General features: G+C 36.6%; 55 protein-coding genes (2 of these 55 only partly in view). All 55 read right to left on the reverse strand.

The window, feature by feature from the left end:
• Positions 1-1,265: the 5' portion of an EF-P 5-aminopentanol modification-associated protein YfmH gene (gene yfmH, locus GKP30_RS03230; protein ID WP_216827929.1), read on the reverse strand. The gene continues 37 nt to the left of window position 1, outside the view; only the first 1,265 of its 1,302 coding nucleotides appear in the window; its start codon is at positions 1,263-1,265; its stop codon lies beyond the left edge, outside the window.
• A complete protein-coding gene (yfmF, locus tag GKP30_RS03235; RefSeq protein WP_216827930.1) occupies positions 1,262-2,551 on the reverse strand; it encodes an EF-P 5-aminopentanol modification-associated protein YfmF in 1,290 nt (429 codons plus the stop codon). Before yfmF ends, yfmH begins: the two co-directional genes overlap by 4 nt.
• Positions 2,552-2,596: 45 nt before the next feature.
• Positions 2,597-3,322, reverse strand: a complete 726-nt coding sequence (locus GKP30_RS03240; RefSeq protein WP_216827931.1) for a GntR family transcriptional regulator — start codon at positions 3,320-3,322, stop codon at positions 2,597-2,599.
• Between the two features lie 25 nt (positions 3,323-3,347).
• A complete protein-coding gene (locus GKP30_RS03245) occupies positions 3,348-5,696 on the reverse strand; it encodes a DNA translocase FtsK (protein ID WP_216827932.1) in 2,349 nt (782 codons plus the stop codon).
• 224 nt (positions 5,697-5,920) lie between these two features.
• Positions 5,921-6,142, reverse strand: a complete 222-nt coding sequence (locus GKP30_RS03250) for a YlzJ-like family protein (protein ID WP_216827933.1) — start codon at positions 6,140-6,142, stop codon at positions 5,921-5,923.
• A complete protein-coding gene (locus GKP30_RS03255) occupies positions 6,139-6,888 on the reverse strand; it encodes a ClpP family protease (protein ID WP_216827934.1) in 750 nt (249 codons plus the stop codon). Before GKP30_RS03255 ends, GKP30_RS03250 begins: the two co-directional genes overlap by 4 nt.
• A gap of 236 nt (positions 6,889-7,124) precedes the next feature.
• The gene (locus GKP30_RS03260) at positions 7,125-8,792 is read right to left on the reverse strand and encodes a ribonuclease J (protein WP_216827935.1); all 1,668 of its coding nucleotides are present in this window, start codon (positions 8,790-8,792) and stop codon (positions 7,125-7,127) included.
• A 735-nt stretch (positions 8,793-9,527) separates the two neighbouring features.
• Positions 9,528-10,403 (reverse strand): 4-hydroxy-tetrahydrodipicolinate synthase, encoded by an 876-nt coding sequence (gene dapA / locus GKP30_RS03265; RefSeq protein ID WP_216827936.1) that lies wholly within the window; start codon positions 10,401-10,403, stop codon positions 9,528-9,530.
• A 27-nt stretch (positions 10,404-10,430) separates the two neighbouring features.
• Positions 10,431-11,675 (reverse strand): aspartate kinase, encoded by a 1,245-nt coding sequence (dapG, locus tag GKP30_RS03270; protein ID WP_216827937.1) that lies wholly within the window; start codon positions 11,673-11,675, stop codon positions 10,431-10,433.
• Positions 11,676-11,688: 13 nt separating this feature from the next.
• A complete protein-coding gene (gene asd, locus GKP30_RS03275) occupies positions 11,689-12,738 on the reverse strand; it encodes an aspartate-semialdehyde dehydrogenase (protein WP_216827938.1) in 1,050 nt (349 codons plus the stop codon).
• 179 nt (positions 12,739-12,917) lie between these two features.
• A complete protein-coding gene (locus GKP30_RS03280) occupies positions 12,918-13,511 on the reverse strand; it encodes a dipicolinate synthase subunit B (RefSeq protein ID WP_216827939.1) in 594 nt (197 codons plus the stop codon).
• A gap of 16 nt (positions 13,512-13,527) precedes the next feature.
• On the reverse strand, positions 13,528-14,412 hold the full coding sequence (gene dpaA, locus GKP30_RS03285; protein WP_216827940.1) for a dipicolinic acid synthetase subunit A: 885 nt from the start codon (positions 14,410-14,412) through the stop codon (positions 13,528-13,530).
• Between the two features lie 367 nt (positions 14,413-14,779).
• Positions 14,780-15,019, reverse strand: a complete 240-nt coding sequence (locus GKP30_RS03290; RefSeq protein WP_216827941.1) for a YlmC/YmxH family sporulation protein — start codon at positions 15,017-15,019, stop codon at positions 14,780-14,782.
• 103 nt (positions 15,020-15,122) lie between these two features.
• Positions 15,123-16,352 carry a M16 family metallopeptidase gene (locus GKP30_RS03295; protein WP_407928582.1) on the reverse strand — a complete coding sequence of 410 codons (1,230 nt, stop codon included), beginning with the start codon at positions 16,350-16,352 and terminating at the stop codon, positions 15,123-15,125.
• A 28-nt stretch (positions 16,353-16,380) separates the two neighbouring features.
• Positions 16,381-17,358: a polysaccharide deacetylase family protein gene (locus GKP30_RS03300; RefSeq protein WP_216827943.1), complete on the reverse strand. Its 978-nt coding sequence runs from the start codon at positions 17,356-17,358 to the stop codon at positions 16,381-16,383.
• A 129-nt stretch (positions 17,359-17,487) separates the two neighbouring features.
• On the reverse strand, positions 17,488-19,587 hold the full coding sequence (gene pnp, locus GKP30_RS03305) for a polyribonucleotide nucleotidyltransferase (protein WP_216827944.1): 2,100 nt from the start codon (positions 19,585-19,587) through the stop codon (positions 17,488-17,490).
• 176 nt (positions 19,588-19,763) lie between these two features.
• Positions 19,764-20,033: a 30S ribosomal protein S15 gene (gene rpsO / locus GKP30_RS03310; RefSeq protein WP_216827945.1), complete on the reverse strand. Its 270-nt coding sequence runs from the start codon at positions 20,031-20,033 to the stop codon at positions 19,764-19,766.
• A gap of 172 nt (positions 20,034-20,205) precedes the next feature.
• The gene (gene ribF / locus GKP30_RS03315; RefSeq protein WP_216827946.1) at positions 20,206-21,150 is read right to left on the reverse strand and encodes a bifunctional riboflavin kinase/FAD synthetase; all 945 of its coding nucleotides are present in this window, start codon (positions 21,148-21,150) and stop codon (positions 20,206-20,208) included.
• Positions 21,151-21,181: 31 nt separating this feature from the next.
• Entirely contained in the window at positions 21,182-22,096 is a 915-nt protein-coding gene (gene truB / locus GKP30_RS03320; protein WP_216828092.1) for a tRNA pseudouridine(55) synthase TruB, read from the reverse strand.
• A 150-nt stretch (positions 22,097-22,246) separates the two neighbouring features.
• Positions 22,247-22,600, reverse strand: a complete 354-nt coding sequence (rbfA, locus tag GKP30_RS03325) for a 30S ribosome-binding factor RbfA (protein WP_216827947.1) — start codon at positions 22,598-22,600, stop codon at positions 22,247-22,249.
• A gap of 25 nt (positions 22,601-22,625) precedes the next feature.
• Positions 22,626-22,907, reverse strand: coding sequence for a DUF503 domain-containing protein (locus GKP30_RS03330; RefSeq protein ID WP_216827948.1), 282 nt, complete (start codon positions 22,905-22,907; stop codon positions 22,626-22,628).
• Positions 22,904-25,018, reverse strand: coding sequence for a translation initiation factor IF-2 (gene infB / locus GKP30_RS03335; protein WP_216827949.1), 2,115 nt, complete (start codon positions 25,016-25,018; stop codon positions 22,904-22,906). Before infB ends, GKP30_RS03330 begins: the two co-directional genes overlap by 4 nt.
• 16 nt (positions 25,019-25,034) lie before the next feature.
• Entirely contained in the window at positions 25,035-25,340 is a 306-nt protein-coding gene (locus tag GKP30_RS03340) for a YlxQ family RNA-binding protein (protein WP_216827950.1), read from the reverse strand.
• Positions 25,340-25,603, reverse strand: a complete 264-nt coding sequence (gene rnpM, locus GKP30_RS03345) for an RNase P modulator RnpM (RefSeq protein WP_216827951.1) — start codon at positions 25,601-25,603, stop codon at positions 25,340-25,342. Before rnpM ends, GKP30_RS03340 begins: the two co-directional genes overlap by 1 nt.
• 14 nt (positions 25,604-25,617) lie before the next feature.
• Positions 25,618-26,772 carry a transcription termination factor NusA gene (gene nusA / locus GKP30_RS03350; protein WP_216827952.1) on the reverse strand — a complete coding sequence of 385 codons (1,155 nt, stop codon included), beginning with the start codon at positions 26,770-26,772 and terminating at the stop codon, positions 25,618-25,620.
• Between the two features lie 146 nt (positions 26,773-26,918).
• Positions 26,919-27,389 carry a ribosome maturation factor RimP gene (gene rimP / locus GKP30_RS03355; RefSeq protein WP_216827953.1) on the reverse strand — a complete coding sequence of 157 codons (471 nt, stop codon included), beginning with the start codon at positions 27,387-27,389 and terminating at the stop codon, positions 26,919-26,921.
• A gap of 171 nt (positions 27,390-27,560) precedes the next feature.
• Positions 27,561-31,868 (reverse strand): PolC-type DNA polymerase III, encoded by a 4,308-nt coding sequence (locus tag GKP30_RS03360; RefSeq protein ID WP_216827954.1) that lies wholly within the window; start codon positions 31,866-31,868, stop codon positions 27,561-27,563.
• 138 nt (positions 31,869-32,006) lie between these two features.
• The gene (locus GKP30_RS03365; protein ID WP_216827955.1) at positions 32,007-33,713 is read right to left on the reverse strand and encodes a proline--tRNA ligase; all 1,707 of its coding nucleotides are present in this window, start codon (positions 33,711-33,713) and stop codon (positions 32,007-32,009) included.
• A 287-nt stretch (positions 33,714-34,000) separates the two neighbouring features.
• Positions 34,001-35,254: an RIP metalloprotease RseP gene (gene rseP / locus GKP30_RS03370; protein ID WP_216827956.1), complete on the reverse strand. Its 1,254-nt coding sequence runs from the start codon at positions 35,252-35,254 to the stop codon at positions 34,001-34,003.
• A gap of 16 nt (positions 35,255-35,270) precedes the next feature.
• Entirely contained in the window at positions 35,271-36,419 is a 1,149-nt protein-coding gene (locus GKP30_RS03375) for a 1-deoxy-D-xylulose-5-phosphate reductoisomerase (RefSeq protein ID WP_216827957.1), read from the reverse strand.
• Between the two features lie 30 nt (positions 36,420-36,449).
• Entirely contained in the window at positions 36,450-37,247 is a 798-nt protein-coding gene (locus GKP30_RS03380; RefSeq protein WP_216827958.1) for a phosphatidate cytidylyltransferase, read from the reverse strand.
• Between the two features lie 15 nt (positions 37,248-37,262).
• The gene (locus GKP30_RS03385) at positions 37,263-38,030 is read right to left on the reverse strand and encodes an isoprenyl transferase (protein ID WP_216827959.1); all 768 of its coding nucleotides are present in this window, start codon (positions 38,028-38,030) and stop codon (positions 37,263-37,265) included.
• Between the two features lie 155 nt (positions 38,031-38,185).
• Positions 38,186-38,743, reverse strand: coding sequence for a ribosome recycling factor (gene frr, locus GKP30_RS03390; protein WP_216827960.1), 558 nt, complete (start codon positions 38,741-38,743; stop codon positions 38,186-38,188).
• Between the two features lies 1 nt (position 38,744).
• Complete coding sequence (pyrH, locus tag GKP30_RS03395) at positions 38,745-39,461, reverse strand: UMP kinase (protein WP_407928579.1); 717 nt, start codon at positions 39,459-39,461, stop codon at positions 38,745-38,747.
• Between the two features lie 96 nt (positions 39,462-39,557).
• Positions 39,558-40,436: a translation elongation factor Ts gene (tsf, locus tag GKP30_RS03400; RefSeq protein WP_216828094.1), complete on the reverse strand. Its 879-nt coding sequence runs from the start codon at positions 40,434-40,436 to the stop codon at positions 39,558-39,560.
• 211 nt (positions 40,437-40,647) lie between these two features.
• On the reverse strand, positions 40,648-41,376 hold the full coding sequence (gene rpsB / locus GKP30_RS03405; protein ID WP_216827961.1) for a 30S ribosomal protein S2: 729 nt from the start codon (positions 41,374-41,376) through the stop codon (positions 40,648-40,650).
• 164 nt (positions 41,377-41,540) lie between these two features.
• Positions 41,541-42,035: a DUF6115 domain-containing protein gene (locus tag GKP30_RS03410; protein ID WP_216827962.1), complete on the reverse strand. Its 495-nt coding sequence runs from the start codon at positions 42,033-42,035 to the stop codon at positions 41,541-41,543.
• 10 nt (positions 42,036-42,045) lie between these two features.
• A complete protein-coding gene (locus tag GKP30_RS03415; protein WP_216827963.1) occupies positions 42,046-42,354 on the reverse strand; it encodes a hypothetical protein in 309 nt (102 codons plus the stop codon).
• A gap of 34 nt (positions 42,355-42,388) precedes the next feature.
• Positions 42,389-43,783 carry a DUF342 domain-containing protein gene (locus tag GKP30_RS03420; protein WP_216827964.1) on the reverse strand — a complete coding sequence of 465 codons (1,395 nt, stop codon included), beginning with the start codon at positions 43,781-43,783 and terminating at the stop codon, positions 42,389-42,391.
• Positions 43,784-43,814: 31 nt separating this feature from the next.
• Entirely contained in the window at positions 43,815-44,582 is a 768-nt protein-coding gene (locus GKP30_RS03425; protein WP_216827965.1) for a FliA/WhiG family RNA polymerase sigma factor, read from the reverse strand.
• A gap of 121 nt (positions 44,583-44,703) precedes the next feature.
• Positions 44,704-45,192: a chemotaxis protein CheD gene (locus tag GKP30_RS03430; RefSeq protein ID WP_216827966.1), complete on the reverse strand. Its 489-nt coding sequence runs from the start codon at positions 45,190-45,192 to the stop codon at positions 44,704-44,706.
• Entirely contained in the window at positions 45,185-45,823 is a 639-nt protein-coding gene (locus GKP30_RS03435; protein WP_216827967.1) for a chemotaxis protein CheC, read from the reverse strand. Before GKP30_RS03435 ends, GKP30_RS03430 begins: the two co-directional genes overlap by 8 nt.
• A 90-nt stretch (positions 45,824-45,913) precedes the next feature.
• A complete protein-coding gene (locus tag GKP30_RS03440; RefSeq protein ID WP_236034882.1) occupies positions 45,914-46,936 on the reverse strand; it encodes a protein-glutamate methylesterase/protein-glutamine glutaminase in 1,023 nt (340 codons plus the stop codon).
• A 154-nt stretch (positions 46,937-47,090) separates the two neighbouring features.
• Positions 47,091-47,957 (reverse strand): MinD/ParA family protein, encoded by an 867-nt coding sequence (locus GKP30_RS03445; RefSeq protein WP_216827969.1) that lies wholly within the window; start codon positions 47,955-47,957, stop codon positions 47,091-47,093.
• Entirely contained in the window at positions 47,950-49,113 is a 1,164-nt protein-coding gene (flhF, locus tag GKP30_RS03450) for a flagellar biosynthesis protein FlhF (protein WP_216827970.1), read from the reverse strand. The genes GKP30_RS03445 and flhF overlap by 8 nt, the downstream gene beginning before the upstream one ends.
• Positions 49,110-51,152, reverse strand: coding sequence for a flagellar biosynthesis protein FlhA (flhA, locus tag GKP30_RS03455; protein WP_216827971.1), 2,043 nt, complete (start codon positions 51,150-51,152; stop codon positions 49,110-49,112). Before flhA ends, flhF begins: the two co-directional genes overlap by 4 nt.
• 34 nt (positions 51,153-51,186) lie before the next feature.
• Entirely contained in the window at positions 51,187-52,272 is a 1,086-nt protein-coding gene (gene flhB, locus GKP30_RS03460; RefSeq protein ID WP_216827972.1) for a flagellar biosynthesis protein FlhB, read from the reverse strand.
• A gap of 3 nt (positions 52,273-52,275) precedes the next feature.
• On the reverse strand, positions 52,276-53,052 hold the full coding sequence (gene fliR / locus GKP30_RS03465) for a flagellar biosynthetic protein FliR (protein WP_216827973.1): 777 nt from the start codon (positions 53,050-53,052) through the stop codon (positions 52,276-52,278).
• Entirely contained in the window at positions 53,052-53,321 is a 270-nt protein-coding gene (fliQ, locus tag GKP30_RS03470) for a flagellar biosynthesis protein FliQ (RefSeq protein WP_216827974.1), read from the reverse strand. Before fliQ ends, fliR begins: the two co-directional genes overlap by 1 nt.
• A 26-nt stretch (positions 53,322-53,347) precedes the next feature.
• Positions 53,348-54,004, reverse strand: coding sequence for a flagellar type III secretion system pore protein FliP (fliP, locus tag GKP30_RS03475; protein ID WP_216827975.1), 657 nt, complete (start codon positions 54,002-54,004; stop codon positions 53,348-53,350).
• Entirely contained in the window at positions 54,001-54,705 is a 705-nt protein-coding gene (locus tag GKP30_RS03480; protein ID WP_216827976.1) for a flagellar biosynthetic protein FliO, read from the reverse strand. The genes fliP and GKP30_RS03480 overlap by 4 nt, the downstream gene beginning before the upstream one ends.
• A 17-nt stretch (positions 54,706-54,722) precedes the next feature.
• On the reverse strand, positions 54,723-55,085 hold the full coding sequence (locus tag GKP30_RS03485; protein ID WP_216827977.1) for a response regulator: 363 nt from the start codon (positions 55,083-55,085) through the stop codon (positions 54,723-54,725).
• A gap of 49 nt (positions 55,086-55,134) precedes the next feature.
• Positions 55,135-56,385, reverse strand: a complete 1,251-nt coding sequence (fliY, locus tag GKP30_RS03490; protein ID WP_216828095.1) for a flagellar motor switch phosphatase FliY — start codon at positions 56,383-56,385, stop codon at positions 55,135-55,137.
• On the reverse strand, positions 56,378-57,370 hold the full coding sequence (fliM, locus tag GKP30_RS03495; protein WP_216827978.1) for a flagellar motor switch protein FliM: 993 nt from the start codon (positions 57,368-57,370) through the stop codon (positions 56,378-56,380). The genes fliY and fliM overlap by 8 nt, the downstream gene beginning before the upstream one ends.
• 30 nt (positions 57,371-57,400) lie before the next feature.
• Positions 57,401-57,671 carry the 3' portion of a flagellar basal body-associated protein FliL gene (gene fliL, locus GKP30_RS03500; protein WP_216827979.1) on the reverse strand. 161 nt of this gene lie beyond the right edge of the window, so only the last 271 of its 432 coding nucleotides appear in the window; its start codon lies off the right edge, out of view; its stop codon occupies positions 57,401-57,403.

Raw genomic sequence — 57,671 nt, forward strand, 5'->3', positions numbered from 1 at the left:
CAAACAGTAAACCGATCAAAATTAAAATGCTCTTTCATGATCGCTGTTAAAGTCTCCGCATCAATTTTTTCTAGCGTCGACACAACATCAAACAAATTCATATCATTAAATTGATAACGGGTAAATTGATTAGCAATGTACTCTGGGGAATTAAGTGATCTTAAAAAAGACCCAATTTTCTTTTTCTTTGCTCTTTCAACTTCTCCCTCATTTAATGAACTTGAAACAAAGGCTTCAACCATTTCTTTCACTTTATCAGCTAACTTATCGGGATACTTTGTATCTCCACCAAGAATAGTAAATCCAAATCCGTATTCTGCTGAATAGTCAAAGGAGAATGTATCATCGATTAAACCTGCATCATACAATTCTTGATAATTTGAAGAACTTTGACCAAACATTAAATCCAGTAAAATATTCATACCTAGTTCATGCTTAAGCAATTCTATACCTTGTTTTGTCGGCTGACCTTCCTTAAAACCTACAAGGCACTTAGGTGTTTGTACACTCATCGTAATAATATTTTTCTTTTTTGCTACCTCTTCACCTTCTGCTGGGAAGAAACGCTGGATTTGTTCAGGTTCTTTAAATGTTTTTTGTTGTTGGTTCTCTTTAACAAGCTGTAAGATTTCATTCGGCTCAACTGGTCCTACGACAAACATTAACATATTACTCGGGTGATAAAAGGTCTCATAGCATTGATATAATAAGTCTTTCGTTATTTTTGAAATCGAGGGTATTGTCCCTGCAATATCAATTTTCACTGGGTGGTGTTCATACATATTCTCAATTACACCAAAATATACACGCCAATCAGGATTATCGTCGTACATATTAATTTCTTGACCGATAATTCCTTTTTCCTTCTCAACACTTTCCTCTGTAAAGTAAGGATGTTGTACAAAGTTAAGAAGTGTTTCAAGGTTATGATTTACATTTGCAGTACTTGAAAACAGGTAAGCTGTTCGTGTAAAACTCGTAAACGCATTTGCCTGAGCTCCTTGCTTACTAAAATCTTGGAACACATCACCATGTTCATCTTCAAACATTTTGTGCTCTAAAAAGTGAGCAATTCCATCTGGAACAACAATAGCTTCTTTTGATCCAAGTGGGATAAAATGATTATCAATTGAACCGTATTTTGTCGTAAACGTTGCATATGTTTTGTTAAATCCTTTTTTCGGAAGGATATACACATCAAGTCCATTATCTAGCTTTTCATAGAAAAGGGTCTCTTTTAATTGATCAAATTGGATTTCTCTCATGCTTTCGCCCCCTCCTTTCCTTTAAGGAAATAGATGGTATCTAACTTAATTTTGTTAGCAATGGCTACAACATCTTCTTTAGTTACTTTGTTTATCCCTGCAATCCAGTCATCAAGTGAACGATCTTGTTTAGCTATTACATTATGATATAAAAGTTCAGCATACCCTCTTGCAGTATCGGCTGATTCTAACAACTGGTTATTAATCATTGCTTTAGTTTGATCTAACTCACCGTCAGTAAATTCACCTTTTCTCATATTCTCCATCTGCTCATTTATAATTGAAACTGCTTTATCATAATTTTCAAATTCAATACCTGACATTACCATAATAATTCCTTTATGACTTTCATAACGGGAAGCAGCATAATAAGCTAAACTCGCTTTTTCTCGGACATTAATGAATAGCTTAGAGTGAGAAAACCCTCCGAATAACCCATTAAAAACTTGTAGAGCGTAATAATTATCATCTTTATAGGTTGTGTACGTGCGGTATCCCATATGAAGCTTTCCTTGCTTAACATCTTGTTCATCAAAAACGGTATTCACTTCTATCACATCTTTTTGTGTTGTTTCAACATCAATTCCTGTATTAGTACGCCCTTCAGGAAGAGCAAAATACTGCTCCACTTTTTCTTTCACTTCATCTGGATTGATATCTCCAACTATATACAGATCAACTTTATCTTCCTTTAGTAATTGTTGATAATAATCAAATAGATCCTTTTCATTTATAGAGTCTATTTGTTTTTCATCCCCATGGACGGATAATGCAAAGGGTTCCCCTTTACACATTTCTTCAGTAATTCTCATGTTTGCATAGCGCATTTTATCATCATACACCGATTTTATGCGCTGTTTAAGCGACCGCTTCTCACTCTCAACAATTGCTGAGATAAATTGCCCGTTTTCTTGATTAGGCTGTAGTAATACTTCTGCTAATAATTGAACAGCATGTTCAAACAATGGTGTCGGGTCTTTAAGAAATTTCTCATTTGCAATGTCCATTCTAATGCCGATAACATGTTCTTCACCTTTTTTTTGAACATCAACAGATAAACTTGCTCCGTAAAGTTCATCTAATCGATTTCTTAGCTCTTTCCTTGTAGGTGATTGAGCAGTGCCACTTTGAAGGATATGGGGGATTAATGCTCTTTTTGTAACCGTTTCTGATTGTAACGGAGCTTTTAGCAATAAAACGAGTGTTGTAGTTTTATACTTTGGTGTATTTACCATATGTAAATGCATACCATTCAACTCACTGTGAATTTCCTGGAGCTGGTTCATCGTATCACTCCCTACTATAGAATATACTTCCTACTTAGGCATAGGTTATGCCTTTATTCGCTTTCTTACTACTTTAAACTTGAATTTATCTGCTCTAAAATAATTTAAGGAAAAAAGAATAGGTTGATCTGACTCATCATAATGCATTTGCTTTAGTAACAACAACGATGTTTCTGGTTCACAGTTTAATATAGGTGATATCTTATCATGATACCCAACAGGGACGATCGTTGTAACAGCATAAGAGATATTATGCCCGATTGACTCTAAAAATTTAAAAATAGACCCAATTTCGTGAATAGAGTGTTTACCAAGCATTTCTTCTGGAATTCGGTCCAAACAATAAACTACAGGCTCATCGTCAGCAGTTCGAACTCTTTCAATGACAACACAATTCTCCATAGTCTCCTCATCGAACCTTACTTTATCATCTTCAGTTGCTTCCTCCACAAAAGAAGACAGAAAGATAGTCCCAGGTTCTTTATTAGCGTTGGCGATCATATCTGAAACGCTATACAACTCTTCAATCCCCGAAGAAAACAACGGCTTTGAATGTACGAATGTACCCACACCATGTCTTCGTAAGACTACCCCTTCATCTTCGAGGATTCTCAATGCTTCTCTCAAAGTTGCCCTACTAACTCCTAACTGCTTAGATAGTTCAAATTCAGAAGGTAATTTTTCCCCTTCTTTAAAAATTTGTTGATCAATATCTTCTTTGATTTTATCAATAACTTGTAAATACAATGGACGACTATCAGCTTTAATCATTCTCCCCACTCCTTAACACCAACAATTATTGTGCTGACGCTTCTTCTGTAGACTTTGAAACTAATACTTCCCTTGGTTTACTTCCTTCATATGGCCCTACAATGCCTCTAGCTTCCATTTCATCAATAAGTCTAGCTGCTCTCGTATAACCAATTCTAAACCTACGTTGCAGCATCGATACAGAGGCTGTATTCATTTCTACTACAAGTTCAACTGCAGGTTGATATAGTTCATCATCCACTTCAGTTACAATTTCAGGTTCTTCAGATGGAGTCATTTCTTCTTGATATTGCGCCCTTTGCTGACTAATGACAAAATCCACAACTGTTTCAACCTCATCATCGGATAAAAATGCCCCTTGTACACGAGTTGGCTTAGTTGCCCCTACTGGAAGATAAAGCATGTCTCCCCGGCCTAAAAGCTTCTCCGCACCCCCGCTGTCAAGGATCGTACGAGAATCTGTTTGAGACGATACTCCAAATGCTATTCTCGAAGGGATATTTGCTTTAATCACACCTGTAATAACGTCGACAGAAGGTCGCTGTGTAGCAATAATCATATGGATACCAGCAGCACGTGCCATCTGTGCTAAACGCGTGATTGAATCTTCGACATCTCCAGATGCAACCATCATTAAGTCTGCTAATTCATCAACAATTACAACGATATATGGTAATAATGGTTGTTTTGCCTCTTCAGTCTCATTTTGCTTTTTTATGAGATCATTATAACCTTCAATATTCCTCGTTCCTGAATGTGAAAATAAATCGTACCTGCGCTCCATCTCACTAACAACCTTCTTTAAAGCTTGTGAAGCTTTTTTAGGCTCGGTAACAACTGGTGTTAGTAAGTGTGGTATACCATTATAAACGTTTAATTCAACCATTTTAGGGTCAATCATCATTAGCTTTACTTCATGAGGCTTTGCTTTCATAAGTAAACTCGTAATAATACCATTAATACATACACTCTTTCCGCTACCTGTTGCACCAGCCACTAGTAAATGCGGCATTTTATTTAATGATGCCAATACAGGTTCACCTGAAATATCTCGGCCTAGAGCAACTGAAAGTGGGTGAGCCTCTTGCCTATTTTTTGCTGAATCAAGAACCTCTCTTAACGTTACAAGGGCTACTTCTTTGTTTGGAACCTCGATTCCAATTGCAGATTTTCCAGGAATAGGTGCCTCTATACGTATATCTTTCGCTGCTAGAGCTAGTGCTAAATCATCAGCTAAATTAACAATTTTACTTACTTTGACACCTACATTTGGATGAACTTCATATTTTGTAACAGCAGGCCCTAGATGAACTTCCGTTACTTTTGCTTTTACTCCGAAACTCTCCAGTGTCTGCTCTAACTTTTTAGCATTTGCAGATATATGTCTTTTTTCCATATGTTGTCCATTATTATTGGGTAAATGTAGTAATTCTAAACTTGGTAATTTATAATGTTCATTTGCAACTTCAGACATAATTAACGGTTGAACTGCTGTAGCTTGTTCTTGTTGATTGTTATTTTCCTTACTGTTAGGTTTTTTTGTATCCACAGTTACTTCATCTGATAATGGCAATGTCAGGTCTGGTGTGTCGTCTACATAAGCTTGGCTCGTAAAATCATGTATGACTGGCTCTGAAGAAATGGAGGTATTCTCTGTTTGTTCCTTTTGCTGTTCGGTGACATGCTCTTTATTTTCTTTTTGCTTTTCTCTTAACTCTGATAACTTAGAGGACAATTCATCAAACCAGCCGCTTAATAACTTTTGAATGAAACTAAAAGTGACTTTAACCATTTGCTTAATCTTGGCGAGGACACGATTAATAACATCCGATAGGGACTGATTAGTAATTAACAATACGGCAACGATCATGCCGAAAAATGAAATCAAGTATGTTCCTGGAGCATCAAATAAAAAGTGAGTCGCAGCGTATCCAAGTGCACCTACCATTCCACCTCCAAGGTCATTAACAGGTGCATTTTGATGGATTTGCATCCAAAACAACTCCCAGGTATTTCGTAAAACAGACGGATCATCAAAGCCTTCCTTACTAGCTAAAACTTCAAACAATCGAACATGAGACAATAAAATAAATGAAAATAATAGCAAATAAAGACCAGCTAATCTCCTCGTCCAAAAGGAAGGTACTTCACGTTTAATAATTATATACAAAGCTGAAAGAAAAAGAGCAATCGTTAGTACAACGTGCCATTCACCAATAAAAAATCGAAATAGATAAACAATTACCTCACCGACACTACCTAATTTTGCAAATGTAATTATAGATAAAATAAATAAAGATAATCCAATTAACTCATACGTTAATTGCGTTTTCCATTCTGTTGTTTTTTTCTTTTTTCTTTTTTTAGACATCATTTCACCCTCTAGTGCGACTTTATATACGAAAATACAATGGTGCTTGTCTCATAAAGTGAAACTCTATGTTTTTTGCCATTTACCTTTCCGTTATTAAAATTGACATTTATAACTGATAATTTAATTACCTTTTTTCCCTTCTAATAAGAAAAGCAGCCAAAATTGGCTGCTTCAACCAAGTTTTGTATTATGATTATAACATAATACAAAACTTGTCTACATTATTAAAGTTGGGGTTTCCCCATTATAATTCGCCCTGGCGCATAGTTTTCATTCAAGTATTGATGTGGATCACTACTAATAAGACGTACCACTTTATACTGCGATTCTCCGATATCTTCTACGACTAACATTCCACCATCGACAGGAATTGTTTGCTGTTTAGCATAGTTACTTTCATCTTGTGGAAATATCATCTCTTCAGGTAACATTGTATATAGGATCATTGGACCATATCACCGCCACCAGCATGTTGTGAACGACGTTCTTCTATTAATTCATTAAGCTTCTTTAATGCTTGACCTAATCCACCTACTTCATTAATTATTCCGTACTCCACAGCATCTGTTCCAATAACATTCGTCCCGATATCACGCGTTAAATTACCTTTCGAAAACATAAGTTCCTTAAACTTTTCTTCATCAATCGAAGAATGTTTCGTTACGAAGCGAATTACACGTTCTTGCATCTTATCTAAATATTCAAATGTTTGCGGTACGCCGATAACAAGCCCCGTTAAACGGACTGGGTGAATCGTCATTGTTGCTGTTTCTGCGATAAAACTATAATTAGAAGCAGTTGCAATTGGTACACCTATAGAATGTCCGCCTCCTAAAACAAGTGTGACGGTTGGCTTTGACATCGAGGCGATCATCTCTGAAATTGCTAAACCAGCTTCAACGTCTCCACCGACTGTATTTAATATTACTAACATTCCTTCAATCTTTGAATTTTGTTCTGCAGCAACAAGCTGTGGAATAATGTGTTCATATTTAGTCGTTTTATTTTGAGGTGGCAACTGCATATGTCCCTCGATTTGACCGACAATCGTTATACAATGTATGTTCGAAGCATCCATATCTGGAACATTCGTTTGACCTAATTCTTGAATTTTATTAACAATACTCGATTTAGGTTCAAGTGCTGGCTTTTCATCACCTTGAGGTTGTTGCGGTTGGTTTGATTCAGTCATTATATGGTCCTCCTTTATATGTATCTAATGATAGTATGTCGTGATACAGCCGAATAATTCCCATTAGATATGAGAATGACATAAATAACTACAGAAAGCTTTTGCATTTGACCATCAGCTGATTTATTTCAAAAGCAACACTCACTAAGAAAAGAGTCTAAATCATTAACTCTAAAGCTCAATACAACTATTACACGCAAAAAAGAAGCGGATTGCTTAACCCGCTTCTTAGTGTATTATACTTCCATAATGATTGGTAAGATCATTGGTCTACGCTTTGTTTTTTCGAATAAATAACGACTTAACACTTCTCTAATGCTACTTTTTAATGAAGACCATTCATTAACATTTTCTGTTACACATTTTACTAATGTTTGTTTAACCATTCCAGTAGCCTCTTCGAGAAGTTTCTCTGACTCTCTTACATAAACAAACCCTCTCGATATAATATCAGGACCTGAAATTATTTCTCCATTTGATTTATTTAAGGTAACAACAACTACTAAAATTCCATCTTTTGAGAGTAAACGGCGATCACGTAATACAATATTACCGACATCTCCAACTCCCAGACCATCAATTAAGACATTTCCAGATGGAACTTTACCTGCTTTTCTACCTGCTCCATCAACAAATTCTACTACTTCTCCCTTTTCAACCAGGAAGATCTTTGAAGGGTTTACTCCTACTTCCACAGCAAGATCCCGATGAGCAATTTGCATTCGATACTCACCATGAATTGGAACAAAGTATTTTGGTTTCATTAGGTTTAACATTAATTTTAATTCTTCTGCGCTGCCGTGACCTGAAGCATGTACTTTTGTATGGCCGTATACAACTTCAGCGCCGATCCGGTACAGCTGATCAATAATTTTTGAAACTGATTTTTCATTTCCTGGAATTGGCGATGCTGCAATGATTACAGTGTCTTCGCTTGACAATGTGATTTGACGATGTGCACCTCTTGCCATTCTAGTAAGGGCGCTCATTGGTTCACCTTGGCTACCTGTTGTAATAATAGCAATCTGTTCAGGACGATAATTTTTAACTTGATCGACATCTATAAATAGCTCGTCTGGAGCATTTAAGTATCCTAGATCATTTGCAATTGATATTACTTTTTCCATACTTCTTCCAACAATTGCAACTTTACGCTTTGCTTTTGTCGCAGCAGTTATTACTTGTTGAATACGATGGACATTTGAAGCAAATGTAGTCACAATAATTCTATTCATTGTATTCTGGAAAACTTCAGCAATACCTTGTCCTACAACTGTTTCAGAAAGTGTATGTCCAGGTCGTTCCGCATTCGTACTATCTGATAACAAACAAAGTACACCTTCATTACCAAGTGTAGCCATCTTACCAATTTCTGCATGTTTGCCATCTACAGGGGTTTGATCAAACTTAAAGTCCCCCGTATGAACGATTGCACCATAACTTGTAGTTATAACAATTCCTACTGAATCAGGGATACTGTGATTAGTTCTAAAAAATGATACTGGTGTTGAACCTACTGTTATTTCTGAATTATTATCAATTAACTTCAGAGTTGTTGATTTATATATTCCAGCTTCACGAAGTTTAGCCTCTACTAATCCAAGGGTTAATCTCGTTCCATAAACGGGTACTTTTAATTTCTGTAAAATATATGGCAATCCACCAATATGGTCTTCATGACCATGAGTTAGAATAATGGCACGGACACGGTCAGCGTTTTCTACTAGGTATGAGATATCTGGAATTACAATGTCTACTCCCAACATGTCATCATCTGGGAACATTAAACCAGAGTCGATTACGATAATATCATCCTCGACCTCTACCACATACATATTTTTGCCTATCTCGCCGACTCCCCCTAAGGCAAAAACTCTAATATTTTCTGTATTTACTTTTGACAATTCATGTTCCTCCTAAATGCACAATGAAATAAAAATGCTTAATTAATCGCATAAGTTAGCTAACTAAAATTAATATTGTGAAAAATCTAATTTAATCTACCATACTGCAAGGAATACTCGTCGTAGTCAAAGTAGACACTTACTGAAATCAACAATATGCAGACATTTCCGTAAAAAAATACAAAGTTTTGTGTTTATATAGAAATCAGTAATGGTTTAAGATTAGTTAGTTTTTAAAAATGCTTTTTTATTTGGCTGCTTTCAATGCTGCTTCTTCAAGACCGTCTTTAATAGCTCTGTTAACGTTACATAGAGTGTACTCCAAAGGCTTAGAAACTCATATTTCACGCAATGAGCCTAGTGCCAACGATTTTCTAGAACATCCTTTTAACACAGCCTTATTTATAATACTTCTTATTAACGTTTAATTCATTCTTTTTGACGCTAATTAAAATTTATATGTGTGAAAACCAAGCATTCCCTTGGTTAGCGGTCTAGAAGCAAAAAGCAACATTATAATAGAGCCTTCTATTATCAACAATTCTTTTTTACGATACATTTTAATGTTGTTAGTGTCCTATAAATTACTGGCGTGCCATTAGCCATAAACCGTTATACTATTTGCCATTAAAATTTACCCGAACTAATCACTTGTTTGTAGTATAACTTAAAATTCAAATAGAAAACAAGATGTATCTAGAAAAATTGGAACAATAAAACAGCTGAACCATTGGTTCAGCTGTTAATAATTTGTGATAATATTCCTGTTTCATTATTCGTTAAAGGTACGAGTGGTAATCTAACGCTACCAACATCAATCCCTTTGATGTGAAGTGCTGCTTTAACACTAGTCGGATTTGGCGTTAAAAATAATGCTTTCATCGTTGGGAGGTATTTACGATGTAGTCTCGCAGCCTCATTTACGTTTCCAGATTGAAACGACTGAATAATTTCTTGCATTTCATTCCCAATAATATGTGAAGCTACAGAAACAACACCATTACCACCAATTGCTAATGATGGTAGAGTTATGCTATCATCACCACTATACAAGGTAAAGTCTTCATCTGTTTTCTCGATAATAGCTGCCATTTGTTCTAAATCACCACTTGCCTCTTTTACAGAGACGATATTACTTACTTTCGACAGCTCGACAATTGTCTCAACAGTCATATTTACAACAGATCGACCTGGAATATTATAAAGCATAACTGGTAAAGTTGTTGAATTAGCTATTGCTTTGAAATGTTCGATCATTCCTTGTTGTGAAGGTTTATTATAATAAGGAGTAACGGCCATAACTCCATTTATTCCAAGCAAAGCTGCTTTCTTTGTTAGCTCAATCGAAGCTTGAGTATTATTCGATCCTGTACCTGCTATAACTGGAATTCTCCCATTTACAGCTTTTACTACTCTCTCAAAAAGTGCCAGCTTCTCTTCTATGGTCAAAGTCGGAGATTCACCTGTTGTCCCTGCAACAACGAGACCATCCGATCCATTATTTATAAGGTGTTCAACAAGTAATTCTGTAGTGTGAAGATCTATATTACCCTTATTATCAAAAGGAGTAACCATCGCTGTTAAAACCCGACCAAAGTTCACTTTGTTCATCTCCTTAAACTGTAGCTACATACAGTATCATTCTTCCAATGAACGACTTGGTTCAAACATACTTTCTTTTTCAAGTTGAAACATGTCATGTAAAGCATTTACCGCTTTAATCATGTCTTCACCTTTCACTAATACCCAAATGGTCGTATGTGAGTCTGCTGACTGTAATATTTGTATATTTTCTTTTGAAAGTGCAGCTACAATTTTTGCGGTAACTCCTGGTACTCCTGTCATTCCAGCCCCGACAGCTGAAATTTTTGCGCATTCTCTTGTAACTAGTGGTTCGTATCCCATTTGTTCTAGGATTTCTATAGCTCGATCAGCAACTTCCTCCATAACGGTATAAACGACACCTAATGGATTAATATTAATAAAGTCCACACTAATTTTTTCATTTGCCATTGCCTTGAAAACTTTCTCCTGTAGATCATATTGACCTTCTTTAGCGAGGACCTTTATTTGAGTTACTTTTGCCAAGTTTGCAATACCTGTAATTAATCGGTCCTGCACATCTTGACCTTGCTGGTCTCCAACAGTTGATGTTACGATTGTCCCTTTACTGTCGGAATAAGTTGAACGAATGTGAATTGGAATTTTGGCTTGCATAGCAATTTCCACAGCACGAGGATGGATGACTTTTGCACCTTGATAAGCCATATTACAAATCTCATTATACGTTACTACCGATAATGGTCTAGCTCCCTCAACAATACGAGGATCCGCTGTCATGACACCTTCAACATCTGTAAATATATCAACCCACTCTGCTCCTATTGCCGCTCCAATTGCAGTAGCAGAAGTATCACTACCACCACGGCCTAGTGTTGTAATTTCACCTGTTTTCGATTGACCTTGAAATCCAGCTACTACGATTGCATCAACTTTCTCAAGGGCCTTTAATAACTTTTCACATTTCATTTCAACAATTTTTGCATTTGAGAAGTCGTCATTGGTTCTAAAACCAGCTTGAGCGCCAGTCATTGCTTTTGCGTTAACACCATAACTACTTAACAAATCTGTAAAAACAACCGATGAGATTATTTCTCCGCACGAAAGAAGGAGGTCCTGTTCTCTTTTCGGTACTGTTTTCGTATTTATAAGGTTTAATAATGTGTCAGTAGCATATGGATCGCCACTGCGACCCATTGCTGACACAACTACCACAACTTTATAACCATCATTTACGGATTTTTGTACATGACGAGCAGCTAAACGCCGCACTTCATCATTCTTAACAGACGTTCCACCAAACTTTTGAACAATTACCTTCATAGGACACCTACTCTTATTTCAATAATTGTAATTTAACTAAACTCTCTGCGATTTGAACTGAGTTCCATGCAGCACCCTTAAGAAGGTTATCCGAGACGATCCACATATGGAAGCCATTATCTCGGTCTAAATCTTTTCGAATTCTACCCACAAATACATCATTTTTACCAACACAATCAATTGCCATTGGATATACTTGGTTTGCTGGGTCATCTTGTAATGTCACACCTGGTGAAGAAGCTAATAATTGCTTAATCTCTTCTGCTGTCGCTCCGCCCTTTTCCGTTTCAACGTAGACCGATTCTGAATGACCTGTTTCAACTGGCAGACGAACGCAAGTAGCAGCTACTTCTAGTTCTGGCAGGTGCATAATTTTTTTTGTTTCGTTAATCATCTTCATTTCTTCAAAAGTGTATCCATTTTCTTGGAATTTATCGATTTGAGGGATCGCATTAAACGCAATTTGGTAATGCTTTTTATCCCCACCTACTGGAAGAACTTCTGGAGTTACTTCTTTTCCTTCCAACAGGTCCTTCGTTTGGTCTTTCATTTCATTAATGGCATTTAACCCTGCACCAGATACGGCTTGGTACGTTGAAACAACAACTTTTTTAATACCATATTTTTCACGTAATGGTTCAAGAGCAACTACCATTTGTATAGTTGAGCAATTTGGGTTTGCAATAATTCCGTTATGAAGTCGTAAATCTTCCTCATTTACTTCAGGTACAACTAGAGGTACATTTTCATCCATTCGGAACGCACTTGTATTATCAACACAAATCGCACCACGCTTTGCTGCTTCTGGAGCTAGCGCTTTAGAAACAGAACCTCCTGCGCTGAATAAGGCCAGTTGTACGCCTTCAAAACTTTCTGGAGTTGCTTCTTCAACAGTAATCTCTTCACCTTTAAAAATGATCTTCTTTCCTGCAGAACGCTTAGAAGAAAGTAGTTTAACCGATTGAATTGGAAAATCTCTTTCCTCTAATGTCTTTAACATTTGTTGCCCTACTGCTCCAGTTGCTCCTACGACCGCTATATGATATCCTTTTTCAACTGCCATGTTTCCTATCTCCCTTCAAGATTCATAGTTTAATAGTGGATGTTTTAACACTCACCAAATTAAAAGTTCATATTGATGACATCTATTTTAACATACCAAAGCTTAAATGACAGTAATCACCCAAGCACTTCTATTAAACTTTAAGGGAAATCTTCTTTTTTAGCAACAGCGTTATAAGACTAGTCTCTGAATTTTTCCACTAAAACTGGTTGATATTGTTTACCAGCAATCGCAGACTCAATTGTTTCAGGTAATGCTTCCATTCTCGCTACAAGAGAGTTAGGTTTTACCTGTGGATTATCTTGACCAAATGGAACAAAGAAGATATTTTTTGTTGCCATTAACCTCATAATGTTAACTCCATTTAACCCGAGTGCATCGTTAGTAGAGATTGCTAGCACAACTGGCTTCCCATTTCTTAATGTAGCCTTTGCACCCATTAAAACAGGGGAATCCGTCATTGCATTTGCAAATTTACTCGTTGAATTACCTGTCATCGGGGCAATTACCATACAATCTAATGGTGTACTTGGGCCAAACGGCTCTGCTTTTGGCATAGAGTCGACAATATCCTCTTGTGTAATCTCTTTAATCTTCTGGATCCAATCCTCACTTTTACCAAATTTTGTATCTGTTGATGCTACAGTATGCGTTACAAAAGGAGTCACCTTTGCACCCAAATCAACAAGCTTCTTCATTTCAGGTAACACTTCATCATACGTACAATGAGAACCGGTTAATCCAAAGCCAATATGCTTTCCTTTTAATGACATGACCATGTCCTCCTTTTTATTTCTTATCTTGATCTTTTAATAAAGTAGCTAAGACGTTGGCAAGTATTTGACCTGCTGTTTTTGGAGCCACAATACCAGGTAAACCAGGAGCGAGCAATGCTTTAATTCCTCTTTTTTCCGCAAATCGGAAATCCGTTCCACCTGGTTTTGAAGCAAGATCAATAATTAACGAATTTGTAGGCATTTGCGCAATAACATCTGCCGTAACGATCATCGTTGGAATTGTATTTATACAAATATCTACATCTGCAACATAATCAATTAACTTCGATGTGTGAAACGGTTTTAGACCCATTTCAGTAATTCGAGCGATATGACTTGAATTTCTCGCCCCAACCTTGACATCTGCACCTAATGCAGCAAATGTCCTTGCTACTGACATACCGACACGACCAAAACCAATAACAACAACCTTTGAACTATGAATTGTGATGTCAGTATGTTGAATAGCCATCATTATAGTTCCTTCGACGGTAGGAATTGAATTATATATAGCGATGTCATCTCGATCTAAGAGCTTTACTAGTTGACGATGCGCAGTCTTAACAGTTTGGTTTAAATAATCATTTGTAATTCCTGTATAGACTACACAATGCTCAGGTGTATTTTTTAAAATCTCCTTAGTTAGTTTTAATTCTTCATTTGAAAAAATCGTTTCGACTTCACCTTGTTTACCAGTTCCACTAACTGGTAGTAATATAGCATCTACAGTATTAAAATCTACTTCATCTAATTGCTTCTTTGTTGCTCCTACAAACCCATCATCGAGTTGTTCAAAGCCAACCATGGAGATTTTTCCATCTAGGCTAGAAAGTTTGCGAATAATTTCTAATTGCCTTGCATCTCCGCCCATAACAACAATATGCTTTCCAGTAAGCATCCTTATTTCTCCCCTTTCCTTTTAAAATGAAACTCATAATAAGTAATGGTTAACCATCCTTATCATTTTTGGGGTTAGTCGGTGGTTTTAGTAACTATTCTTTTTAAGTCTTTTAGGTTGGTAAGCGTCGACGTAACGGAATGTCAATAGAAAACTGAAACAGTAAATAAATGTGATTGCTTTAATTCATTTTCCATACCTATTTGTTATTACCTTAGCTATTTCACAACTAGCATATGTATCTAATGTAAAATGGGTGAATATTTACTTTACAATTATTAGGGTGTTTGATTATGGTATCTTTTTAACAGCACCCAGGCAAAAAAAGAAACTGACATGAAATGTCAGTTTCTCTGTGCTACTCGATTTAAAATTCTCCCATATCAATAATTATCATGTCTGCCCCAATCTTTTTAATTTGATTCCAATACACCATAACTTCTTTATCCTTTTTCCCAAATCCAAACCATTTCATTGTCGGAATAATAAATGCTTGAATTTGGCCAGTATTTTCATCAATTACAAGATCAGTCTGTCCGAGAATGCCTAAACGTTCTCCTTTTTGATAATCAATGATTTCCTTACCACTTATTTCACTTAACCTCACGTTGATCCCTCCCTACTACAGATCAGTCCCTTTATATTTCTTATGAACTTTTGGACAAAAAAATACCAGGTTCAATTAAACCTGGTCATAAGAAACTTATTATTTACTGTTGCAATCCTTTAGGTAATTCACCTTTTGGACTAATTAGGGAAATTGCAGGCGTACTTGTAAAAATTGTTTTTGCTAAATCATTTACTGCTTCAAGTGAGACAGTGTTAATCTCATCAATGATTTCATCTAATGAACGATGGCGTCTTAACAATAATTCATTTTTGCCGTTTCGGCTCATACGACTATTTGTACTCTCAAGACTTAACATTAAGTTTCCTTTTAATTGTTCTTTACCGTTTTTGAGCTCTTTCTCTTTAATTCCATCTTGACTTAATTGACCAACCGTATACATAACCGCTTCATATAATTCATCTAGTTGATGTGGAGCAGTACCAGAGTACAATGTTAATACTCCATCATCTTGATAAGCAGTATGATAGGAGAATACAGAGTAAGCTAAGCCACGTTTTTCACGAATTTCTTGGAAAAGACGGCTGCTCATGCTACCACCTAAAATGTTATTTAAAAGGACAAGACTGTAGATATCCTTATGTCCAATTTGTAAGCCCTGATAACCTATACAAATATGAGCTTGTTCTGTTTCTTTTTTCCTCGCAATTTGATCTGCCAAGAATAGAGGTTTCTGAACAGTTCCTGCTCCGTCACTTTTTTGTACTGTAGAAAATGTTTCCTTAACCTTTTCGATAAGCTTTTCATCTACATTACCAGCAATTGATACGACTACATTTTCAGCTGTATAAAATCTTTTCATGTAGTCACGAAGAAGATCAGCATCAAAGGAACTTAATGTGTCCACAGTTCCTAGGATTGGTAGTCCAAGTGGATGGTCACCATAAGTCGCTTTTGATAATAGGTCATGTACAATATCATCTGGAGTATCATCTACCATTTTTATTTCTTCAAAAACTACATTTTTCTCCTTTTCAAGCTCCTTATGAGCAAAAACAGAGTTGAAGAACATATCAGATAAAACATCTAATGCATAATCAGCATGTTCATCTAAAACTTTCGAGTAATAGCACGTATACTCTTTAGAAGTAAATGCATTAACTTGACCACCAATACAATCAAATGCTTCTGCAATATCTGCAGCAGATCTCGTATTCGTTCCTTTGAAAAACATATGCTCTAAAAAATGCGATACTCCATTCTCACGTTTTTCTTCAAATCTTGAACCTGTGCCAATCCATATTCCTATAGACACTGAACGTACATGAGGTATTTGTTCAAAAAGTATTCGTAATCCATTTGGTAATTCCATTTTTTGTATCAATATACATCCCCCTAACTTAGTCTAGGGTTACACCAAAATTAATCCTTGACTCATCCATTAAATGTGATACGTTACCGATTTGATATCCCTTGTCCTTAATACCGACAATCATTTGCTCTAGACCTGCTGCAGTTGAAGATGTCGGATGCATGAGGACCATCGCTCCTGGATGGATGTTATTTAGGACTCTTTGTACCATTGATTGTGGCTCTGGCCGCTTCCAATCAACTGTATCAACACTCCACATTATCGTTTTCATATTTAAGTTTGCAGCAATATCGACAACTTCTTGCCGAAAGCTACCACTTGGAGGAGCAAACCACTTTGGTGTAACTTCTAATGTTGCGTAGATTACTTCATTTGTTTTTTTAAGCTCTTCACTTATTCGTGAAGTGGATAAGTGTTTCATATCTGGGTGTGAATATGCATGATTACCTATTTCATGACCTTCTTCTAGTATCATTTTAGCCAATTTAGGATTATTTTTTACCCAAGAGCCATCAAGAAAGAAAGTGGATTTAACATCATACTCATTCATCACCTTAAGCATATCAGGTAAATACTCATTACCCCAAGCTACATTAACAAGTAGGCTAACCATAGGTTTTTCTGGGTTTCCTTTATAAATAGGCAACGGAGGCAAGTCATCTAAATGAACACTCGGCTCTATTTCTCGAAAAACTAGTTTATGTTTATCAAAAGCAGCTTGTTTCTTCATTTTCTGGTAAGATGCTTCAATATCAACTTCAATACCATTATACCCAGGTATTGCTTTCCACACCTTATCTGCAACTGCATCAATTGCTGGTTTCTCATACTTTTTTGCTTCAGTAGCGATTTGTTCATATAGTGGATCTTGCATCTTGGTCACCATTATTGACTCTTGCTTCAATTGGTCTATGTAATTCACTGAAAATGGGTTTTGTATCGTCCCATAGGCAATTAAAATAATAATTAGAAAGATAAATAAATGAACACCATACCTACTTCTCATTGTTCTACCCCCTTGTACTAAATCGTATGCACCATTTGGACAGGGTAGAACATTGTACTTATTGAAAAATCTAGTTATCGCATTGAATAGCGCTTAAAAAGAGACTGGTCACTGTCCAGCCTCTCATTATTAACTTTCTTGCTTTTGTTCTTTTAGTAACACTTTACGAGATAAATTTACTCGTCCTTGTGGATCGATTTCTGTGACTTTAACTAAAATTTCATCACCGATTTTCACCACATCTTCCACTTTGTTCACCCGTTCCTCAGCTAACTGGGAAATGTGAACAAGTCCGTCCTTACCTTTGAATAATTCGACAAATGCACCAAATTTCTCAATACGCTTTACTTTACCTAAATAAGTTTGTCCTACTTCTACTTCACGAACGATATCTTCAATGATTGATTTGGCTTTTAAGTTCATTTCATGATTAACAGAAGAGATATACACTGTACCATCTTGTTCAATGTCAATTTTAACCCCTGTATCCTCAATAATCTTATTAATCATTTTTCCACTTGGACCAATAACATCACGGATTTTATCTGGATTAATCTTCATTGTCAATATCTTAGGTGCATATTCTGATAGTTCATTACGTGATTCGCCGATTGCAGCTAACATACTATCTAAAATCACCATACGACCACGTTTTGCTTGATCAAGTGCTTCCTTTAAGATGTAACGATCAATACCACTGATCTTAATATCCATTTGTAGTGCAGTAATACCATCTTTTGTACCCGCTACTTTAAAGTCCATATCACCTAATGCATCTTCCATACCTTGAATGTCTGTCAGAACCGTAACATCTTCACCTGATTTGACAAGACCCATAGCTATACCCGCAACAGGTGCTTTAATCGGGACACCAGCATCCATCATCGCTAACGTACTTGCACAAATCGATGCTTGTGATGTTGAACCGTTTGATTCTAGCACTTCAGAAACTAAACGGATCGTGTAAGGGAAATCATTTTCATTAGGAATAACAGGTTCTAATGCACGTTCTCCAAGTGCACCATGTCCAATTTCACGTCGACCTGGTCCTCTGATTGGTCCTGTTTCACCAACACTAAATTGAGGGAAATTATAGTGGTGCATAAATCGTTTTGATTCTTCTATCCCTAAACCGTCAAGAATTTGAACGTCACCTAATGCACCTAATGTACAAATACTGAGAGCTTGAGTTTGTCCGCGTGTAAATAAACCAGAACCATGTGTTCTCGGTAATAATTTTACTTGTGAGGACAGCGCACGAATCTCATCAATTGCTCGTCCATCTGGTCTTACTTTTTCTTTTGTAATTAAGCGTCTAACTTCTTCTTTTACAATTTTATGTAAAATTTCTTTTACTTCTGATAAACTAATTTCTTCGTTTTCTTCGAATTTGGCTACTGTTTCGTTAATAACTCCATCAATTGCATCTTGACGTGCATGTTTTTCAACAACTTGTACAGCTTGTTTTAAGTCCGACTCTGCGATTGCACGAACTTGTTGCTCTAACTCTGAATCAAGTTCTCGTAAAACTACTTCCTTCTTCTCTTTGCCAACTTTAGAAACAACCTCTTCTTGGAATGCAATAAGACGTTTAATTTCCTCATGACCAAACATAATAGCTTCTAACATGACTTCCTCGGGAACTTCGTCCGCACCGGCTTCAACCATGTTAATGGCTTCTTTTGTACCCGCTACTACTAAGTTAATATCACTGTTCTCTAGTTGAGTTGGTGTTGGATTAATAACAAACTCATCGTTAATTCGACCTACTGTAACCCCAGCAATCGGACCGTCGAACGGGATATCAGAAATACTTAGTGCTAAACTTGAACCAATCATGGCAGCCATTTCGGAAGAACAATCTTGGTCCACACTCATAACAATACTAATGACTTGAACTTCGTTACGGAAGCCATCAGCAAATAGTGGGCGAATTGGACGGTCAATTAAGCGACTGGCAAGAATTGCTTTTTCACTAGGCCGTCCCTCACGTTTAATAAATCCACCTGGAATTTTACCAACGGCGTAAAGACGTTCTTCATAATTTACAGTAAGTGGGAAAAACGGTAAGTCTTTCGGTTCTTTTGAAGCTGTTACCGTAGAAAGTACAGCAGTATCACCATAACGGACCATGACAGCTCCGTTTGCTTGTTTTGCTAATTGACCTGTTTCTACCGTCAATTGGCGACCTGCCCACTCAAAAGAAAAAACTTGGTTTTCTTGTTCCATACAGGTTTGTACTCCTCTCGTTAAACAAAATGGTTCAATATGTCTTTATTATTACCTATTTATACTTAAAATAAAAGAATAAATCAAATATGCAACTAACTGGTTAAAATAACCATTAATTTTTCCTAATAAAAAAGCGGGAATGCTCCCGCTTTTTATTAAGTGTTAACTTGTGATTAGCGACGTAATCCTAGCTTATCAACAAGGTTACGGTAACGAATTACATCTTTATTACGTAGATACGTTAAAAGATTACGACGTTGCCCAACCATTTTCAAAAGACCACGACGTGAGTGGTGATCCTTCTTATGAGTACGTAAGTGCCCATTTAATGTGTTGATTTGCTCAGTAAGGATAGCGATTTGTACCTCTGGAGAACCAGTGTCATTTTCATGAGTTTTGTACTCACTGATGATCTCGTTCTTACGTTCTTGTGTTAGTGCCATCCTATCCACCTCCTTTAATATAATCACCAGTAACCTAGCAAAACGTCGGTGAGTCGATTTGCCAAGCAATGGTTTGTGATGATATTCAAATTGGAGCACATGTCCTCTTTAAACTCATCATAGTACTTTTAGTACAAATATTAGAATACCTTTTTTTTATAAGAAATGCAAGTTATTTAGCCTTATTTAATTGAAAATACCTTTCTGCTGCATTTTTATCTAATTCAATTTGAGTTACAAGCTCATTCATTGACTCAAACTTTTTCTCTGTTCTTATATATTGATGGAAAGTAAGAGAAATGGCTTCATCATAAATCTCTTCATTAAAGTTAAATAAATGTACTTCGATTGTTGGAAGTGCCTCTCCATCTTTAAAGGTCGGCCGATATCCTATGTTACAAACACCTTCTTGTTCTGTTCCTCTTACATTTAGCGTAACAGCATAGACACCCAGCTTAGGAATCATATATCGATTAGTTAATCTAATATTAGCCGTAGGAAAACCAATAGTTCTTCCACGTTTATCCCCATGCACAACAACACCTTCGACAACGTAATGACGGCCGAGAAGCTCGGTAAGCTCATCTACAGCTCCAGCTTCAATTTTACTTCTAATTAAAGTCGAACTAATCTTTAATTCGCCTAATTGGACTTTATTTACTGTTGTCTGCTCAAATACGCCTCTAGAGTGGAAAGGGAGCGTTTCCATTGTTCCTTTTCCTAAATGTCCGTAACTGTAATCAAAACCAGCTACTACATGCTTAACATGCATATTGATTAAGTAGTCATCAACAAATTGTTGAGGTGTTAGTTTTGAGAATGAGTGGTCAAACTGAACTACAAAAAGTTGGTCCACACCCAATTTAGATATTACTTCAATTTTTTGATCTAAAGGTGTAATATACATCATTGGTTCTGCAGTCTTCCTTAATACCTCTTTTGGATGCGGATTAAACGTCATAACAGAAGTTAGTATACCTTTTTGTACGGCAATATCTTTTGCCGTCTCAATAACCTTTTGATGACCTATATGTACCCCATCAAAATAGCCTAGTGCCATAACTGTAGGTTTTACATTTCTATTCTGCAGCGGGTAGGATAAATGGATAACGTCCAATGTCTTTCACCTTCTTTTAGTTGAGATAGGATTAACTCAACATTTTTTCTGGTTTTATTAAGCCGTCTTTTGTTGGATGTAGTTGATAGATTGCTATACAAGCTCCGTCTTCATTATATACAGAAAACCGCTTTTCATCTAGCGAATTAAACCGTGGTAAAACTGAGCCATTTTTTATTTTTTCTTCAGTCACCTTATCAACCACTACTGAAGGAAAATGTGCAATAGCCTTTTCGATTGGTAATAATACATTTTGCACTTTATTTTTAGTGATCATATCTTCAATTTGTTCAAAAGTGAAACAATCAGATAATTGGAAAGGACCTGAAGCGAGCCGTTGTAAATAAGACATATGAGCTGGGTACCCTAATTCTTTTCCAATGTCTACAGCAAGTGTACGTACATAAGTTCCTTTGCTACATTTAACTCGGAATGAGAATGCTGCAGTTTTATCTTTATCATCATAAGTAACTATACCACTCTCTAATTGTAACTCTAATATTTTCACACGTCTAACGGGGCGCTCAACCTCTAATCCTGCTCTCGCGTATTCGTATAATTTTTTTCCATTTACCTTAACCGCAGAATACATCGGTGGTATTTGACTAATTTCTCCCGTATAGGCATTTAAGACTTCATTTATTTGTTCTATTGTCGGTACTTTATCTACAGCTTTACGCTCAACCATATCCCCACTACTATCTTCAGTAGTTGTAGTCCAACCAAGTCTAACTTCACCAGTATATTCTTTTGGGTATTCTGTCATATACTCAGCTACTTTTGTCGCTTTTCCAATACAAACTGGCAAAACACCTGTAACATCAGGATCTAGGGTTCCCGTATGACCAATTTTTTTAGTTTTTAATAATTTCCGTAATTTAAAAACACAGTCGTGGGATGTCATTCCTTTTGGTTTAAATAAAGGTAGTATTCCATTATACTCCACTTCAGTCACCTCAATTAAGTAAGTGCAACCTTTAAAAAAAGAAGCTGACTCTATTAGCAAAGAGTCATTCACCTCAAATGTGAAAAAGGAAATTAACGTCCTTAATCATAGTAAAGGTTTCAAGACACTTATGAGTCAGCCTCTTCTTAATTAGTCATTTTTTTGTTTGTTAATTTCAGTTAGTAAAGTTTCAATTCGATTACCATACTCAATAGACTCATCAAATTCAAACTCAATTTCTGGTGTTTTTCTAAGACGGATTCGCTTTCCAATTTCTGTTCGAATAAATCCAGTCGCTTTTGAAAGACCTTGAATCGTATCTTCTTTCTCTTTTTCATCACCCAGGACTGTAATGTACACCTTAGCTTGCTGCAAGTCCCCTGTTACATCAACACCCGTTACTGTAACAAATCTTACTCGTGGGTCTTTAATTTCACGCATGATAATGTCACTAAGTTCCTTTTTCATTTGCTCACCAACACGGTTTGCTCTAACATTACTCATTTTAAAGTCACCTCACTAATAGCTCCTATAGCCATTCATAGTTTGTAACTGTTCGTTCCAATTCAGTCATACGATCAATAAAAGCTAACACTCGATCTATTTCCTGTTCTGCCACATTTTTAGTTGTAGATACAGTTACAACTGCAATTTCAGATCGTTGCCAAACATTTTGATGTCCGATCTCTGCAACAGAAACATTAAAGCGTTGTTTTAACCTTGTTATTAGACTTTTTAAAACTGAACGTTTGTCCTTTAAAGACTGTGCATCATAAATTAATAGCTCACAGTAAACTGCACCTATTGTCATTTACGCTTAATTTCCTCCATGATATATGCTTCAATAATGTCTCCTTCTTTAACATCATTAAAGTTCTCTAGTGTTATACCACACTCATAACCAGCTGAAACTTCCTTAGCATCATCTTTAAATCGTTTAAGAGCGTTAATTGCGCCTTCATAAATAACAATTCCATCACGGATTAAACGCACTGTAGAGTCGCGAGTAATTTTTCCATCAGTTACATAAGATCCAGCGATCATACCAATTTTAGAAACTTTAAATGTTTGACGAATTTCAACTTGACCAATAACTTTTTCTTCATATTCTGGATCAAGCATTCCTTTCATCGCACTTTCAATTTCTTCAATAACGTTATAAATAATTCGATGTAGACGAATATCAACGTTCTCTGACTCTGCTACTCTCTTCGTATTAGCATCTGGACGAACATTAAATCCAATAACGATTGCGTTCGAAGCCGCAGCTAAAATAATATCTGATTCAGTAATTGCTCCAACACCTGTATGAATAATATTTACTTTTACACCTTCAACGTCAATTTTTTCGAGTGAACCACGTAACGCTTCAACTGATCCTTGAACATCACCTTTGATGATAACGTTGATTTCTTTAATATCCCCTTGTTGGATTTGATTAAACAAATCATCAAGGCTTACTTTAGATGTTTCGTTACGTTCTTCATCACGTTGGCGGATCATACGAGTCTCACCGATTTGACGAGCCGTTTTTTCATCTTCAAACACCTTAAACTGATCCCCAGCCTGTGGAACATCATTTAATCCAGTAATTTCAACAGGAGCTGCTGGACCAACTGATTTCACTCGACGACCTAGATCATTGGTCATCGCACGTACACGACCAAATGTATTACCAACTACAATAGGGTCACCGACCTTCAAAGTTCCTGATTGAACTAATAAAGTAGCTACTGGACCGCGTCCTTTATCCAATTGAGCTTCGATAACAGTCCCTCTTGCTAAACTGTCTGGATTTGCTTTATACTCTTCTACCTCTGCAACAAGTAAAATCATTTCCAGTAATTCATCTATACCTTCTCCTTGAAGTGCAGATACAGGAACAAAAATTGTATCGCCACCCCAAGCCTCTGGTACTAATTCAAACTCGGTTAATTCTTGCATAACACGATCAGGATTTGCAGCTTCCTTATCCATTTTGTTTACTGCAACAATAATAGGAACACCCGCTGCCTTTGCATGGCTAATTGCTTCTTTTGTTTGAGGCATAACACCGTCATCAGCAGCAACAACAAGGATAGTAATATCCGTAACTTGAGCACCACGAGCCCGCATCGTTGTAAACGCAGCGTGACCTGGTGTATCCAAGAATGTAATACGTTTTCCTTCAACTTCTACTTGGTAAGCACCAATATGCTGTGTAATCCCACCAGCTTCCCCAGCAGTTACTTTAGTATTACGGATTGAGTCAAGCAATGTTGTTTTACCATGGTCGACATGTCCCATAATCGTTACAACTGGAGGACGTTCTTGTAATTCAGCTTCGTTCTCTTCTTCAACAAACTCTTCGAAGTTTGTTGCATCAATAATAATTTCTTCTTCCACTTCAACTCCATAATCTCCAGCAATCAATTCAATAGAATCTTTATCTAACTCTTGATTAATCGTTGCCATTACCCCTAAAAAGAGTAATTTCTTAATGATTTCTGATGGTTCTTTATGAAGCTTTTTCGCAAGGTCACCTACTGTTAATGAACCTGAGTATGTAATCTTTTCAGGAAGAGCTTGCTTAACAGGCTTTTGCGGGGCTTGATTTTGTTGGTGGTTATGTTTGCCTTTTTGTTTTTTATTGCCTTTTTTATTGTTGTTTTTTTGTTGATTGTTATTTCCTTTATCATCACGAACATTTTGTGTTTTTTTCATATTAGACGGACGGTCTTCTTTCTTAGTATTTGACGCAACTGCTTTTTCTTCTGTCCCAGAAGCCCCATTACTTTCCCCAACAAGTTTTTGCATCGCTTCTTCATCGATTACAGACATGTGATTATTGACAGAAAAACCTAAACCTTTTAATTGTTCGATTACTTCCTTACTTGTAACATTTTTTTCTTTTGCATATTCATATATTCGCATCTTCCTCATATGTTTACCTCCACCTTTATTGATCGATAAGTGAGATCAACTTCTTCGCAAAACCTTGGTCGATAACACCTAATACGACTCTCTCTCTCTTCCCAATAGCTTGACCAAGTAATTCTCTCGTTCCAATAATTCGAATAGGTGTATTATAATAAGTACATTTATCATTTAATTTCTTTGACGTTGCCTCTGATGCATCCAAAGAAACGATGACAAGATGAACCTGATTTCTTCGAACTTCCTTAATAACTAGTTCTTCACCTGAAACGATTTTTCTTGCTCTTGCTGCAAGCCCTAAAAGAGATAACCATTTGTTCTCGTTCATCATTTCCCAACCTGTTCAATTAGTTGATCATAAATATCTTCACTTACTTTTACGTTAAGGTGCTTTGAAAAAATATCTTTTTTCTTAGCTATTTCAAAATATTCTTTCCCATTAGATATGTAAGCACCTCGACCATTTTTTTTCCCTGTCTGATCAATGACTACTTCTCCTTCTGGAGAACGAACAACTCGAATCAGTTCCTTTTTGGGCTTCATCTCGTTGGTAACGATACATTTACGAAGTGGAACTTTACGTTGCTTCATTGGCTCCATCTCCCTTACTTATCTAATTCGATTTCTTCCTCTTCTACCATTCCATCTAGTTCTGGTTCTTCAACTGTTTCTGCTTCTTCTAGATCAAAGGTTTGTGTCTCTTCAACAGGCTGTAATAATCCTAACTCCTCAGCTTCCGATTCACTCTTAATATCAATTTTCCAACCTGTTAATTTTGCTGCTAAGCGAGCATTTTGTCCACGTTTCCCAATTGCTAGAGATAGTTGGTAATCAGGAACTATGACACGAGTCATCTTCTCTTCTTCATTCACTTGTACTTGAACAACTTTGGAAGGACTTAGCGCATTTGCAACATACTCAATTGGATCTTCAGACCAACGTACAATATCAATTTTCTCACCTTTTAGTTCATTGACAATAGTTTGAACACGTTGACCTTTAGGCCCAACACATGCCCCTACAGGATCTACTTCTGGGTTTTCAGCATGTACAGCTATCTTGGAGCGATCACCTGCTTCACGAGCAACTGATTTAATTTCAACCGTTCCATCATAAATTTCAGGTACCTCTAGTTCAAATAAACGCTTTAAAAGACCTGGGTGTGTACGTGAAATCATAATTTGAGGACCTTTAGTTGTTTTTTCAACCTTCGTAATGAATGCTTTAATTCTATCGTTGTGGCGATAATTTTCATTAGGCATTTGCTCATTAACTGGTAATATCGCTTCAACTTTACCTAAGTCTACATAGATAAAACGACTATCCTGTCGTTGAACAATTCCCGTAATGATATCTTCTTCACGATCGATAAAATCAGAATAAATAATACCACGCTCTGCTTCACGGACACGTTGTGTAACAACTTGTTTAGCTGTTTGCGCTGCAATACGTCCGAAGTTTTTCGGAGTTACCTCTATTTCAACAACATCATCGACTTCAAAATTTGGATTTAACTCTTTTGCAGCATCTTGAGAAATTTCTAACCTCGAATCAAAAACTTCTTCAACAACTGTTTTTCGTGCAAAGACTCGAATATCACCTGATTCACGGTTAATATCAACACGAACATTTTGCGCTTGGTTAAAATTTCGTTTATAACCCGAAATTAACGCGGCTTCGATTGCTTCTAATATAACTTCTTTACTAATACCTTTTTCTTTTTCTAAAGTAGATAGTGCTTCCATAAAATCACTATTCATGGAATTCTTTCCCCCTTTCAATTTAAAAACCTTACATGAGATAAAAAAAATTTCACTTTAAGGTTTGTATTATTTAGTCTGAATTAGCGTCAAGGCTATGCGTTTAAGTGTAAAAAAACGTTTATCACGGTTTAGAACAAAACCTCTTAAAAAATGATCGCTAATCTAGCGCTTGCAACTTTAGTATAAGGAATTACAATTTCTTTTTTGCGAGTTTTTATTTTGATTTCAATTTTTAAGTCTGATCCATCAAAATCTAATAACTTACCTTCAAATGCTTTTTCACCATCAATCGGCTCGTATGTAGTAACATGAACGTTCTTACCAACAGCTTTCTGAATATCCTTTTCCTTTTTCAAAGGTCTTTCTGCTCCTGGAGAAGAAACTTCAAGAAAATATGCTTGTTGTATTGGATCTAATGCATCTAGCTTTTCACTTAGACGCTCACTCACAGTCCCGCAGTCTTCTATATCAACACCATTTTCTGAATCTATAAAAACTCGTAAAAACCAGTTTTTCCCTTCTTTTTTGAACTCTATATCGACTAATTCTAAACCAAGTTCGTCTACAATAGGTGAAACTAACTCTTCCGTAATATCCGTAACCTTCTTGCTCATAGGCTCCTCCTTTATTGCATATCCAGTTTTTCATTTTTACTTCCCTTACTTTTAAGGAGGAATAAGAAAGAGTGGGTTTCCCCACTCTTCTCTCTTCCTATTCTAAGTATTGCCATAAAAACAATATCATAATCTTTCCTTAATTGCAACAGAAGGGGACAGTGGACTACGTTAGAAAAGTGATAGCTGATTCGACTCTGGCAATCCTTCTAGACAACCGTGATCTTGTAAATGTTCAATCACAGTTTTCGTTGATTTACTACGTTGCTGTAAGTCTTCAATCGATAGGAATTCTCTTTCACCCCTAGCACGAACAATGTTTATAGCAGCGTTTGTTCCTACACCGTTTAAGGCATTAAATGGTGGTAATAGTGTATCCCCATCAATAATAAATTCTGTTGCACTTGATCGATATAAATCGACTTTTTGAAACGAAAACCCACGTTCACACATTTCAAGTGCTAATTCAAGGACTGTTAATAAACTTTTTTCTTTCGGAGCTGCATCTAAACCTTTGGCATTGATCTCCTCTATTTTTGCCCGAATACTTGTAGGTCCTTTAACCATCGTATCCAAATCAAAGTCATCTGCCCTGACAGTAAAATATGCTGCATAATATAAAAGTGGAAAATGAACTTTGAAGTATGCAATCCGAACGGCCATTAATACATAAGCTGCAGCATGGGCTTTTGGGAACATATATTTGATTTTTAGACAAGATCCAATATACCAATCAGGAACATTATTCTTTTTCATTTCTTCAATCCACTCTTCTTGTAGCCCTTTACCTTTACGAACCGACTCCATAATTTTAAATGCTAAAGATGGTTCTAGACCGGCGTATATTAAATACACCATAATATCATCACGACAACCAATTACATCTTTCAGTTCACACGTACCACTATAGATTAACTCGTTAGCATTATTTAACCATACATCAGTTCCATGTGATAATCCCGAGATTTGGACCAGTTCCGAAAAAGTACTAGGTTTGGTTTCTTCGAGCATCTGCCTAACAAATCTCGTTCCAAATTCAGGAATACCTAGTGTCCCAGTTTTACACATAATTTGTTCTTCTGTCACTCCTAAAACTTCAGGCCCAGAGAAAATTTTCATTACTTCCTTATCATCTGTAGGTATCGTTTTAGGGTCAATACCACTTAAATCTTGTAGCATCCTAATTACTGTCGGATCGTCGTGTCCAAGTATATCCAATTTTAGCAAATTATCGTGAATAGAATGGAAGTCGAAATGAGTCGTTTTCCATTCTGATGTTTTATCATCAGCTGGGTATTGGATCGGACAGAAATCATGAATATTCATATAATCAGGTACAACAATAATTCCACCTGGATGCTGCCCTGTTGTTCTTTTTACACCTGTACATCCCGAGACTAGACGGTCAATTTCTGCAGAACGTATTTGTAAATTATGGTCATTCTGATACCCTTTAACGTAGCCATATGCCGTTTTTTCAGCTACAGTACCAATCGTACCTGCACGATAAACATTGTCTTCACCGAATAATACTTTCGTGTAATTATGAGCTCGTGGCTGGTATTCACCTGAAAAGTTTAAATCGATATCGGGAACTTTATCCCCTTTAAAACCAAGGAACGTTTCAAACGGGATATCTTGTCCATCTTTTACATACTTAGTCCCACATTCTGTGCAGTCTTTATCTGGTAAGTCATAGCCTGATCCTACAGAACCATCATCGAAAAAGTGCGAATGATGACAGCTCGGACAAACATAATGTGGCGGAAGAGGGTTTACTTCAGTAATCTCTGTCATCGTTGCAACAAGCGACGAACCTACGGACCCCCTCGAGCCAACTAGATATCCGTCGATTAATGATTTTTTAACAAGTTTATGAGAGATTAAGTAAATAACCGCAAAACCATGCCCTATAATACTTTTTAGTTCTTTTTCTAGACGTGCTTCAACAATTTCTGGTAATTCTTCTCCATAGATACTCCTAGCTCGATCGTAACTCATTTGTCGAACTTCTTCGTCAGCCCCTTCGATATTGGGTGTATATAAATCGTCTGGGATCGGATGAATCGTATCAATGCTTTCAGACAGTTTATTGGGGTTCGTAACAACGACTTCCATTGCTGTTTCATCACCTAAAAAGGAGAAGCAATCTAACATTTCATTGGTTGTTCTAAAATGCACTAAAGGTAAAGAGTTCCTGTTCAATGGATTGGCCCCACCTTGAGAGCCGATTAATATTTTCCGGTATATCGCATCATTTTCGTCAATATAATGGGCATTACCCGTTGCAACGACAGGCTTCTCTAACTTCTGACCTAATTTAACGATATTACGAATGACTATTTCTAGATGAGCCTCACTTTTGACGATCTCTCTTTCTAGCAATTGTGGAAAGTTAGATGGTGGTTGTATTTCTAGATAGTCGTAAAACTTCGCGATCTCTTCAACCTCATCTGGTGACTTTTGCATCATCGCCTCGAAAACTTCACCCATATCGCATCCAGATGCCCCAATTAACAGGCCTTTTCGTCGCTTTTGTAATTCCGATCTCGGTATACGAGGAGTACGGAAAAAATAATTCACATGAGAAATTGAAACAAGCTCATATAAGTTTTTTAGCCCTTCTTGGTTCTGAGCAATAATCATACAATGGAAAGGTCTTTGTCTGTAGAATTCTCCTTTACCCATATTCTGATTTAATTGATCATGGGACTCTAACCCTTTTTCATTTGCATCTTTAACCATTTTCCATAGTAAAAATCCTGTCGCTTCCGCATCATAAATGGCTCTGTGGTGACTTACAAGTTCAATATCAAACTTTTTACAAAGTGTATTCAACCGATGATTTTTCATTTCTGGATATAAAAATCTTGCTAATTCAAGCGTATCAATTACAGGGTTTGTTGCATCTCCTAGCCCGATTTTTCTATATCCTACATTTAAAAATCCCATATCAAAACTTGCATTGTGCGCAACAAGGATCGCATCTTCACAAAACTCATGAAAATCCCGAAGGACATCATCAACCTCAGGAGCCCCTTTTACCATATCATCAGTAATACCTGTTAGATCAATAATAATTTTGGTAAGAGGTTCATGGGGATCGGCAAACGATTCAAATCGATCTATGATTTCACCGTTCTTTATCTTAACGGCAGCTAATTCAATAATTGTGTTATATACAGCAGATAAACCAGTCGTCTCGACATCAAAAACAACATAGGTATCGTCTAGTAAAGGACGTGGTGCTTCATTATATGCAATCGGAACTCCATCATCAACTACATTGGCTTCTAATCCATAAAGAACCTTAATTCCATGTTTTTTCCCCGCGGAATACGCTTCTGGGAAGGATTGAACAACAGCATGATCCGTAATAGCAATAGCTTTATGTCCCCACTTTGCTGCTTGTTCTACATATCTACCAGCACTAACCATCCCATCCATTTGACTCATTGTCGTATGGGCATGTAATTCAACACGTTTTTCATCCTCTGGTGCAGTATCTAAACGTTCGATTGGTTTAACTTGATTAATATCTTTTGCAATCATAACTAAATCTCGAACAAATGTATCATTTTGAACCATGCCCTGTACTTTTAACCACATTCCCTTTTTAATGCTTTGAAGCAAAGGTACATCTTCTTTATCTCTTGAAAAGATTTTAACTATGATTGAATCTGTGTAGTCTGTAATTTTGAAAGTAAGGAGAGTTCGACCTGAACGTAATTCTCGAAGGTCTGTGTCAAATACATAACCTTGTACCGCAATCTTGCGTTCTTCATCAACAATCTCTCGAATCGGCCTCGGCTCATCTTTAATCTGATATCCGATAACAAGTGAAGATTGGGCAGCTTTGGAGCCTACTTCTTTTTCCATTTTTTTCTTCTCTATCATTGCTTCAATGACTTTAGAGTGATCTTCTTTTGCACGTTGCTCTTTAAATTTATTCATTTCTTCTACAGATTCTTTCACTTCTGCTTCTAATTGAAATGAAGGTAACCCTAAAGATAGGCAAGTTTCTTTTAATGGATCGACCAATTTTCGAAGCAATGCTTCTTTCTCAGCTTCATTTCTAGCTTGGATAATCAATTGACGATTATTTAGTTTTGGTATTTGACTTTCTAGTAATGGAATAAAGCCATTAGAAACTGATTTCAATTGCGCAACAATTACTTTCCAATAATCGGCTAGCATTGCATCATTGAAGTTTACATTGTTGTATTGAATGGAAAACGTAACCGCTGCAATATGTTGAAATGACTGAACAATTCTCTCAGAGAATGCCATGTAAACATTGGCTGGTAATACCGAATCTAACTGAAATTGAAAATGCCATGCTTTTCTTTCTTTATGAATGGTTAGCTTTAGTATTTGTCCACTTTGAAAGTATTGTTGAACCATTTCCTCTGGTATTAGCATCTGCTGAAGGAGTAACTGAAATCGTTCTTGTCGTGTTTGTTGTTCCTGATTATTCATAAGACTCCTCCTTCTCCTCTATTTTTGCAAAATGGTAATGAGGCTAACTCAAATGCAAAGTGAGTCCACCTTACTCGTCATTACTAGTCGAGTTATGCAGCCACTTCTGAGTTAGCCTCAGCTAATGTCCTTTATATATTAAAGCTTATTTTGTATTTCAACTAATTTTTCATAAATCTCTTCTACAGATACTTCAAACATTTCCCCTGTTTTACGTACTTTTACTTCTACTACACCTTCTGCTGCTTTTTTACCTACCCCAATTCGAATTGGTAAACCAATTAAATCAGAATCTTTGAATTTTACCCCTGCTCTTTCAGGACGCTCGTCATAAAGGACGTCATAACGACTATTTCTTAATTCATCATAAAGCTTGTCCGCAAGTTGAACTTGCGCTTCATCTTTAACATTAATTGCAATAAGATGAATATCAAATGGCGCTACCGTAGTCGGCCATACTAGTCCATTTTCATCGTTACTTTGCTCAACAATGGCAGCTACAGTTCTAGAAACGCCTATTCCATAACAACCCATGATCATCGGTTGTGTCTTCCCTTGATCATCTAAGAAGCTAGCACCCAATGCTTCACTGTACTTTGTTCCTAGCTTGAAGACATGTCCTACTTCAATACCTTTCGCAAACAGAATTGTTCCATTTCCATCAGGAGATGGGTCCCCTTCTTGTATTAAACGAAGGTCTGTATAGGTTGAGACTGAAAAGTCGCGATCAGGATTTACGTTCTTATAGTGATGATCTACTTCATTGGCACCGCAAATACCATTAACCACATACTGAACTGCTATATCTGCAACCACTTTTACATCAGTAGGTAAACCGATCGGACCTATATAACCCGTCTCGCAGTTAAGTAATTGTTTCGCTTGTTCTGGTGTAGCAAGTACAACAGTACCTTTTTCAAAAAGGTTTTTAACTTTTATTTCATTAACTTCATGGTCTCCACGGACTAGCACGACTACGGGCTCTTCATTTACCATAAATAAAATTGCCTTAATCATACGATCAGCAGACTGACTGAAAAAGTTTTCTAACTCCTCAATTGTTCTAACCTTAGGTGTTTCTATTTTTTCAAGGTTTTCTTCTTGTTCAGAGCTTTTAGTGTATTCAACTTGAACAGGAGCAATCTCAATATTAGCTGCAAAGTCCGATTGGTCAGAGTAGGCAATTGTGTCTTCTCCAATCTCCGTTAGCACCATAAATTCATGGGTATCTGTACCCCCAATAGCACCACTGTCAGCTTCAACAGCACGAAACTCAAGACCACAACGCTTAAAAATTCTTGTGTATGCATCATACATTTTTTCATAGCTTACATCTAAACCTTCTTTAGATGTATCGAATGAATAGGCATCCTTCATTAGAAATTCTCGGGAGCGTAAGACTCCAAATCGAGGTCTACGCTCATCACGGTATTTTGTTTGAATTTGATAAAGGTTTAAAGGTAATTTTTTATAAGATTTTACGTCATCACGAACTAAACTCGTAATCACTTCCTCATGAGTGGCACCGAGTACAAAATCACGATCGTGACGATCTTTTAGACGCATAAGTTCTGGACCATAATCCCCTAATCGACCTGACTCTTCCCATAGTTCTGCAGGTTGAATAGCTGGCATCAATACTTCAATAGCTCCTGAAGCATCCATTTCCTCACGAATAATTTCTTCTACTTTCTTTAATACACGCTTTCCTAAAGGTAAATAACTATAAATCCCAGATGCTGTTTGACGGATCATACCAGCACGAAGCATGAGCTGATGACTAGCTATCTCCGCATCAGCAGGTACATCTCGCATCGTTGGAATGAAGTATGAACTTTGTTTCATTTTGTTTGTCCCTTCCTTCAACACTTATAAGTGAATTCAAAAAGTCTGAAAAGAGCTGTTGCACCTCTTCGTACGCCTGAATTTGTGTTAATCAATGTCAACACTATTCTAAGGTTTGCGATTAGAAATTCTCGGCTCTTTTCCCCTCTTTTTGAGATTAATTTTTATAAAAAATTCTTTTCTTATAGATTTGTTTTTTTGCTACTGGAACGTTAACCAAGCATAAGCTTGGTTCTTCACGCTTTTAGTATGAAGCTTTTTGAAGTAGATTAGCCAGATGGTCAGCCTTATAAAAAGAATTTGTTAATATCGTTCCAGGTTACTACTAGCATTAATAACATTAATAATGCAAAACCAATGAAGTGAACCAAACCTTCTTTTTGCGGATCTATTGGCTTTCCACGAACTGCTTCAACCCCAATAAACATTAATCTACCTCCATCAAGTGCTGGAAGTGGAAGTAAATTAATTATACCAAGGTTAACACTTAATATGGCTGCCCATTTCATAAGAACTAAAATTCCCATCTCCGCCGCTTGACCTGTATAATTATAAATTCCTACAGGCCCAGCTAGTTGGTCTAATGAGAATTGACCAGTCACTAACATACCGAGCGCTTCAAAAATTAATTTTGCAAAAACATATGTTTCTGTTACTCCATATTTAATTGACCCTAATACAGTAAATGTAGTTGATTGTCCAACCCCTATAAACCCTTCCGGCTCACCAGTAGGACCTTGACGTTCTTGTGGGGTGACGATAGCTTCAAACACTTGGCCATCCCGCTCTACTTCAAAAACCAAATCTTGATTTGGATGTTTTTGAATAACTGTAGTTAAGTCCTCCCACGTTTCAAGTGGCTGACCATTGATAGCTAGTATTCGATCATTCTCTATTAGTTCTGCTTCTGCTGCAGCCCCTTCAGATGATACCATTCCAATCCTAGATTCATCTACAGGCATCCCAGCCAATAATGCAAAGGCTGTTAAAATTAAAAAGGCTAATACAAAATTCATCATCGGACCTGCAAAGATAGCAAGTGCGCGTTGAGGAATCGTTTTGGAACCGAATTGACGGTCTAATGGTGCAATTTGTGTAGGTTCCTCATCGTAAATAATATTTGCTTTTTCATCTACTGGGAATGAAACAAGTTCCCCATCAACATATGCTTCAATAAGTAAATCTTTTTCCAAATCGACACGTTCAACAGTCACAATTTTTGCTTCTGGATGTTTCGATTTATTGTTTACAATCATCTCTGATACTTTATTTCTTCTGTTAAAAACTAAGCCAATTTCATATCCTGGTTTTATTTGAATTAATTCTGGGTCTTCGCCTGCCATACGAACGAAGCCACCTAATGGTAACAAGCGGATCGTATAAAGGGTTTCATCTTTTTTAAAAGAGAATAGTTTAGGCCCAAACCCAATAGCAAACTCACGGCATAATATCCCTGCCCGTTTTGCAAAATACAAGTGTCCCCATTCATGGATAAACACGAGTAAACCGAAGATGATAATAATGGCTATTAAAGTATTCATGAACGTATCCCCACCTTTATGACATGAGTGAGTGAACAAACCTTCTAGTCTGTTGGTCCACTTCTATAATAGTTTCTAACGAAGGTTCATTAACTTGTTGATGACTTTCTAATGCTTGTTCAATATAATCCTCAATTTGTAAGAACGAGATTTGTTTATCAAGAAACGCAGCTACTGCAACTTCATTCGCTGCGTTCAAAACTGTAGGCATTGTTCCACCGATACGACCAGCTTCATAGGCAAATTTCAAACAGCGGTAACGCTCAAAGTCAGGTTTATCAAAATGTAATTTGCCTACTTCACATAAGTTTAACCGTTCTTGTTTCTTGAAATCAAGCCTTTCAGGATAGCTTAGTGCATATTGTATCGGTACTCTCATATCTGGAGTCCCTAGTTGAGCAATTACACTTCCGTCAATATACTCTATCATTGAGTGAATAATACTTTCCTTATGTAAAAGAACTTCAATTTGATCATATGGCATGTCAAAAAGCCAATGTGCTTCAATTACTTCTAATCCTTTATTCATCATTGTAGCTGAATCAATTGTAATCTTTGCACCCATAGTCCAATTCGGATGATTTAAAGCATCTTCTACAGTAACATTGACTAGTTCATCTCTACGCTTCTCTCTAAAACTTCCACCTGATGCTGTAACAATTAATTTACTTATTTTACTTTGTTGCCCACCCTGGAGACATTGAAAAATAGCAGAATGTTCACTATCAACAGGAAGAAGAGAAACACCATACTGTTTTGCTTTTTGTGTAACAATATGACCTGCTGTAACTAATGTTTCTTTATTAGCTATAGCAATTGTTTTCTTAGCTTCTATAGCTGCAAGAGTCGGCCCCAATCCAACACTTCCAATTACTGCATTAACTAGTATATCAGCCTCTGAAAACGTAGCTACTTCAACTAAACCTTCTATACCGTAGCTCATTTTTACTTCTTTAGGAAGCTCATGTTTAATCTCATCATAAACTTCCTTTGTTAGAACGGATAAGAACTTTGGTTTAAATTTTTGAACGAGCTCTAATCCTAGCTTCACATTTTTACCAATTGACATTGCAACAAGTTCAAAGCGATCAGGGTGTTGATTAATAATATCCAACGTCTGTGTGCCAATAGAACCAGTAGCACCTAATAAGCTAATTTTTTTCAATGACTTTCACCCTTTACAACAAAACACATTTTATATTAATTGTAGCAGATGTAGAATAGGCATGACATAAATAAGACTATCAAAACGGTCTAATATTCCGCCGTGGCCTGGAAGAACATTCCCCGAGTCTTTAACAGCATAGTGACGCTTTAACGCAGACTCTACTAAATCACCCATTTGACCAAAGATAGATGCAACTAATATGACAAGCCCTAAGATAATATACGTATCAAAGATTGGGAATATGAGTTGAAAGACAAAACCAACCACAAAAGCACATATTATGCCACCTAATGATCCTTCAATCGTCTTCTTAGGACTAATATCTGGCCAGAGCTTTCTTTTCCCTAACTTTCGTCCGACAAAATAGGCTCCTGAATCTGTAGACCAAATAATAAATAAAACAAAGAATACGAGTGCTAGTCCATTTTCTGCAACTAAACGAGTCATGATTAAATAGTGAAATCCGAACCCGACATATACAGACGATAGAATGATAAACCCGACCTCATCAAACGTATATTTATTCTTCGTAATGACTGTAGTCATCAACAATATTAAAATCATGAAGACAAAGATCTCTACTTTTGTGACATGGGAAAGAAGTGTCAGGTCTAACCAATTTGTAGGTACGAGCAAAATCCACATAAGGATTAAACTAACGAGGCCTATAAATGAGAAAGGAGGAATTTTTTTCATCTTTAATAACTCAACCATTGCTATAGAAGCAACAAGCATAATTGTAAACGTAAACGGCCAGCTACCAACGATAGTAATTGGGATAAAAAATGAAGCTGCAATGACCGCTGTAATAATTCGTTGTTTCAAGATCCTTCCTCCTTTCTATACGCCGCCGTATCTTCGTCCTCTTTTTTGATAAACACGGATTGCTTCCTCAAAATGTTCCTCTGTAAAATCTGGCCAAAGAACATCTGTGAACCAAAATTCACTATAAGCAAGTTGCCAAAGCATAAAATTACTTAAGCGCAGTTCGCCACTCGTACGGATTAATAAGTCAGGATCATTCAAGTCGTCCGTCATTAAATGCTGTTCAAATTGCTGTTCTGTTATTTCCTCAGGAGATAACTTGCCTTCTTGAACTTCTGTTGCTAAAGCCCGAATCGCTTTAACAATTTCTACCCTACTGCCATAGTTTAAAGCGAAGTTAAGTATTAGTCCTGTATTATCCTTCGTTTCATCTATTGCAGTCTCTACAGCACGAAGAGTATGAGCTGGCAGCTCATCTGGACACCCCATTAATCGTACTCTTACATTTTCTTCTTTAAGCTTAGGTAACTCCTTACTGAGAAAACGTTCAGGCAATTTCATTAAAAAGTCAACCTCTGGTTTAGGTCTTTTCCAGTTCTCTGTAGAAAACGCATAGAGTGTTAAGACCTTTACACCTAGACGACTCGCCCTACTAACAATCTTATTAACAACTTTCATACCTTCACGATGGCCTGCTACTCGCGGTAACCCTTTATTTTTAGCCCATCGACCGTTTCCATCCATAATGATGGCAACATGACTTGGAATATTTTCTAAGTCCACTTCAAGTGAGGGTCTATCCATTTCATTAGATGATTTCAACTTTTTAAATTTCTCAAGCATTTCTAGCCCTCCAAAACAACACCATCCATTTTTGCCATATGGATTAGCTATAATACAAATTTTAACGATATTAATGAAATTCAATAAAACAGTGTAAAAAAACCCCCTGTACGTAGAGGGTCTATTTACATTATTCTATTGTACCGTGAAATCACTTATACTTCCATGATTTCTTTTTCTTTATTTGAAGCAATTTGATCGATGTCAGCAATGTGCTTGTCAGTTAATTTTTGAACCTCATCAGTTGAACGACGGAGGTCATCCTCTGTTAACTCTCCATCCTTTTGTAGCTTCTTTAAATCGTCATTTATATCACGACGGATATTACGAACTGCCACTTTTCCTTCTTCAGCATATTTCTTAACGAGCTTTACAAGATCTTTACGACGCTCTTCTGTTAAAGCTGGAATTGTAATACGGATGATTGTACCATCATTTGAAGGAGTTAGACCTAAATCTGACTTTAAGATTGCTTTCTCAATGTCCCCAATAACAGTTTTGTCAAACGGTTGAATAACTAGCATTCTTGCTTCTGGTACAGAAATTGTCGCTAACTGATTAAGTGGCGTTGGTGCACCGTAGTATTCTACTGTTACTTTTTCAAGCAAGCTCGGATTCGCACGACCTGCACGTAAAGTTGCTAATTCACGATTAAGTGCTTCTAGCGCTTTTTTCATTCGTCCTTGTGCATCTTGCATTAGTTCTTTTGACATTTTAGCTCCCCCTTACAACTGTTCCAATTTGTTCTCCTAAAACAGCTCGTTTAATATTTCCTTCTTCTATAATCGAAAAGACTATTAATGGAATATCATTATCCATACATAGAGATGAAGCTGTAGAGTCCATCACAGCTAATCCTTCTTTTAATAAATCTAAGTACGTAATAGATTGGTACTTCTTAGCTGATGGATCAACAGCTGGGTCTGCACTGTAAACACCATCTACTTTATTTTTTGCCATAAGAATTACTTCCGCTTCAATTTCAGCAGCTCTTAAAGCAGCAGTAGTATCAGTTGAGAAATAAGGATTTCCAGTTCCAGCAGCAAAAATGACTACACGTTTTTTCTCTAAGTGACGAATAGCTTTACGACGAATGTAAGGCTCTGCCACTTGTCTCATTTCGATTGATGTTTGAACACGCGTTTGTACTCCAATTGTTTCAAGACTATCTTGAAGAGCAAGAGAATTCATTACTGTTGCTAACATTCCCATGTAGTCAGCAGTTGCACGGTCCATTCCTTTTGCACTACCTGCCATTCCACGCCAGATATTTCCTCCACCTACAACTACAGCTACTTCAACATCTAGTTCTACGATATCCTTAACTTGAGTTGCAATTGAATGGATGACTGCTGGGTCTATTCCGTATCCTAAGTCACCAGCTAATGCTTCGCCACTTAGTTTAAGGACTACGCGATTATATTTGCTCATGTTTACCTCCATTAGCGACAAATACGTCCACCTATTACATTTATGCCTTTTTTGCAAAATAGGGAACACAGTGTGCTCCCTACCTAGTTAAATAAATTATTTCTTCACCTGAGACATTACTTCTTCTGCGAAGTTGTCATCACGTTTTTCCATACCTTCACCAACTTCATAGCGAATGAATGTTTGAACAGATGCACCTTTGTTTGCTACATACTTCCCTACTTTATGGTCACTATCTTTAACAAATGGTTGGTCTAGTAAACATACGTCTTCAAAATATTTACTTAAACGACCTTCAACCATTTTTTCAACGATGTTTTCTGGCTTACCTTCGTTTAATGCTTGTTGTTTTAATACTTCACGCTCACGATTTACTTCTTCAGCAGGAACTTCATCACGAGAAACGTAAACTGGTTTAATTGCTGCGATGTGCATAGCAACATCTTTCGCCAAGTCTTCATCAGTTGTTCCGTCAAGTACTGTAAGAACCCCGATACGTCCTCCCATATGTAAATAAGAACCAAATACCGCAGAGTCTGCTTTTTCTACGATTTCAAAGCGACGAAGTGAAATTTTCTCTCCAATTTTAGCGATTTGGCTATTGATATAAGCTTCAACAGTTTCACCGTTCATTTGTTGAGATAAAGCTTCCTCTACACTTGCAGGGTTGTTAGCTAGGACTTGTTTAGCTAGCTCTGCAACTAAGTTTTTAAAGTTCTCGTTTTTTGCAACAAAGTCTGTTTCAGAGTTAATTTCAACGATTACAGCTTTGTTTCCTTCAGTAGCAACGTATGCTAGACCTTCTGCAGCGATACGATCAGCTTTCTTAGCAGCTTTAGCAATACCTTTTTCACGAAGGAAGTCAATTGCCTTTTCCATATCACCATTAGTTTCTACTAATGCTTTTTTGCAGTCCATCATCCCTGCACCTGTTTTTTCACGTAATTCTTTTACCATGCTAGCAGTAATTGCCATCATCAATTCCTCCTTATGGTTATATGTAATATTTGCATATATAGTCATCGTTCAAAAAACGAAACCGTATTGATATTGTCCTTTTTGAACTGGCCAATACTTATATGCATGTCCATTTTCAAGAAAAGTAACCCTTTAATTCTTACTTTTCTTTTTTAAAAAAGGTGATAAAGGGCAAACCCCTTTACCACCCTTTGAAGAGCAAATGAAATTAAACAGTTTCTTCTACTTCTTCTTGCTCAGCACTTTCATTACCAGCAGCTGAAGTAGCTTCGATAATCGCATCAGCCATCTTACCAGTAAGAAGTTTTACGGCACGAATTGCATCATCGTTACCTGGGATAACATAATCAATCTCATCTGGATCACAGTTTGTATCTACAATAGCAACAACAGGAATGTTTAATTTGTGAGCTTCTGCGATAGCAATACGCTCTTTACGTGGGTCAATGATGAAAAGTGCATCAGGAACACCTTTCATGTCTTTAATTCCACCTAAGAACTTTTCTAGACGGTCCATTTCCTTCTTAAGAAGAATAACTTCTTTCTTAGGAAGTACTTCAAACGTTCCATCTTCTTGCATTCTTTCAAGCTCTTTTAAACGTCCAACACGCTTTTGGATTGTAGAAAAGTTTGTTAATGTTCCACCTAACCAACGTTGGTTGATGTAGTACATTCCACAACGCTCTGCTTCTTCTTTAACAGAATCTTGAGCTTGCTTCTTTGTACCAACAAATAAAACTTTTCCTCCGTCTGCTGCTAGGTCTCTTACGAAATTGTAAGCTTCCTCAACCTTTTTAACAGTCTTTTGTAAATCGATGATGTAAATTCCGTTACGTTCTGTGAAGATGTAGCGAGACATTTTTGGGTTCCAACGGCGAGTTTGGTGACCGAAGTGTACCCCAGCCTCTAGTAATTGTTTCATTGAAATTACTGCCACATCAAACACCTCCTCCAATGGTTTTTGTTTTCCTCCGCAATCCTCATCTTTAAGTAAGACTGAAATTATATTCAGCACCCTCACTTAAATTAGAATGCGTGTGTGATTAACACCGTGGATTAATATACCACAATGAGAATGTAATAGCAAGAGTCGTCAAACATTTATTGATAAAATTTTATCATCAATTCCACTTCACCTTTTCCAAGGTTTAATTTTTTTGCAATTTCATCAGTGGAAAGTCCTTGTTTGGATAACGAAAGAACTTGAGCAGTAGTGGACTGCACATACATATCTGTTTCATCTGATTTTATTTCTGGCGGTACATAACCTCCATATACTGTATGTGTATTAGAAGGTATCGATTGTTCTTCTGTCTTAAATACCACAGCATCTTTTCTGTTAAGAAACGGTTGTTTGTTTTCTATTATAGCTTGAGAAGCTTTTTGTTTAGATAATTTTATTTGTTCTAATACTCGTTCATTTTCTTCCTTTATTTCAGCCGTATATGCTACAAGCAAATCTTCTATTTCACGCTTAATTTTCTCTTCATCAATTTGGGGAGCTTGTTGATTATTTATTTTTTGTAACAAAGTAACAATCCATAAAAAAGTAAGCAAATGTAATACGAGACTAGTAGTTATTAAAAATTGAACCATGATATACTCCTTAGCCTGAGTAGTCTATATATTTCCCTTTGTATGGGTGTTCTACAGCTTTCTCTGCTTGTTTTTTCGATTTATGCTTTCTTTTATGTTGTTGATTTTGTTTTTCATTTTCTTTATCTGGTTCTAGCTTACTAGGATCCGAAGAATCCGCTTTGTTAACTTGCTTTCTTTTGTGATCTTCTTCTTTCTGGTTCTCAGCCGCAATAATATCTTGTCCAACTTGATTACGCTGTTGTAACTGTTCTTGAATTTTCCCAGCAGTTTGAGAGCGAGGAAACGAACCTTGCATTTCAATAGGCTTTAAGCTCATCTTTCATCATTCTCCATTTAATACGGTTTCTTCATCATAATGGGCTGATCTTAATTTCACTTTCAATGATAGCTACCTTTACATTTTGGTGCTTGACACTAATCTTCCTTCTATACTTACCAAAAGTTAATGTTACATTTGGTAGGAGTTGACGTTCGACCTTTACAATACCCGAATGACTTTGTTCTATCTCTTCGCTCATATCCCTTAGCTCTTCTTCAGCGGCTACTTTTTTCTCTTCTGTTTGTATGAGTGTATTTTTTACACGTAATTTAAGTATTCGTTCATTGGCTTGGAGAACTAGTCCCTGTTTTTCTTTTAAGTCAAATGCATGCAGTAATTTACGAAGCTTTTCTAGATCATCTTTTGCTTTTTTTAACTCTTGCTTAGTTTCTGGTATTTTCTTTAGTATTTGTTGGTGGACTCCAATAATTAATTCAGTAGGAGTATGCATAGAGTTTCCTACTTCTTTTGCGATGATCATACTCCCTGCAGAAAGCTGCCCACCAACAATATTTCCTTTTCCTTTATTACAGTAGATACTCCCACTAGCATGACAATTACTATGTAAAATAGATTGATGAACATGGAGGTTCCCCCCTGCTTCAACATTACCTTGATTAATAAAAGTCGAAAATATATCTTTATTAGCCTTCACGATGCCCTTTCCTTGACCAGCTATGCCTGCCCCAACATATATTGAACCTTCAGATACTAATGTTGCTGATTCAACCGTACCTTGAACTCGAATGTCTCCTTTAGCTTTAACTTCAAATCCTGATGGGACATTTCCACGAATTGTGACATTCCCTATAAAATCTATATTCCCAGTTTTCATATCAAGATCGCCATAAACTTCATATCCAGGATAGACATGAATAGTTCTTTTATCGATACATGGTTGTCCATCCACTTGGGCTATTAAGGATAGTTTGTCTTTTGAAACAGCTGTGTTTTTTCCTGGTCTTAAGATAAAATCCTTCCCTGGTTTCGCTGGGATTAGTTCACCTATAACATTCATTCCTGGTCGACCAGCTGTTGCCTCTACTTTTTTTCCAACCGTTTGGCCTTGACTAACAGAAGGAATAGTAATCACACTCTTTAAATCGACTGTATCTCTTTCTATATCAATTTCGTTAGTTTCTTCCATACCAACAAATGGCATTGCTTTTAAATATGCATTACTCCCATTAACCCCTTTTCTTCCTTCAGCAATAACTAGTGGAGAAGTTAACTGCAAATGATTTTGAATAATCGTTTGTAAACCGTTCTCCTTTATTCCAAAAACAACCCCCTTTCCTTTTACCCAAGCACGGAGCTCTTCAAGGAGGAATTCAATATCTCCTTCAAATTTTTGATGCTGAACGATAGTAGCTTTCATTTTATCCTTACTAATTATTATTTCATATATTTTATCTAAAAGGTTCATATCTATTAGACACCACTTTCGATCTGCCTTTTTAGCTTATCACCTTTTTTAACACCTGCTGCAACCGGAATAAAGCCTTCGAATGGATTTGTGATATACGTGATGTGGAAAGTTCTAAAACTTGTCCTATTTCAGTTAATGTTAATTCTTCAAAATAAAACAAACTAATAACCAATTGTTCCTTTTCATTTAAATTTTGAATGACTCTGGCCAATTCCTTTTTAGTTGCATCAGCTATAACTGACTCCTCTGGAGTTAGTGCACGTTTATCTTCAATGGTTGATTTATACGTTTCTTCACGATCTAAGTCATTAGTTTTTTCATCGATTGATAGCATATTAGCATAAAAGCTTTCAGACATAATATGTGTTATTTCTTCTTCTGTTGAACCTAATTCATCAGCTACTTCACTGGCATTAACGTAACGTCCGAGCGTTTGTTCTAATCGTTCAATTGTTGCTTCAACTTTCTTAGATTTCTCCCTAAGAGAACGCGGTAACCAATCCTCTTTCCTTAATCCATCTATAATAGCTCCACGAACTCTAAAAGAGGCATACGTATCAAATTTTAAGTCCCGCTGTGAATCAAACTTCTCAAGGGCATCATATAAGCCCAACATTCCATGACTCATTAAATCATCCTTATTTACATTGCGTGGGAGTCCAGACGCAACTCGACTTACATGATACTTGACGAGTGGCATATATAAACGAATTAATGAATCAGCCGCTTCATTATCTTTTTTACCGATCCACTTTTCCCATAATTTTTGTTCCTCACATAATGATGTTTCAGGCATGATTAGACCTCCTTGTCATTGAGAGTAGTTATGGTTAATTGTTCCCTAATGACCCTAAAAAAACGATAATGTTAGCAAAGATACTAAGGTATACGTTAATTAACCAGTTACCTAACAGCAATTATATTTCTTTAACTCCTTGACTCACTGTTCTTATATGTAATTTTTTTGTAGTAGGATTGAATTCAATCGTCCGTCCACTACTCCCACCTACGTCCTCTGCTATAATTGGAATCCTAAGTTCTTTCAATTTAGCTCTAACTGCATCAACATTCCTTGGTCCGATTCTCATCATGTCGTTAGTACTTGAGAAATTAAACATTTGAGAACCCCCAGCAATTTTTGCTTTTAATGAATGGACTCTGCCTCCAGCACTTTTTAGTTTTTGGACAAGCTCAACAATTGCAGTATCTGCATATTTAGCAACATTTAACGTCCCGCCTCTACCAAGCTTTGAATCTGGGAGCATCACATGTGCCATTCCTGATACATTTGAATAGTCGTCATATAATACCACTCCAACACAGGATCCTAGTCCTGAAGTTCTAATCGTGTTTGGTGCAATGACGATATTTAAATCAGCCATTCCAACTTTTACTACATCACTCATCCATCTCTACTCCTAAAGACTTGAATATACGTTCAAAAGCATCTGGGTCAGGTAGTAAAAAGAAATGACCACTAGAGTGAGAGTCGTTATTATCGATTTCATAAACTTCAGTATCTATAACAATTGCAAAGTCACTTACTTGGGATACTTCGATTAAGCCGTAGCTTAAAATTGCTCCAGCTAAATCAATACTTATTGCAGGAACAGACGGCTGTAAATGAAGTTGAGTAAAATCAGAAAGTGCAGATAGATAAGACCCTGCCAAAATATTGCCTAATTCTTGTAGTGCTGACAACCCCAAATCATCAAATGGTGGTTCAGTTAATTGGAAAGATGGATCCCCTAATAATCGTTTAATTAATTCTTCAGCTTCCGAGACTGGAACTAACAGGAACATACTCCCTGGAGCGTCTCCTTCAAGTCTAAGAAAGATCGCAGCAACTACTTTATCTGCACCTCCAACTAACTCCGTTATTTCTTGAAAGGAAACAATACGGACTGAAGGTACTTTCATATCTATACTTCTATTTAATAATGTTGAAAGAGCAGTTGCTGCATTTCCTGCACCGATATTCCCAATCTCCTTTAGAACATCTAAATGGTAAGGCTTTATTCTTTCGATATAGCTCATTTTTAACCTCTCCCCAGAGAATTTTTCCATTTTTTATCTCTTTTCTTCCTTATAGATTGTTGCTGGTTGCTATTCCTTCCTTAGTAAGATCTATTTAACTAATTCCACTATTCGGTGACCGATGTTTTGAAGATGAATAACTTCATTTACTTGATTAGTCCTGATTGCTGCGCGAGGCATACCAAATACAATACATGATTCCTCTGCTTCTGCAATTGAGTAACTATTGGTCTTTTCTTTTAACTTGATTAAACCTTCAGAACCGTCCGCTCCCATACCTGTCATGACGACTGAAAGGATACTATAGTCCGTAACGCTTGCTAATGACTCAAATAATACATCCACCGATGGTCGATGTCCTTTTCGAGGAGGTAATTGATGTAATTTTACAGCTAATACATTTCCTAATTGTTTTACAGTAAGATGAAACCCACCAGGAGCAACATAAGCTACACCTTTCCTAATGACCTCACCATCTTCAGCTTCTTTCACCACTATTTTGCATAATGAGTTCAGACGAGCTGCTAATGAATTTGTAAAACCTGGTGGCATATGTTGTACGATTAATATGGGTGCATTTATTGATTTTGGTAATTGAGTTAGCACTTGTTGTAATGCCTTAGGCCCACCAGTTGATGTACCAATAGCAATTACTTTTTTCTTCATGTGATAGTGCACAGCTTCTCTTCTATAAATAGAGGCTTGAATGACTTTAGTGGTTTGTTTAGTTGAATTTTTAAAATAATTTTTCACCTTGGATTGCGACGCTAAGACAACCTTTGTGGTCATTTCTTCTTTAATTTTGTGTAAGTTCAATGAGATTGCACCCGAAGGTTTCGCTACAAAATCTACTGCTCCATACTCCATCGCTAAAACTGTATTCAGAGCGCCTTCTTTAGTAGTGCTACTCACCATGACAACTGGGGTAGGCTTTAATTCCATAATCTTTTTTAGTGTAGCTAGTCCGTCCATCACTGGCATTTCAACATCAAGGGTAATAACAGCGGGTGTCATTGTTGACAATTTCTCTAAAGCGTCCTGACCATTTCTTGCAGTTCCGATTACCTTAATTCTTTCATCTTTTTGTAGGAGTTCACTGATGACTTTTCTCATAAATGCGGAATCATCAACAATTAATACCGTAATCTTTTCGTTCAAATTAACCCAACCCCTCACCTAAAAACAACAAAGCTAATATTAACTTTTTTATATTTGCTCTTTTCTCAAAGATTGTTGCTCTATTTTGTTATTGAAATGTTTATGTCGATTACTTTAGACTAAAAAAACTCTTAATGCGTTGCACGAATAAATTAAAGTCCGAATTACTTTTCTGTTCCCTTTGTTCCCCAATAAATTCTTGCACGATTAATTCTACTGCACGACTAGATTTCGCTTTAGGATCCAAAAGTAAAAAGGGGAGTTGCGATCTTACTGCTTTTTTTACAGTGTTATCATTTGGAATACTGCCGAGGTATGTTATTTCCTTTTGCAGGAACTGTTTTACGACTCTTTGAAAGTTTTCTCCTGTAACTTTACCTTCTTTTTCTGTCTCCGTTCTGTTTACGATTAAAGAACACTTTATTGTAATTACTTGGTTATTAATGTATTTAAGCATTGCGTATGCATCAGTAATAGAGGTCGGTTCAGGTGTCGTAACCATAATTGCTTCATTGCCTGACAAGATGAACTGTAAACTATCTTCAGAAATCCCAGCTCCCATGTCAAAGATGATATAGTCATAATGTTGTTTAAGTGTTTCCAGCTGCGTTACAAATCGTTCAAGTTTTCTTTCACTTAATTTAAATAGTTGGCTAAATCCAGATCCACCCGAAATAAAAGAGACATTTCCAGGTCCCTTCTCGATAATGTCCCATATTGTTAATTCATTTTCGATCATATCAACAATATTATATTTACTAGTCATTCCCATTAATATATCGACATTTGCCATGCCAATATCTAAATCAAATAAAAGTACCCGAAAGCCTGCACGGGATAACCCTAATGAAAAATTAATAGAAAAATTTGATTTGCCAACCCCACCTTTCCCACTAATAACCGAGATAACTTTCGTATCACACATGCCGTTTTTATTATCCATTAGTCTCCGTAAACTCTCTGCTTGGTCATTCATTATTTTTTACCTCTAAAATAGAATAAATAATCTCTTTTGCACTACCTTCCATAATGTCATCAGGCACATTTTGTCCATTGGTAATATAGGCAACACCAATTTTATTTTTTTCAACAAACGTGAGCATCGCACCGTAATAAGAAGTTTCGTCCATTTTTGTGAAAATTACTTTATCCACTTTAATAAGCGAAAACTGTTTAAAAATCGCTTCCATATCACGGTATTTAGAAGTAAGAGACAAGACTAAAAACGTCTCTCCTTGAAGTGTGAAATCAATAACTTTATTCAACTCTTCAACATACAAAGGATTACGAAAGTTCCGCCCTGCACTATCAACAAGAACGAGATCGTAATGCGAAAATTGGTCCTTCGCTTTTTTAAAATCTTCAATTGAGTAAACGACCTCTATAGGTATATTTAAAATTTTTGCGTATGTTTTTAACTGTTCAACAGCTGCAATCCGATATGTATCTGTCGTTATCAGTGCTACTTTCTTGTGTTTCTTTAATACACTATGGGCTGCGATTTTAGCAATTGTTGTTGTTTTTCCAACACCAGTAGGACCAACAATATTCACAAACTGTTTTTTAAACGTAATTCCTCCCATAGGAACATCTTCAATTGAAGCAATTAAAAAGTCTAATAACCATTCATATACTTCTTCTTTAGCCGGTACTTCCTCATCACGTTCATACCATTTCTTCATTAAATGCTTCATTGTTTTAATCCTAAGATGTTTATCAACTTCCTGATCTTCAAGGTGAGTACTTATTGAGTGAAATGGCTCTGGATACTCCTGTTCTTGTTCAATTTGTTTACTAGAAAAAGAAGACATTATCGTTTTCAGTTGTTCGATTTCCTTTAGCAACTTTTCCTGATTATTATCAGTAATCAAAGTTTTTTGGGTATGATGGACGCCAGATCGTGATAGGCGCCCCTCATTTATTACAGACTGTTTTTTTGGGGTAGGTCGTTTAATTGATGGAGTATGATCCACTGCTGCAATAACCTCAATATTTTTCTTTGTAAATAAACCTAAAAAACCACCAGTTACAATTTCTCTTGAATTTAAAATAACGGCATCATGCCCAAGGTCTTCACGTATCTTTTTCATAGCATCGGGCATCGACCCTGCAATAAACTTCTTTACTTTCAATCTACATTCACCACCCCAACACTTTGAATCTCAACATCTGGTTCTAACTCGTTATATGAAAGGACAGGAACGGTTGGCATATACCGTTCAAGCAATTGTCGAACGTACATTCTAACAGCTGGTGAGCATAAAATAATTGGCACTTGGCCCATTTGAGATAAATGTTCCACTTCTTGTGAAGCCACTTCTATAATTTGTTGTGATTGATTTGGGTCCATCGATAAGAAATTTCCATGTTCTGTTTGTTGCACAGCTTCAGCAATCCGCTTTTCTACTGTCCCACTTAGTGTAACAACATATAGTGGTTCCCCTGGTAATGCGTATTGCTTTGAGATTTGTCTTGATAACCCTTGGCGTACATATTCAGTTATTAAATCCATATCTTTTGACATAGGCCCATAATCGGCTAGAACTTCAAAGATAGTCGGAAGATTTCGGATTGAAACATTTTCACGCAATAAATTCGCAAGAACTTTTTGGATTTCACCACCCGTCAACGGATTAGGTGTGACATCTTCTACTAGAGCAGGATAGGACTCTTTCAAGTGGTCAACTAATTGTTTCGTTTCTTGTCTACCTATTAATTCATGCGCATGACGCTTAACAATTTCTGTTAAATGTGTAGACACCACAGATGGCGGATCTACAACCGTGTATCCTGATAACTCTGCTTGTTCTTTCATATCTTCCCCAATCCATAATGCTGGTAATCCAAATGCAGGTTCGATCGTATCAATACCAATAATTGAATCATCTTCAATTCCAGGACTCATTGCCATGTAATGATCTAGTAACAAATCCCCTTTTGCTATTTCGTTTCCTTTGATTTTTATTACGTATTCATTAGGTTGCAGCTGGATATTATCCCTTATTCGAATAACAGGTACAATCATACCTAGCTCTAGAGCTAGTTGACGTCTAATCATCACGACACGGTCTAATAAGTCGCCTCCTTGATTAGCATCAGCTAAAGGAATAAGACCGTATCCAAACTCAAATTCAATTGGATCAATTTGTAACAGATTAACTACACTTTCTGGTGATTTCAAATCATCATTTGTACTTTCTGCTTCATCTGACGTAGCAGCTTCTTCTTCAAGTGTCTGTTTCTGTAACCTTGATAAGTGCCAACCACCATAAACAAGGATACCTGCAATTGGAAACGTTACATACGGTGTAATGGGCGTAACAACACCTAACAGGAAGATCGTTCCACCCGCTACATAAAGCATCATCGGATAAGCTAGTAATTGTTTTGTAATATCGTGTCCTAAATTCCCTTCCGAAGTAGCACGGGTTACAACGATCCCTGTTGCCGTCGAAATAAGTAATGCTGGAATTTGGCTGACCAGCCCATCACCAACCGTAAGTAGAGTAAACGTGTTTGCTGCTTCACCGAGTCCCATTCCTAATTGAGACATACCAATTACTAACCCAAAGATCAAATTAATAATAACGATAACAATCCCTGCAATCGCATCACCTTTAACAAACTTACTAGCACCATCCATCGCTCCGTAGAAGTCAGCTTCTTGTTCTATTTTCTGCCGTCGTTCTTTTGCTTCAATGTCAGAAATCATGCCAGCATTTAGATCAGCATCAATACTCATTTGCTTACCTGGCATCGCGTCTAATGTAAAACGTGCTCCCACTTCAGATACACGCTCAGCTCCTTTTGTAATAACGAGAAACTGAATGATAATTAATATAAGGAACACAACAAAACCGACGAGTGCGTTCCCACCGACAACGAAGGATCCGAATGTCTCAATAACATTCCCAGCTTCAGCATTTCCAAGGATCGAACGTGTTGTTGAAACGTTTAGTCCAAGTCGAAATAATGTAACTAAGAGTAATAATGTCGGGAATATTGAAAATTGAAGTGGTTCCCTCGTATTCATAGCTACTAAGATAATAACTAGAGCAAGAGAGATATTACATATAATGAGAACATCCAGCATTGCAGGCGGTAACGGAATGATTAACATAATTATGATTAAGATAACGCCTAGTAACACAGATAAATCTTTAATTGACAATGGAAACTCTCTCCTCTTTTACCAACATTAGCTGCTAAACTTCTTTATTTTTCAAACGATATACATAAGCAAGGATTTCTGCGACAGCTTTAAACAAATCCTCTGGTACTATATCTCCAATATTCGTCTCTGCATACAAAGCTCTTGCTAAAGGTTTATTTTCAACGATAATGATATCGTGATTTTTCGCAATTGAACGGATCTTAAAGGCAACATAATCGACTCCTTTTGCTACAATAACAGGAGCATCCATCTTCTCTCCGTCGTATTTTAGTACAACGGCAAAATGAGTAGGATTCGTAATGACAACATCTGCTTTAGGAATTTCTTGCATCATCCTTGACATCGCCATTTCCATTTGTTTTTGTTTTCTTTTGGACTTTACTTTTGGATCGCCTTCCATATTTTTGTGTTCATCTTTAATATCTTTTTTAGACATTCTGATTTGTTTTTCATGATCGTATTTTTGGTAAAGGTAATCAGGGATCGACAAAATGAGTAGTAATACCGCTACAACAACGCCCATGATTACTGTTAACTGTGCAATTTGATAAAACCCATCTGCTACAGGCTTTTGGGACAAGATCATAACAGAATCGAGCGTCAGCCATAAGATCGTAAAAACGACCATTCCTACAAATGAAATTTTTAATAATGACTTCAAGAGCTCAACAATCGCTCTTACAGAGAATATTCTTTTGAACCCTTTAATTGGATCTAATTTTGATAACTTAGGTTTAATCGCCTCTGGTGCAAATAGTGGACCAACTTGTAAGTAGCTACTAAAGACGCCAGCTATTAAAGCAATGAGCATAATCGGTAATAACACAGTTGCTGACGTGAATGTAATTTCATTTAGAACCATTTTTAGGCTCATTTCGGTTAAATCCATTAGCATGTAATTTTGGAATGTATGCTTTAGCATGGCTAATAAATGATCACCAACGATATGACCAATGAACCAAAGTGATAAAAAAACTAGTAACAGAATAATAGCCGTATTTACATCCGTACTCTTTGCAACTTGACCTTTTTTTCGGGTGTCTTGCCGCTTTTTCGGTGTCGCTTTTTCCGTCTTTTCTTCTGCGAAAAACTGTAAATCTAATTGGATATAAGGCACCTACTAGACACCTCCAAGTAATTGCATGAGCGTTCTCATCGTTAAGACAATTGTTTCGAACAGCTGTTGGACAATTAAATAAAATACACTTAGGAAAATCATTAATAATGGCAAACCTACTAAAATCTTTAATGGCATCCCAACAACAAACACATTCATTTGTGGAACAGAACGTGAGATCATCCCTAAGGCTACATCGACTAAAAACAATGAACCTACAATAGGAAATGCCATTTGAAAAGCGATAATGAACATCTTATTGAAGGTTATAAAAATAAATTCAATGACGTTTTCGTTACCAAGCGGTAAAAATACTTGGTCTAAAGGAATAAATTGATAGCTATAAAAAACACCATCTATTAATAAGTGATGTGCATCTGTAACTAGTAGTAAAAGTAGCGCAAATGTATATAAGTACCCTCCAATTAAAGGTGATTGTGCCCCTGTTGCTGGATCTACGACATTAGCAATCATAAACCCCATCATATTATCTATGAATGCTCCAGCTACTTGAATAGCATAGATTAAGATCATGGCAATAAGACCTATAAGTAAACCTACTAGTACCTCTTTTAAAATTAACAAAAAGTAGATTTCATCAATTGGAATTTCCTGGATGCCAATTGTAAAAAACATAATCCAAGCTAAATATACAGATAATCCAACTTTAACCGTATTAGGAATCGTTCGATGAGAAAAAATAGGTAACACTGTAAAGAAAGCTAGCACTCTAATAAAAACTAATAAGAACGCTGGTAAAAAGTTAATCCAGTCTATCATTACCCAACAACCCGATGTAAATTATTGAAGATGTGATACGTAAAGCCAAGTAATTGAGATAACATCCATGGTCCAAAGAATACTAAAGCAACGAACACACCGACAATTTTAGGAATAAAAGCTAATGTTTGTTCTTGTATTTGAGTTGTCGCCTGAAAAATACTAACGAGCAACCCTAGAGATAATGCAATTAATAGCAGTGGACCTGCTACCATCAAGACCGTCCAAACTCCATTTTCAGCTAATGTAATAACTTGTTCAGCATTCAATTCATTCACCTTCTTTTTAGTTGGAGTTAACTATAGCTTAGTAACAATGATTGAACGACTAAATGCCAGCCATCAACCATAACAAATAACAATATTTTAAATGGTAAGGCAATCATGACTGGAGGCAACATCATCATACCCATTGCCATTAAAACACTAGCAACTATCATGTCTATGACAAGGAACGGAACAAAAATAAAGAACCCTATTTGAAATGCTGTTTTTATTTCACTAATCGCAAAAGCTGGCACTAATGCAGTTAATGGAATATCATCAAGTGTTTGTGGTCTGTCCATACCCGCATATCCCATAAAAAGTGCAAGGTCCTTTTCTCTTGTATGCTTCGCCATAAATTCTTTCATTGGTACTACAGCACGATCAAAGGCTTCTTCTTGATCTATTTCACCAGCTAATAATGGTGATAATGCTTGTTCATTTACTTCAGCAAAGACAGGTGCCATTATAAAGAAAGTAATAAAAAGTGCTAAGGCAATTAAAACTTGATTTGGTGGCATCTGCTGTGTAGCTAACCCTGTTCTCACGAAGGATAGGACAATAACAATTCTAGTAAAACAAGTCATTAAAATTAGAATACTAGGTGCTAAAGATAAAACTGTTAATAAAATCAAAATTTGTAAAGTAGTGGATAAATCATCATTAAATGTTGGTAAAAATTCTGTCATTTATTATGCTCCTTCATCGCCTCGTGGATTTGTTGTTGCGACTTAGAAACATCTTTTAACTGTTTATCTAATAGCTCACTAAAATCGAGCGTTTTTTTCGTATCATCAGTTGTCTTCTTAGTTACTAGCTGGTTGATCCACGTAGAAGCTTTAGTTAATGGTTGTTCAAGCCGATCGAATTCCGTCTCATGCTGCTCCATTATTTTGGCGATCTCACCTTTATCGTCTATTTCTTTGATAAGTTGTATCGTTTCACCCACACCGACAACTAGAATACGATCCCCTAGCTTAATCATCTGTAGAGAGCGATTGGCTCCTAGTGGTACCCCACCGATACTTTGAAGGGTTTGATGATCTCTAAATGAACGTGTTCGTTTACCAACAAAGCGAAGCATTATATAAATTAATGCAATCACGACAGCTAGTGCTGCTATCATTTGCATAAATAACATAAAAAAGCTTGTCCCATTATCAAATGGAGTTTCAGTAGTATCCAGAAATGGTTCATTTACTCCTGGAGCCAGCTCCGTTTCAGCAGGTTCTATTTGACTATCGTCAGTTCCAGTTATCTTTTCTTGTTTGACAGGTAAAGAGTCAAAAACTGAGCCAGTTCCACTTTCTTCTGCTAGAACTGACTCGTTAAAGCTCATGGGAAAAAGGAAGAACAAGCCTAAAACAACCCAAAAGTATTTTCGGTACAAGAGGCTATCATCCTTTCTTAACCTAATGTCTTTTTAATTGCCTCTAACACACGATCTGCTTGAAACGGTTTTACGATAAAGTCCTTTGCACCTGCTTGAATAGCGTCAATTACCATCGCTTGTTGTCCCATAGCAGAACACATAATTACTTTTGCGTTCGAGTCAATTTGTTTGATTTCTTTTAAAGAAGTTATTCCATCCATTTCTGGCATTGTAATATCCATCGTAACTAAATCAGGTGATAATTCTTTATACTTTTCAACAGCTTGAGCTCCATCAGAAGCTTCTCCAACTACGTCAAAACCATTTTTTGTTAAAATATCTTTAATCATCATTCTCATAAAAGCTGCATCATCCACAATTAATATTTTTCCTGACATATTAGTTCATCCTTTCTATTCATGTACATCGTAGGAGTGGTTATAAGAATTAACGGAGATTTTTTATCCGTTCTTGTTGACTTACAATATCAGTTACGCGAACACCAAAGTTCTCATCGATAACAACGACTTCACCTTTAGCAATTAATTTCTGATTAACTAATATATCTACAGGTTCACCTGCTAATTTATCTAGTTCTATAATTGACCCTTGACTAAGTTCTAATATTTCTTTAATTGACCTTTTTGTTCGTCCGAGCTCTACAGTAACCTGTAAAGGAATGTCCAACAACATATTTAGGTTGTTTGATTCGTTCTGCGTTAATCCTGGAGGTTCGAAGCTAGAAAATGCCGCAGGTTGAACGTTAACATGACGATGCTGGAATTGGTTTCCTAGGTGCTGCTGTCCTCGCTGTTCATATTGTGGTTGCTCAAATTGAGGAACAGCCTCTTGATACATCTGTTGCTGACTAGGTTGCTGTATTCGGTTCATAGACTGGCCTACCTGGTCTGTGTGTGGTATAACGGTCTGATCCGCATGAGAGGTATGCGAAGGTTGTTCTACTATTTTAGATGGTGTTTCCTCAATAGGTAATTTCGGATTCATTAATTCCTCAACTAGTTGTTTCGCAAAAGAAACTGTTACTAACTGCATAATAGAAGAGTCAATTAAATCGCCAATTTTTAACCTAAACGAAATCTTCCCCAAAATATCCTCTCTTGGAATAATATCCATACCCTCTTCTCTAGGAATATCCAATAAATCAATACTAGGCGGAGAAATATCGACTCTCTTGTTAAAGATCGTTGACATCGAAGTTGATGCAGAACCCATCATTTGATTCATCGCTTCCTGGACTGCACTAATTTGCATATCTCCTAACTCATCAGTTAGATTCATACCATCTCCACCTAGCATCAAGTCCGCTATAATGGCAGCATCGGTTGTTTTTATAACGAGTAAGTTCATCCCTTCAAAACCTTCAGTATATCGAACAGATACCGCTACGTGAGGGTGAGGAAAAGCTTCTTCTAATTGGTCTCTATTAATTATTGACACTTGAGGTGTTGTAATCTCAACCTTTTGATTAAGTAATGTGGATAATGCTGTAGCAGCACTTCCAAATGAAATATTACCAATTTCCCCCAATGCATCCCGCTCAACAGGAGATAAATAATCTTCAACTTTTAATGTATCTAAATCATTTCCTTCCTCACTTGAGGTTAAGTCATCATCACCGATTCCAACTCCCTTTAAGAGTTCATTAATCTCTTCTTGGGAAAGCATATCGTCATTCATCTTCATGTGCCCCCTCCATAACCTCTGTTATTTGAATTGCTAATTTTTCTTTCGACTTTCCTGGTTGAGCTTTATATTTTCGTTCTCCACCAACAGTCACTAACAGAGACTCATTTATATTTTGATCCAACTCAATTACATCACCTATGTGGAGCTGTAAAAATTCTTGAATTGTTATTTCTGAACGTCCAAGTTCTGCTTGAATAAGAAGGGGTGCCTTACGAACAGTAGCCTCTAATAATTCAACTTCACCTGGTTGTCTTTGCTTTTTCTTTGTTTGCATCCAATAATGAACAGACAACTTTGGAAGAATTTCCTCTAACGTAACATGTGGTAAACATAAATTAATCATTCCTGATGTCTCGCCAATAGTAGTTGAAAGTGAAATAACAACGACCGTTTCATTTGGGGAAACCATTTGTAGAAACTGTGGATTAACCTCTAAGTCTTCCATTACTGGATCTAATTCAATAATAGACCCCCATGCTTCTGTAAAGCTATCCAACGTTCGCTGAAATAGTTGGGACATAATCCGAGTTTCAATTTCTGTTAAGTTATCAATTTTATTGACTGCAACCCCTTTACCACCTAGTAAACGATCTAACATTGTATAAGCAATATTAGGATTTACCTCCATTAAAAACCGACCATCTAAAGGGTATGGATCAAACACGTTTAATATTGTCATCTTTGGAATTGATCGAATAAATTCCTCATATGGTAACTGGTCTACTGATGCTACTGAAATTTGAACAAAAGTTCTAAGTTGGGCAGAAAAGAAAGTAGTTAATAGTCTCGCAAAATTCTCATGAATTCTCGATAAACTTCTAATTTGATCTTTAGAGAAGCGCAAAGCTCTTTTAAAATCATAAACCTTTATCTTTTTTTCCGACTCCTCTTTTTTCAGTTCATCAGCATCCATTTCCCCCGTTGATAACGCAGATAGTAGCGCATCAATTTCACCTTGTGACAAAATGTCAGCCAAGTGACTCACCTCTCAAACAATTACAGACGTTTATTGGATAATTAGTCGTCTTGTGTAAATATCGACAACAATACCTTCTGTCATTAATTCGTTTATTTTAAATTTAAGCTGATTTTCTAAGTTTCCTATCCCTTCTGAACCTGAAAGTTGGGATGATTTCATCCCTGCCAATTCACGAATAATAATATTTTCAATCTGAAAGTCACGTTTAGATATTTCCGAAAGTGCCCTTCTATTATCCACATGAATTTTAAATTGAACTTTGGCAAATTCATTACTTAGTAACATCGTCGTTAATTCA

It is taken from the genome of Alkalihalobacterium elongatum (genome assembly GCF_019024285.1).
GTDB lineage: Bacteria > Bacillota > Bacilli > Bacillales > Bacillaceae_F > Alkalihalobacterium > Alkalihalobacterium elongatum.

Excerpts from the sequence above, each read along its gene's own strand:
- GKP30_RS03435 (WP_216827967.1), bottom strand. The coding sequence starts at position 45,823 with ATGAGCTATATCGAAAGAATAAAGCCTTACCATTTAGATGTTCTAAAG.
- rimP (WP_216827953.1), bottom strand. The coding sequence starts at position 27,389 with ATGAGCAAGAAGGTTACGGATATTACGGAAGAGTTAGTTTCACCTATT.
- GKP30_RS03245 (WP_216827932.1), bottom strand. The coding sequence starts at position 5,696 with ATGATGTCTAAAAAAAGAAAAAAGAAAAAAACAACAGAATGGAAAACG.
- fliR (WP_216827973.1), bottom strand. The coding sequence starts at position 53,052 with ATGATAGACTGGATTAACTTTTTACCAGCGTTCTTATTAGTTTTTATT.
- rnpM (WP_216827951.1), bottom strand. The coding sequence starts at position 25,603 with ATGAAGCAACGTAAAGTTCCACTTCGTAAATGTATCGTTACCAACGAG.
- rbfA (WP_216827947.1), bottom strand. The coding sequence starts at position 22,600 with ATGAGTAATGTTAGAGCAAACCGTGTTGGTGAGCAAATGAAAAAGGAA.
- pyrH (WP_407928579.1), bottom strand. The coding sequence starts at position 39,461 with ATGAGCAAATATAATCGCGTAGTCCTTAAACTAAGTGGCGAAGCATTA.
- GKP30_RS03415 (WP_216827963.1), bottom strand. The coding sequence starts at position 42,354 with ATGAGCTTAAAGCCTATTGAAATGCAAGGTTCGTTTCCTCGCTCTCAA.
- rseP (WP_216827956.1), bottom strand. The coding sequence starts at position 35,254 with ATGAATACTTTAATAGCCATTATTATCATCTTCGGTTTACTCGTGTTT.
- yfmF (WP_216827930.1), bottom strand. The coding sequence starts at position 2,551 with ATGAACCAGCTCCAGGAAATTCACAGTGAGTTGAATGGTATGCATTTA.
- GKP30_RS03430 (WP_216827966.1), bottom strand. The coding sequence starts at position 45,192 with ATGAGTGATGTAGTAAAAGTTGGAATGGCTGATTTAAATATCGTCATT.
- GKP30_RS03360 (WP_216827954.1), bottom strand. The coding sequence starts at position 31,868 with ATGAATAATCAGGAACAACAAACACGACAAGAACGATTTCAGTTACTC.
- fliP (WP_216827975.1), bottom strand. The coding sequence starts at position 54,004 with ATGACAGAATTTTTACCAACATTTAATGATGATTTATCCACTACTTTA.
- dpaA (WP_216827940.1), bottom strand. The coding sequence starts at position 14,412 with ATGCTTACTGGAAAGCATATTGTTGTTATGGGCGGAGATGCAAGGCAA.
- infB (WP_216827949.1), bottom strand. The coding sequence starts at position 25,018 with ATGAGGAAGATGCGAATATATGAATATGCAAAAGAAAAAAATGTTACA.
- GKP30_RS03280 (WP_216827939.1), bottom strand. The coding sequence starts at position 13,511 with ATGTCATTAAAAGGAAAGCATATTGGCTTTGGATTAACCGGTTCTCAT.
- nusA (WP_216827952.1), bottom strand. The coding sequence starts at position 26,772 with ATGAATAGTGATTTTATGGAAGCACTATCTACTTTAGAAAAAGAAAAA.
- pnp (WP_216827944.1), bottom strand. The coding sequence starts at position 19,587 with ATGGAACAAGAAAACCAAGTTTTTTCTTTTGAGTGGGCAGGTCGCCAA.
- GKP30_RS03410 (WP_216827962.1), bottom strand. The coding sequence starts at position 42,035 with ATGGTTCAATTTTTAATAACTACTAGTCTCGTATTACATTTGCTTACT.
- dapG (WP_216827937.1), bottom strand. The coding sequence starts at position 11,675 with ATGAAGGTAATTGTTCAAAAGTTTGGTGGAACGTCTGTTAAGAATGAT.
- GKP30_RS03440 (WP_236034882.1), bottom strand. The coding sequence starts at position 46,936 with ATGAGAAAAGTCATCAGTGAACTCCTACAAAAAGATGAAAGAATTAAG.
- GKP30_RS03250 (WP_216827933.1), bottom strand. The coding sequence starts at position 6,142 with ATGATCCTATATACAATGTTACCTGAAGAGATGATATTTCCACAAGAT.
- GKP30_RS03240 (WP_216827931.1), bottom strand. The coding sequence starts at position 3,322 with ATGATTAAAGCTGATAGTCGTCCATTGTATTTACAAGTTATTGATAAA.
- GKP30_RS03485 (WP_216827977.1), bottom strand. The coding sequence starts at position 55,085 with ATGTCAGGAAAAATATTAATTGTGGATGATGCAGCTTTTATGAGAATG.
- GKP30_RS03385 (WP_216827959.1), bottom strand. The coding sequence starts at position 38,030 with ATGCTTGAGAAATTTAAAAAGTTGAAATCATCTAATGAAATGGATAGA.
- GKP30_RS03365 (WP_216827955.1), bottom strand. The coding sequence starts at position 33,713 with ATGAAACAAAGTTCATACTTCATTCCAACGATGCGAGATGTACCTGCT.
- fliY (WP_216828095.1), bottom strand. The coding sequence starts at position 56,385 with ATGAATGACGATATGCTTTCCCAAGAAGAGATTAATGAACTCTTAAAG.
- GKP30_RS03300 (WP_216827943.1), bottom strand. The coding sequence starts at position 17,358 with ATGAGAAGTAGGTATGGTGTTCATTTATTTATCTTTCTAATTATTATT.
- GKP30_RS03255 (WP_216827934.1), bottom strand. The coding sequence starts at position 6,888 with ATGACTGAATCAAACCAACCGCAACAACCTCAAGGTGATGAAAAGCCA.
- GKP30_RS03295 (WP_407928582.1), bottom strand. The coding sequence starts at position 16,352 with ATGGAATTACCAAATGGATTACGAATACTTTTTGAACAAATACCTCAT.
- GKP30_RS03330 (WP_216827948.1), bottom strand. The coding sequence starts at position 22,907 with ATGACAATAGGTGCAGTTTACTGTGAGCTATTAATTTATGATGCACAG.
- GKP30_RS03425 (WP_216827965.1), bottom strand. The coding sequence starts at position 44,582 with ATGCCTGAAACATCATTATGTGAGGAACAAAAATTATGGGAAAAGTGG.
- dapA (WP_216827936.1), bottom strand. The coding sequence starts at position 10,403 with ATGAACAAAGTGAACTTTGGTCGGGTTTTAACAGCGATGGTTACTCCT.
- GKP30_RS03420 (WP_216827964.1), bottom strand. The coding sequence starts at position 43,783 with ATGAACCTTTTAGATAAAATATATGAAATAATAATTAGTAAGGATAAA.
- asd (WP_216827938.1), bottom strand. The coding sequence starts at position 12,738 with ATGGCAGTTGAAAAAGGATATCATATAGCGGTCGTAGGAGCAACTGGA.
- frr (WP_216827960.1), bottom strand. The coding sequence starts at position 38,743 with ATGTCAAAAGAACTAATGCAAGATGCACAAGGACGAATGAAAAAAGCG.
- GKP30_RS03445 (WP_216827969.1), bottom strand. The coding sequence starts at position 47,957 with ATGAATGACCAAGCAGAGAGTTTACGGAGACTAATGGATAATAAAAAC.
- rpsO (WP_216827945.1), bottom strand. The coding sequence starts at position 20,033 with ATGGCACTAACACAAGAACGTAAGAACGAGATCATCAGTGAGTACAAA.
- GKP30_RS03340 (WP_216827950.1), bottom strand. The coding sequence starts at position 25,340 with ATGAACGAGAACAAATGGTTATCTCTTTTAGGGCTTGCAGCAAGAGCA.
- tsf (WP_216828094.1), bottom strand. The coding sequence starts at position 40,436 with ATGGCAATTACTGCTAGCATGGTAAAAGAATTACGTGAAAAAACAGGT.